Genomic DNA, 55401 nt, shown 5'->3' with positions numbered 1-55401 from the left:
CCGGAGAGCGGTTCGGGCGGCTCAAGCGCAACGGCCGGTGGGTGTCATACTCGCCGCTGAGCCGCTTCCTGGAGCTGGAGGGCCTTGCGATGGGCATCGAGGGCAAGAAGATCCTCTGGCACACGCTGGGTGAACTCGCCGCGTTGCGCGAACGGGTGCCAGGCACCGATTTCGACGAATTGCTCGCCCGGGCCACCCACCAGCGTCAGACCTTGGAGCCCTTCCGGCGCGAGGCCGGAACGAAGGCGTTCGCCGCCGACGCGTAACAGGAAAGGGCTTCCAGCTGGACGGAGCTTCCTTGGGAGGCCGGGGCGGCGGTACAAGTGGTCACGGGCCACACCGTCGCCACGACGACGCGGTGGCCAGTGGCCTGCGGCGCGCTCGGGTATTCGTGCTGCACGCCTGCTGCAAGATGGAGCGGCCGCCGTGCGGGCGCGGATTCGTGGGTTCCGCGCCCGCACGCCCGTGCGGCCGGCGCGCCTGAAGTGGCTCAGGCGCGTGGCGAGACGCGGGTCCGCGCGGACGCGGCGGTGAGGAGTCCGAGGGCGATCATGCCGACGCCGAGGCCGAGGTGCAGCCAGTTGTCGGCGGTGTTGACCGGGACGAAGTTGGCGTCGGAGCCGTGGTCGATGAGCAGTCCGTAGAGCCACAGCACGAGGTAGACAACGCCGCCGCCGATCAGGAATCCGCGCTCCGCCGGGGGGTACGGGCCAGCGCGAGCCCGGCGATGCCGAAGAGCAGGTGCACGACGTTGTGCAGGATCGACACCATGAACACGCCCAGCAGCATGGCCATCGAGTCGTGGCCGGCGAAGCTGAGCTGGTCGTAGTCGGTGGTGAGGCCGGGGATGAACCCGGCGATGCCGACGAGCAGGAGGGCGGGGGACAACCGATCGGGCTGGCTGGTTCGTCGGCTACCCGTCCGAAACGATGACAAACCGATGCAGTCGATCGAGTTCGCGAGCACTGGGCGTCCGGAGTCATCGCACTGGAAGCGTGATCGAGTCGCCCCGGCGCCGCTCCACGACTGGACGGCTCAGCAGGTTGTTAGCCGCTGGCCGTCCGTGGTCGTATCGATTGGGCCTGGGGATGGCCGCGGATGGCGAGAGAGGCGGACACTTGAGGCATGGAGTGGTCGGATCCGGTGCGCGGCGATGAGCGAGAGGGAACTACGCCGGGGGCCGGCGCAGGGTTACCGGACCAGTCCGTCTTCGTCGGACGAGAGGTAGAGCTACGGCGGCTGGCCGACGCGCTGCGCCCGGGCCCGGGACCGGCGGTCACCACGATCTCCGGGATGGGTGGGGTAGGGAAGACCGCGCTCGCTGTCCGCGCCGCAGCGGCTGCCGACGACGCCGGGTGGTTCCCCGGCGGCGCACTGATGGCGGACGTTCAAGCCTACGAGCAGTCTGACGACGGCACTGTCGCCTCATCCGTCCTTGCTGGACTATTGCATTCAGTCGGAATCGCAGCCGACCAGATGCCAGCGGGTCTTGAAGATCGAGCGAGGTTGTGGCGCTCTGTCTTAGCCCGACACGCTCAGCGCGGCACGTCGATGTTGATCGTCGTCGACAACGTCTCGAGTGCTGAGCAGGTTCGGCCGATACTGCCGGGGGCGGTGAGTCACGGCCAGCACCGCGTGTTGATCACGTCGCGGTACTCCCTGTCGGCGCTGCAGGGCGTACGACGCATCGTGCTCGGCGTGCTGTCGCTGGAGGAGGCAGTCAAGTTTCTGATCGCCGACCTCGAGGCCGCAGATGCGGGTCACGGGCGCGTGCAAACCTCGCCCGAGGCCGCGATGTCCCTGGTCGGGCTGTGCGGCTGCCTTCCGCTCGCGCTTCGCATCAGCGCCGGGCTGCTGGCCGATGATCCGCACCGCTCGGTGGATGAGCTGGTCAGCGCGCTGCGTAGCGAAACCGACCGGCTGGAGGAGCTGAATCTTGACGGCACCGTGGCGGTGCGGGCGGCCTTCGACGTGTCGTATCGCAATCTGGCCGGCGAGCTGGCTCGGGTGTTCCGATTGCTTCCCGTCATCCCGGGTTCGGTCGTCGGCGCCGAGGCTGTCGCGGCGTTGACAGGCTTGCCGCGGCGTGCCGCCGGACGAGCGCTACGTGAATTGGCTCAGGCCCATCTGATCGATTCGACGGGCGCGGGCCGATGGCGAATGCACGACCTGGTTCGGCTGTACGCCGCCGAACGTCGCCAGCCCGGTGAGATCGGGACAGCGGGCGAGGCTCTCATCGGCTACTACCTGCATATGGCACACGCCGCCGAAGGGCACCTCGATCCGTTCAGCCGTGCGGCGGACGGCGGCCCTTTCGCCGACCGGCGAGCTGCGCTGACCTGGTTGGATGCCGAGCGCGCCGGCCTTGTTGGCGCTGTGGCCCTGGCGAACGACATCGACGCCCATGCGCAAGCCGTCCAGCTCGCCGCCGCATTGCACTGTTTCTTGGAACTTCGTCGGCACTGGCAGGACGGTGTGGCCACGGCGACAGAAGCACGCAACGCCGCACGTCAGCTTCGCGATCGCCAGGCGGAGTGGATCGCGCTGGCAAACCTCGGACACGCCTACCGCGACGGACGGCAGCACGAGAAGGCCTACGAATGCCACCAACAGTCGCTGAGGGTGTGCTGTGAGGTCGGCGACCGGTGTGGCGAGGCGTTCAACCTCAGTGCTCTGGGCAATGCGTGCATGGCGCTCAATCGTCAAGAGGAGGCGGTCGCCCACAACACCGAGGCCTTGAAAATTCATCGCGAGCTCGGCGATCGGTACGGCCAGCGCATCACTCTCAATCACTTGGGCAACGCGCTGCGTCTGGCCGGCCACCTTGCCGACGCGATCGACTGTTACCAGGAGTCCATCCGCATCCGCGATGAGATGGGCGATTCGCTCGGAGAGGGGCGGACGCTGACCAACCTCGGCATCGCCTACCGTGATCAAGGCCGCCGTGATGAGGCGATCGACTGCTTCCAGCGTGACCTCAACATCGCCCGAGAACTTCAGGATCGCCCGGCCGAGGCGTACACCCTCACGAATCTCGGGGACGCTCACCGAGACGCCGGCCGGTATGACGACGCCCGTACCTGCTTCCACCGCGCGTTGACGATCGGCGAAGAGCTGATGGACAGGGTGGCGGTCCGCGACCTCAAGGTCCGCCTTGGCCGGCTTGAGGACGGAATCCCGATGCCGCCACCGCACGACGGCACGACCTTCGGCTACGACATTCCCGCTAACTGTGCCAGCCCCCGCTACGATCTGTTGACGTAAAGCCTCCTCTGCAGCTCACGTAGCGACAGCTGGCCGGTCGGTCCCGCCGACGTGTGGCGGGAGGCGGAGAGAAGCTCGTGGCCGAGCGAATTCCCGCAACTCGCTCGGTAAACACATTCGATTTCGCGTCGAGGCTTCGCTCGTGTCGCCACCGAATCCCGACCGAGGGCTCGCTTTACACGGTGAACCGGCGAGCTAGCGTGTCACCCCGGTTGCGGCTCGGAATGGGATTTGCTACCTCGCCGGTTCACCCGACGGACGTCGCGTTCCCCGTGCAGAGAACTGATCCGTCCCGTTCCAGGCTACGGCACCGTCGCCCCCTCTCGCGGTAATCCTACGGGTGATCATCGCTTGAACAGATGTGCGAAAACGGGATTTCATACCAGCAGACCAGATCGGCGCAGACGTCAGCCACAGCAACACTTCCGGTCAGGACCGGATCAACGGGTGGCGTGTTCGTGCGGGTCGACGCAACCACCGCCCTTACCGCGGAGGCGCTGGCGTGGCCGCAGTGAGCCACCAGTGACGACTTGCGCCGGCCGAGTGTGTGACACGACGGTCCCGTGACGCGACACCGACGTCGAATTCCTGAACTGATGCTCGTCGCGTCGACTCGAATGGGGCATACCTGCCACGGTCACGGGCTTTCGACACCCACACGATGGTGGATCGAAACGCGAGCGGCGATCGGTATCTCAGTACGTTTTGATCACGCGGGACGCAGAACACACCTCGCCGCCGTTCTGCGGGTTGAGACTGTTCTATTCGAGGAGAATTCATGCTGAAGAAGGCTGGTTTTGTCGTGGCCACGATGGCTGCGGGTGCGTTCCTGGCCGGGGGTGTCGCCGCCGCTGACACCCCCGGCGGTCACGAGCACCACCACGGTCACCATCACGGCGGCTACGACTACAGCGGCCAGGCCGGCCTGCTGAACCTGAACAACACCGACCTGCTGCACAACGTCAACGTCACCCCGGGCATCTGCGGCAACAACGTCAACGTGCTGGGTGTCCAGGTCCCGATCCAGAACTCGCTCAACGGCATCGGCGTGCCGATCTTGTCGCCGGGCGGGCACGAGGCCAGCGGCGAGAACCCCTACAACTGCGCCTCGGGTGGCGTGGCCGACGGCGGGACAAGCCAGGGCAACTGAGTTTCCGCGCCGGGGCCGCCCGTTGTGTGTGCGGAAGCCGGCTCGAGGCGCGGGCTCCGGTGTCGCGAACGAACGTCGTAAGGCGTGTCCGGAACAGCGAACTGCACATTCCGGTTCCCCGTCCAGGGCACGCCACGACGTCGTGTGACGCCGGCACGGGTGGGACCGGCTAGGCGACTGGACATCGTGCGCCGGTCCCACCCCCGTGACACACCCACCAGCACGTCCCGGAAACCCCAACCGCCGCACGCAATCCGGCCGGGAACAACCAGTTGGTCGGCCGCCATGGAATCGCGGCGGACGCCGATGTGACCCACCGCGTCGAGGCCGGCGGTGCAGTGCACGAGGACGAGGTCAAGGCCCTTGGACGACCTGGTGCCGTCCGCCGGCCGCAGCACCGTACAAGGCACTGGTTCCGGCTGTTGCGCACGACCCCCACAACAAGTCGAGCCTCCGGAGAACATCCATGCCTCTGCCCGACCGACGACTCGTGCTCACCGCCGCCATCGCCGGCCTCGCCGCCGCTGCGTGCGACGCCACGGGTAAAAAAGCCGGGCTGGTGCCGGCCGCGCCATCAGCCGCTGCGGCCGCAGCGGCCGCGATGCCGACAACCCGTCCCGCGCCTGCGCCCGACCTGCTGGAGAAGAACCTGCTCGTCGGGTTCTGCGGAGCACCCGGCTCGCCGGCGCTGGGCCGCATGACCGGCGACCTGGCTGGCGCGGTTGGAAAACTTCAGCGGCAGATCCAGGACTTCCCACCGATTCGCCCGATCACCCCGGTCCTCGAGCTGATCGCCACGACCGTGCACCGCACACCTGGGCCCGATGGCATGTACCGCAGCCGCTGCAGCGACACCACGGTGCAGCACTATCTCGACGCCGCCCGCGCGGTCGGCGGACAGCTGCTGCTCAACATCCAGCCCGGCCGCGCCGATTTCCTGCCCGAGGTCCAGGCCTACGAGCACTGGCTGACCCAGCCCGACATCGGCGTCGCACTCGATCCCGAGTGGGCCGTCGAACCGGGCGTGATTCCCGGACGGAAGTTCGGCCGCACCAGCGGAGCGGAGCTCGACGAGGTCGCCCGCTACCTCGGGACGCTCGCCGAAACCCACCGCCTGCCCGCCAAGATCATGGTCTATCACCAGGTGGCGGCCTCGATCGTGCGCAGCGAAGCTCAGCTGAAGCCCCACCCCGGCGTGTCGGTCGTCAAAGTCGTCGACGGCATCGGCTCGGCCGAGGACAAGAAAGCCACCTGGACCACGCTGATGAAGACGAAGCCCGCCCATGCACGCGCCGGGTTCAAGCTTTTCTTCGACGAAGACACCCGCCACGGCGACCTGATGACCCCGGCCGAGGTCCTCGCCCTCAACCCCACCCCCTCCTACGTCCTCTACGAATAGCCACGGGCCCGACGCGGCGGCCGGGGCAGTGGCCTGCCGTCTTCGCACAGCGTGCGGCAGGTCTTCGCCCACGCATCAGCGAGACGATGGATCACGGGCGGCCGGGACCGGTCGCCCTATCCGGTCACAACCACCGTGTCATCCTCGGGACCGTAAAGATTGCCGTCGGCATTGTCCGGCGTAGACGGCGGCAAATTCGAATGTGATTTTCTGACTCAATCAGCGTATGTAACACGGCGATCAGGGGAGTCGACACTACTGAGGCGCGATGCGTGTCGCCCAGCCTCCGGTTGAAAAAGCCGAGCGGAGGAGAGATTTGATCTCCCAGGGGTTGCAATGGCTCCCGACGCAGCGGTGTTCGACCTCGGCTGGCTCACAAGAGCTACGGTCGTACGGGTTGACCTCGACGTCATGGCGAATGTGCGAGTCATGACGGAAGCGAATATCGACGCATACAAGAAGAGAATCGCTTACCGGATGATCGGCGGTGTGGCAACAAAGCGACCATTCCACATCAGAATCCCTATCGACGGACATTGGTATGTCGCCGTGGACACCGAAGGCTTGAGCGCGAGCCGGTTCCAGGCCGAGATTACGATCGTCGCGTGATCCGCGGGGCCTAGAGCGGGACAGACGAGCGCGGGCCGAGGTCGGGCAGACGGCCTGTCGACAAGCGAAGCATGTTCGATGCCGACTCGGCGGACGTCCGATCTCGGGATGGGGCGCGGGCCCGGCCATCGACGCCGACACCGTGACCGCGCTGCGCCGTGGTGCTCCGGGTGTGACCGAAGATGAATACGCCCAGCAGGTGCGGAGCGTGCTGGGGATCTTCGCCCGGGATCTGCTGCGGTCACTGCGGGTGCCGAGTTCTGGTGCGGTTCATGCGTCCTCACCTCTTCGCTGGGGACTCGGCCGGCTCCGCCGCCGCGGCGACGATGGCGTGTTGTCGCCGCGGCGGCAGGGCCGTGTCGTACAGGGGTCTCGTCGAGCGCCACTGATCGGTCGCGGACTCTCAGCCGAGGGCGACGTGGAAGATCTTCTCGTTGCTGTTGTCGGGGGTGCTGTCCTTGTCGCCGTTGTTGCTCGTGGTCAGCCACAGGCCCCCGTCGGGAGCGGGCTCGACGGTGCGCAACCGGCCGTAGGTGCCGTTGAAGTAGGCCTGCACGTTGGTCAGATCGCTTCCGCTGATCACTTCCCGGTACATCCGGGTTCCGCGTTCGCACGCGACGTAGAGAACGTCCTTCACGATGGCGATGCCGGAGCAGGAGCCGTCGGCGGTGGGGTAGGTCCGTTTGGGAGCGATGAAGCCGGCGGTGCCGCACGTCCCGGACGTTCCCTCACACGCCGGCCAGCCGTAGTTGCCGCCCTTGGTGATGAGGTTGGTCTCGTCCATGACCGCGTTGCCGAACTCCTGTTCCCACAAGCGGCCCTGGGAGTCGAACGCCAGGCCTTGCGGGTTGCGGTGACCGTAGCTCCACACGTAGTTGCCGAACGGGTTGTCCGAGGGCGCGCTGCCGTCAGGGTTGAGCCGCAGGATCTTGCCGTTGAGGCTCGACTTGTTCTGGGCGTTGTCGCCGTTCTGGGCGTCACCGGTGCTGGCGTAGAGCTTGCCGTCGGGACCGAAACGCAGCCGGCCGCCGTCGTGGAATTTGTTGCGCAGGATTCCGCTGAGGAGAACCTGCTCCGTGCCGGTGTTGAGCTTGTCGTTCTCGAGCTTGATGCGCACGATCCGGTTGTCGGTCGGTGAGGTGTGCATGATGTAGAGCCAATGGTCGCCGGCGTAGCTGGAAGAGATCGCCAGACCGGTCAGGCCGCCCTCGCCGTCGGTGCTCTGCACGTTCGGCACGGTGCCCACGTCGGTCTTGGCGCCGGTGGCGGGATTGAGGTGAATGATGTTCTGGGCGTCGCGGCGGTTGTACAAGATGGTGCCGTCGGGCAGTGTGACCAGGCCCCAGGGGATGTCGGTGTCCGTGGCGATCTGCGTGACCGCGCACACCGGGTTGCCGCACGCGGAACCGGTGGTGAGCGACACGGTGTCGCTGTGGGCGGACACGTTGGCCTGCGCGTCACGCGCCACCACGTAGTACGTGTACGCCGTGTTCGCGGCGAGGCCGCTGTCGGTGAACGTCGTGGCCGGCGGGGTCGTCCCGTTGGCGGTCACCGTGCCCGCCCTGGTGGTGCCGCGGTAGATGTCGTAGAACTTGACCGCCACGTTGTCGGTCGAGGCCGACCACCTCAAGGTGACCGTGGTGCCGGAGACGGTCCCGGTGAGCGACCGGGGTGCGGTCGGCGCCTGGGTGTCGACCTGGCACTGCGGTGGCGTGACCGGCACTGTGGAACTCGCCTGCGAGACGTTCCCCGCGGCGTCACGGGCGTTGACGTAGAGCCCCCACGTGACTCCCGGGACCACGGTCAGGCTGGTGGACAGGGTGCCGCCACTCACCGACTTGATGAGCTGACCGTCGTGGTAGACGTCGTAGAAGGCGACGCCGACGTTGTCGCCGGCGGCGTTCCAAGCGAACGTCACGGAGTCGCACGCCAGGTCGCTGACCCGGGCGTTGCCCGGCACTGCAGGCGGCTGGGTGTCACCCGCGGTGGTCTTCCACTGCTGGTTGGCGCCGCCGTTGCAGCCGTAGATCTGCAGCTTGGCGCCGGACGTGGTGCTCTGGCCGGCCACGTCCAGGCACATCGGGCTGTCGTAGACCCGCAGTTCGCCGGCCGAAGTGAAGGTCCACGCCTGGTTGGCGTTGCCGTCGCAATCGTAGATGTTGATTCCGGCGCCGGATGCCGTGCTCTGGCCGACGACGTCCAGGCAACGGCCGGAGGCCGTACCGGTGATGGTGGTACCGGTGGCGGCCGCCGCGATGTCCACGCTGATCAGCAACGGAGCAGCCAGCACGGCGACCGACACGAGGATGACCGCCAGTCGCCGCGGCTTTCGTTGGGGTTGGGCCTGCCCGGACACGCGGTGCTCCTTGCCGAGGGCGGAGAGGGGAAGTCGGACTACCGGGGTCATGACGTGATCCATTTCTGGTTGGCGCCGCCGTTGCAGTCCCAAATCACGACCTGAGTGCCGTCGGTGGTGGAGGAGGCAGGATCGTCGAGGCAGCGGCCGGAAGCGGGGTTGCGGAAGCCGGCGTTGTACAGCTGCCACTGCTGGTTGCCACCGCCGTTGCAGTCCCAGACTGCGACCTTGCTGCCGTTCGCGGTGGCCGCGCCGGTCACGTCGAGGCATTTGCCGAGTGCGCGCAGCGTGCCGTCCGAGGACGCGGTCCAGACTTGTGCGCTGGTGTTGTTGCAGGACCAGATCTGGGCCGCGGTGCCGTTGGCGCTGCTGCCGCCGTTGACATCGAGGCACTTTCCGCTGATGCCGGAGCGCACGGGACCGGTGCCACCGACCGGCACGGGCGCCTTGATCCAGCCGGCGGCGTCGGCGTCCTGGATGCCGGCGTTGAAGGCGACGGCCATCTTCTGGTAGCCGCTGTCGTTGGGGTGGAGCTGGTCGGCCAAGTCGGCGGCCGTCAGCGCGCTCATGTCGACCAGCCGGACGTGCCTGCCGGCGGCCTGCTCGGTCTGGACGATGCCGGGGATCGCCCGGTTGAACGCGGGCCGGTTGGACTCCTCGGTGGTGCTGGTGGACACGATCACCGTGCCGACCAGCACGGTCGCGTCGGGTGCGGCGGTGGTGATCTGGTCGATCAGTGCGTGCAGCCGGTCGGGGGCGGTGGGCACCTGGTAGTTCTGGTTGAGATCGTTGGTGCCGATCTCCAAGGTCACGACGTTGGGCCGGTACTGGGCCAGGACGGAGCCGGCGATGCCGGCGATCTGGTCGATCCGCCAACCGGAGTGGCCCTCGTTGTCCGGGTCGGCCATGGTGCCGTTGCGCTGGGTGCCGACGAAGTCCAGCGCGTGGCCCCCAGAGGACAGCTCGGTGGCCAAGGCGCCGCGATAGCTGTTACCGGTGCTGCTGCCGACACCCCAGGTGATGGAGTCGCCCAGCGGCATCACCCGCAACGGAGCGGCCGCCGCGGCTTGGACCGGTGCGGCGCCGGCTTGGGCGCCGCCGACGGTAGCCGGCAGGACGACGCTCGCGCTGAGCGCGGCAGCCACCACAGCCGTTTGGTACCTCATGTTTCGCTCCCTCGGTCAGGGTGACGGGGCGGGTTCACGATGCGGCTGGGAAGTTCCACTTCTGGTTGCCGCCGCCGTTGCAGTCCCAGATCTCGACCGCGGTTCCGTTGGCGGTGGCCAGAGCGGGGATGTCGAGGCAGCGGCCGGAGGCGGGGTTGACGAGGGTGCCGTTGCTGACGGTCCACTGCTGGTTGCCGCCGCCGTTGCAGGTCCACAAGTCCACTGGTGAGCCGTTGGCGGTGGCGTTGCCCACGACGTCCAGGCACAGGCCGTTGATGGTGACCGAGCTGTTGCCCACGGTCCACTGCTGGGCGGGCGAGCCGTTGCAGTCCCAGATGTCGACGACGGCGCCGGCGGTGGTCGAGGCGGTGTAGTCGTCCAGGCACTTCGCGGTGTTCAGGGCGGAGGTGATCGGCCCGGTCGCGGTGCCGCCCCCACCACCGGAACCGGGGGTGATGGACAGGTTGTCGAACTGGTCGGTGCGGTAGCCCTGGATGCCCAGCCCGGCTTGCCCGGACTGGAAGGAGGCGTCGGTGACCGAGCCGATCTGACCGCCGTCGACCTTGGCGCTGATCGTGGAACCCTGGAAGGTGAAGGCGAGGTTGTGCCACCGGCCGGTGCCCAGCGCGGTCGTGGTGCCGGTGGCCAGGGTGTGGTTGGAACCGTCGGTGTACATCTTCTCGATCCACCACTGCCCGGTGTCCCTGATCCGCAGGTAATAGGCGTTCATGTGCGACTGCGGACGCAGCTGGGTATTCGCGCGGCCGATCAGCTCGGTGGTGCCGGGGCTGCGCAGCAGGACGTCGGAGCCGACGGTGTAGTTCGACCAGCGGGTGTCGCCGATCAATGAGTAGGAGTCCGAGTCGTCCTGCCACTCGATCGGCTTGACCGGCGCCATCTGCTGGACGCACTGTCCGGAGCGGCCGGTGCAGGGCTGGATCTCGAAGGAGCCCTGCATGTCGGACAGGTACTTCGCTTCGGTGCCATTGGCGTCGGCGTCGAAGTTGTCGCTGTAGGGCAGGGCGAGGGGGTGGGCGGCAGGCGCGGTCGCGGTGCCCTTGCCCTGGCCGGTGGTGGTGGTCAGCGTGTAGGTGTAGCCCGGCTGCATCGTCAGCGAGTACGAGCCGCCCGAGGGCGTGAGGTCCTGGGTGTGGACGAAGGACGTGCCCGCGCTCGGGGAGTTGACGTTGGTTGCCCAGACGTGGACGGTGCCGGTGGACAGACCGCCTTGGACGTGGAAGTTCGCGGTCTGCGCGGAGGTGGTCGTCGTGGTTTCCAGGATCGTGGAGTAGTCGGAACCGGTGGTGGATTTGACGGTGACGTAGGTGCCGTTGGACTCCGAGCCGCCCAGGTAGCCGGAGGCGGAGTCGATGAACTTCCAGCCGGGCTGGGTGAACTGGGTGACCTGTGCCGTGGCCCAGGTGCTGGCGCCGATCGTGTAGTTGCCCGACCACGGTGACCCGGCGGTGGCCAGGCCGACGGTGTTGTAGGGCAGGTTCGGGTAGATCGCGGCGATCAGCGGCCAGTTGAAGAAGCTGGTCATCCTCGCGTCGACGTAGCCGCGAGTGATCGCCCGGATCAGCGCGGGGGCGCCGGTGTTCATGTCTTGGGAGCCGTTTTCGCTGTCCCACAACGGTTTGCCGAGGTTCCTGCCGGTCTGGGTGCTTTGGCAGGAGGTGGCGTCGCCGCCGTCACCGCCGTTGCAGGAGTAGTGCACGCCGACGACCGACACCGCGTTGTTGAAGGCGGAGTTGTTCGCCATGTCGTCCGCGACGCTCCAGCCCGAATCGTCGCCGACGATTTGCACGCTGCCGTAGCCGGCGTCGTTCAACGCCGAACGAAGCTGGATGTACCAGTTGACGTCGTGGCCGCGTTCGTTCCAGCCGCCGAGGTACTTGATGTTCAGGCCGTGCTGCTTGGCGCACCCCAGCCAGGTGATCAGGTAGTTGATCGTGTCGGTGGACCAGAAGCCGCCGGTGATCCAGCCTGGCGCGGCCCAAGCCAGGCCGTACAACCCGATGCCGGGGTTGCGGGCTTTCGCCTGCTCTGCCAGCCAGAACTCGTAGCCGGCGTTGCAGTTGACCTGGCTCCGGGCGTGCTCGATGGAGGGTTCGGATCCGTCGGTGGAGTTGGCGTCGCCGCCGATCTCCAGCTTCAGCAGCTGCAGGTTCGCGCCGTAGCCGGGTTTGAACAGGTAGTCCAGGATCTGCGACTGCTGCGCGGCGGGATAGTCCGCCAACAGCCGCGAGTTACCGCCGCCGCCGCTGATCGCGCCGATCCCGTCGAACGTCCGGCCACCTTGGGTGCCGTCCACCGTGATGGACGTGGTCGCGGCCTCGGCCGGACCGGCGCCGATCGCGAGCGACGCGGCGAGCAACGCCAGTATGGGGGCAAGTCGTGCCAGGCGACGCATAGTGCCATCCTTCGCCGTGAGGGGACGGCAGAAGGTCTGCTCAACCAGAGGAGCGACCATGCACCGCCAGGAAGATGGCAACAGTGTGCGGTTGTGTTCGTTTCACTGTCAACCCTCCCAGCAGGAGACAACTTCACACAACGCGACAAGACTTGGGTCAGCAGGTTGCCGTTTCGGCAATCCGAGGTCAGTGAAGCCACGGCGGCCGAATCCGCAGCCGGCGTGGGCGCGTGCGGAAGTGCTGCTGCACACGGATAGTCGCCGATAACGCGGCGAAGCCTCGACAGCTCGCTATGCCGCCCATCATCCCGTTCGAGATGCCGGGAGTGGATGCGGCACGGCTACCTGGCAGTTCTCAACGCTGATCGATGTCCTGTGCGGTGATCGACTGTCAGAAGGTGTGCACTCTGCGTTGACGCAGCGCACCCGAGATCCCTCAAGATACAACACTGGTTTTTTGATCTTCGCAGCACCACCCTCCCCTCGTCCCCGGTCCACGAGGGTGGCATTGCCATGGTTGTTGGCATGCAGCAATGCGGGTAGCAGGCCTGCGGGGCGATCGAAAGCGTTAGGTGGGCGTGCTGGCTGCACCCGCCCTGCTGGTGTGCGGTCTTGTTCGGAGCGGGGATGGCCGCTTTTCCCGCCGCCGATGCGGGAGTGAATGGCGCCGTTTGGTTCCCCGATCGGGCTGAAGCAATGGATTTCATCCGCGAGAACCCCACTGAAGCTGATATCGAGGCGCAATGGCCTCCCCGGCTGCGTCGGAAATGCTCGCGTGCCGGAGAACCGCGGGGGAGGAGGCGAGCATCGCGCACCGTCGTGCGCAGGCGTTCGGACCTCAAGACTTGTCCGGCGCCTTGTCCGCTCGCGAGCGAGATTATGTTGTATGTTGTGTCATATATGAGATCTGATTATCGGTCGCCGTCCCGTCCTGGTTCGGCGTTCGTCACCTCCCGTTTCTGGAGGCCCGGTGGAATTCAACCGACGCAAGGCGCTGGCGATCGGCACGGTGGGTGTGGCCACTGCGGCGTTGTCCACGCCTGGGGCCGTTTCGGCGGACGAGGCTGCTGCAGCGCCCGCCGGACCGGTGACCGAAACGCTGCTCCTCACCGGCAGCGACGCCGACCACACCGTCGGCTGGGACTTCCAGGTCACGGCCGGCCGGCGCGCGGGGGAGTGGGCCACGATCCCGACACCGTCGAACTGGGAGTGCCACGGCTTCGGCAGCTACCACTACGGCGGGGACCTCGTCCCGGCGGAGAAGGGCAACTACCGGCACTCGTTCACGCCACCGGCGTCCTGGGCCGGCCGCCGGATCTTCCTGGTGTTCGAGGCCGCCATGACCGACACCGACGTGCGGGTCAACGGCGTCTCGGCCGGACCGGTGCACCGAGGCGGCTTCTACCGCTTCCGCTACGACGTGACGGCCTTGCTGCGGCTCGGCGAGCCGAACCTGCTCGAAGCGACCGTCAGCAAGGAATCGGCGGACAACTCCGTGAACGACGCCGAGCGCCGCGGCGACTTCTGGAACTTCGGCGGGATCTTCCGGCCGGTGTCGCTGGAGGCCTACCCGGCCGCCCGGATCGACCGCGTCGCGATCGACGCTCGCGCTGACGGGACCTTCGCCGCCCAGGTCGCGCTCGCGGGGGTGACCGCGGCGGCCCGGGTGACCGCGCAGCTGCGCCGGCTCGACGGCACGGCTGTCGGCGGGGCCTTTTCGGTCGCCGTGGCGAGCGGCGCGACCAGCGCGACCCTGACCACCACCGCGGCCCAGCCACGGTTGTGGACGGCCGAAACGCCGAACCTCCACCAAGTCGAGCTGACGCTTGCCAGTTCCGCCGGCGTGTTGTGGCACAGCACCGTCGAGCGCTTCGGGTTCCGCACGATCGAGGTCCGGGCCGGTGACGGCGTCTACGTCAACGGGAAGCGGATCGTCCTCAAAGGAGCGAACCGGCACACCTTCTGGCCGACCTCCGGCCGGGCGTCGAGTCCGCGGCTCGCCCGGCTGGACATCGGGCTGATGAAGGACATGAACATGAACGCCGTCCGGATGTCGCACTACCCGCCGGACGCGTACTTCCTCGACCTCTGCGACGAGCTCGGGCTCTACGTCCTGGACGAGCTGACCGGCTGGCAGCACCACTACGATGAGGGCGTCGGCGCCCCGCTGGTCAAGGCCCTGGTCGAGCGCGACGTCAACCACCCGTCGATCCTGTTCTGGGACAACGGGAACGAAGGCGGCTGGAACACCGCGCTCGACGACGACTTCGGGCAGTACGACCCGCAGCGGCGGGCGGTGCTGCACCCGTGGACGACGTTCAGCGGCGTCGACACCAGTCACTACCAGACCTACAGCAGCACCTCGAGCAAGGCTGCCGGCACCACGGTCTTCATGCCGACCGAGTTTTTGCACGGGCTCTACGACGGCGGCGCCGGGGCCGGGCTGAACGACTACTGGAAGCTCATGGGCGGGTCGCAGCGCTCGGCGGGCGGGTTCATCTGGGCGCTCGTCGACGAAAGCGTCGCGCGCGACGATCGCGGCGGGGCCCTCGACACCAACGGCAGCCGCGCTCCCGACGGCATCCTCGGCCCGTACCGGGAGAAGGAAGGCAGCTTCTTCACGATCAAGGACATCTGGTCGCCGGTCCAGCTGGCCAGTCCGGCCTACTACGACTCGGTTTTCCCGGCGTCGTTCGACAAGACCGTGAAGCTCGTCAACCGGTACGACTTCACGAACCTCCGGGCGTGCCGGTTCGGCTGGCAGCTGCTGGCGTTCCCCGCGCCCGGCGCGGGCACTGGGCACCAGATCTTGGCTCAGGGCCAAGCCGGCGCGCCGGACGTCGCCCCGGGAGCCACCGGCGCGGTGACGCTCGGCCTGCCAGCCGACTGGACCGCCGCCGACGCGCTGCGGCTGAGCGTGACCGACCCGACCGGGCGGAACGTGGCCGGCTGGACGTGGCGCGTGCGCAAGGCGCCGGACTTCGCGGCGCGCCTGGTCAAGCCGGCGACGACGGGCAGCGTCACCGCGACCGAGACCGCCGCCGACGTCGTGCTTGTCGCCGGAGCGACCCGGGTCACCATCGGAAAGGCCGACGGGCGGCTGATCGGCGTGCGCCGCGGCAGTACGCCGGTGTCGCTGGCCAACGGTCCCGCGCCGGCCGGCGGGGCGGCCACGCTCACCGCGTTCAGCCACTTCCGCGATGGCACCGGCTGGGTCGTGCAGTGCGACTACAGCGGTGATTTGGCGTCCGTGCGCTGGCGCCTGGACGCCAACGGCTGGCTGCGGCTGGAGTACCGCTACCACGCCACCGGCGACCACGACCACCTCGGCGTGAACTTCGACTACCCGGAGGCGAACGTCCGGGGCCTGACGTGGCTCGGGGACGGGCCGTACCGCGTCTACAAGAACCGGCTGCGGGGCGTGCAGCCCGACGTCTGGAGCAAGCCGTACAACAACACCGCGACCGGGGCGAGCGGGTTCGGCTACCCGGAGTTCAAGGGCTACCACGCGCGGACGTGCTGGGCGGTGCTGGATACGACCGAGGGTGCAGTCACGGTGGTCGCCGCGGAGGAGGGCTTGTACCTTCGGTTGTTCACCCCGGCGGTGGGCCCGGACCCGCAGAACGCCGTGGTCACCTACCCGGGCGGCAACCTCTCGCTGCTCGACGGCATCGCGCCGATCGGCAACAAGTTCCACGGCGTCGCGGCGCTGGGCCCGGAGAGCCGGCCGAACGCCGCTACCGGCGATTACCACCGCACGGTGTACTTCCGTTTCGACGCGTGAGTGAGGGTCGCCGAAAACTCCGGCAGAGCGTGAGCGGGCGGGCCACGGCGGAGACCATCACCCGGGCGTCGTACTTTCCGTCGCTGGTGTTGACCAGTTCGTCAAGGGGCGGTGAGCACTGCCTCGTGGATGGTGACGATCGGAGCGAGGAGGGGGCCGAGTTCGGGAGGCTGTCCCGGGGGAGTGGCCCGGATGACCCGGGTCGCGAGTTCGTCGGCGGCCCCGATCGCCCCGATGAGTTCCAGGTTCGACGGGCAGTGGACCGCCGGGTCTTCGGCGGCGGCATTCTCGGCGAGCCGGGCGAGGTTCCGCGCATGCCGTTCCAGGACGTGATCGCGTTGGTCGAGGAGAAGAGGGCCGGCGGCGCGTAATCCGACCATGAAGCTGACCGCGTACGCCGGCGCGTTCTCGAAACCGTCGAGGTAGGCCTGCACCCCCGCTCGAAGCCGTTCTCGCCAGGCCGCATCGGCCACCTCGGCGACCCGGTTGTGTATGAGCTCGAGGAGTTGCCGGCTGGCTTGGAGATGGGCTTGGGCGAAGGCGTCCTGCTTGTCGGTGAACGACGCGTAGAACGCGGACCGTGACACCCGGGCCCTGCCGATCACGTGCTGGACGGAAGTCGCCGTGTAACCGCGCGCAGCCACCTCTTCGGTCACGGCCTGCAGGATCCGGCCCTGCTGCGACGCGGCGACCTCGGACCCGGACAGGGCGGCCCGTCCTCGAGGCAGGTCGAGCCGGTTCGGCATCAGGGTCAACGTGGCCGGCAGATCCTCGCCGCTTCCCCGGTTGTTCACGGGCGCAGGATAACGGACCCCTTTGTCGCCGGCGCTTCCCCTTGGTCGCGCCGCCGTGCAAAAGTACATGCATGGTTTCCAAAAAAGGGACGGCTGCCTCGACGGACGGGAAGCGCACCTTCGCAGGCCAGCCGATGCTCGGCAAAGTCGTTGGCACCGTCCTCGCGCCCGTCGTGCTGGGAGGCGTCTCCGGGCTCCTGCTCGGCCCCGGCTTACTGGGTAGTGCAGGTCGTCGCGGCCATCGGTGGTTTCTTCGGCGGCTTCGAGCACCACCGCTGGCGACCGGGGTTGATCCGCGGCGTCACGGCGGCCTGCTCTATGGGGCGGCGCTCTTCACGGTTCGCGCCCTGACCGGCTGGACCGACACGATCGATCTGGGCGGCGTTCCCGGTCTCCTTGTCGTCATCACGGCTCTCGCCGGCGCCGTGGCCGGTGCGCTCGGGGGTGCGATGCGCGCCCGGCGCTGATGGACAATGGGCTCCGGGAAGCATGCGACATGCGCACGGAACGGCCGCGTGGCGGTCGAAGGTGACCGCGAAGCCGTATGGCGCCCTGCTGCGCGAACACCAGGCCTGACGCTCAGGCGAACTCCGCGGCGTGGTCGGCCGCCCAGGCCGCGAAGCCGCGCGCCGGGCGGCCGGTGACCTCGAGGACGGTCTCCGTCGTGGGCTGCGGGCGGTCCACGAGCGCGGCCAGCCGCCGGATCCGGGCTTCGATCACCTCCGCCGAACCGACGCGGCCGAGCCCGCGGACCTCGAACGCCGCCGTGAGCTCGCGGCGGTGGTCGTCGAGATCCTGGACCTCCACGCGCACGCGGCGCCCGGCGGCGACCCCGATCAGCGACGCCTGCTGCCGCACAGTAAGCGACTCGGGCCCGGTCAAGGTGTACTCGACGCCGGTGTGCCCGGACGACGTCAGCGCGCGGGCGGCGACGGCGGCGATGTCCGCCTCGTGGACCAGCGCCGCGTGCGAGTCCGGGAAGGGGTCGCGCACCACGCCGTCCGCGCGGATCGGCGGAGCCCAGGCCAGCCGGTTGGCCGCGAAACCGCCCGGACGCAGGAAGGTGCACGGGATCCCGGAGGCGCGTACGGCCTGTTCGGCTTCGCCGTGGGCGCGGGTGATGGCGTCGCCGGACGCGGGATCGGCGCCCGCCGCGGACAGCAGGACGACGTGCGCCAACCCGCCCGCCCGGGAGAGGAACCCGTCGAGCCCGGCCGTGCCCGCGTAGAGGAACGCCGCAGTGACGCCGGCCAGGGCCGGGTCCCAGCCCTCGGGCCGGGCCAGGTCGGCCGCGACCACCTCGACCGCGGCGGGAAGCCGGGCGTGGCCCGGGTCGCGGCCGGCCGCGCGGACTTCGTGGCCGGCTTCGAGCAGTTGTCCTACCAGGGCGCGGGCTACGTTCCCGCGGGCCCCGGTCACCAGAATCGTCATGCGTCCAGGTTCGTCCCGGCCGGGCGGCGCCGGGTAGGCACTGGCGGTACCACCCCCGGCCGGGGTGATGATGGGTGCGTGGACAGGATGGAGCTGAGCGGGTTCCTGCGCAGCCGGCGCGACCGGCTGCGGCCCGCCGACGTCGGCCTGGCGCCCGGCCCGCGGCGGCAGGCGCCGGGGTTGCGGCGTGCGGAGGTGGCGCTGCTGGCCGGGATCTCCGTCGACTACTACGTGCGGCTCGAACAGGGCCGCGGCCCGCGGCCGTCGGATCAGGCCTCACCGCGCTCGGGCGTGCGTTGCGGCTGACCGCCGACGAGCACACGTACCTGCGGCGGCTGGCCCGGCCGGCCCCCGCGGCGCCGTCGCGGCCGGTGCCCGCGAACGTCCTGCGGCTGCTCGACCGCCTCGGCGACGTCCCGGCGATGGTGATCGACGCCGGGTACGACATGGTCGCTTGGAACCGGATGCTCGTCGCGCTGATCGGCGACCCGGCCGGGTGGGCGCCACGTCGGCGGAATCGCTTGCGCCGGCTGCTCGACCCCGCCGACACGGTCACCGGCAACCGGCTGGAGCTGGCCCGGCGGTGCGTCGCGGACCTGCGCGCGGGCGGGCGATACCCGGCCGATCCCGCCGTCCGGTCGCTCGTGGACGACCTCCTTGCCGAGAGCCCGGAGTTCGCGCGGCTCTGGGCGGAACGGGAGGTCGTCGTGCAGCGGACGCTGACCAAGCGGACCGTCCACCCGGTCGCGGGGCCGCTGGAGCTCGACTGCGAGATCCTTGCCGTCCCGGGCCACGATCATCGGTTGCTGGTCTACACGGCCGCGCCGGGCACCGCGTCGGAGGAAGGCCTGAAACGGCTGGTCACCGCGTGAGCGCCGGTTCCCGCACCTGCGCTTGCCGGCGCCGTGGCCGGTGCGATGCGCGCCCGGCGCTGATGGACGATGGGGCCGCGGCGGAAGAAAGCGTTCGGCGCACGGAATCCTTTTCGCCGAGGTGGACACTTATGGGCATGTCGATGCCGCGGGGCCGGACAATCGAGCGATCGCTCGCTCGCCGGGCTCGCGGTCGAGACCCGACCGACACTCCAGGAAGACCGCTTTGCTCACGATCGGTTCTACCACGCCTGACCTCGCCTTGCAGGACACACACGGACGTGCCGTCGCTCTCGCCGACTATCGCGGAAGCGAGAACGTGCTGCTCTACTTCATGCGTTCGACTACCTGCCCGATCTGCAACGGACACGTCAAGGACCTCGTCGCACCGGGCGTCGCGGCACGCCTCACGAAGCGATCGGCTTGACCAGAAAAGTCTTCGGCGCAATGCAGCAGTCGGGCAGCGTGTTGATCGACCGGCGCGGCACGGCACGGCACGCGCACGCCGCCACGATGCCCGTCGCCAGCTATGACAAAAAGGGGATCGCAGAGGCGATCCGGACCCTCGACACCGGGCAACGGCATGAGACGGACACCGGATACGGCAACATCCGCGCGTGGGCCCACCGGCCGTGGCCGAACGTGGCCGGCCGACCGGGTGATCAGCGCCGCCCGAGCGGGCGACCTCGACGCGATCTCGGCGGCGTGCTCTGGTCGGTGGGGGTGACTTTGGCCGGCTACCTGCTCGGCACCACCATTCCGGGAGCCGACCAGTACCTCCTGCCGATCGTGGCGGTCGTCGTGGTGGTCTCGCTGATCCCGTTGGCGCTGGAAGTCCGGCGCGGTCGCAAGCGCTCGTCCGGCGGGCCGGACCACCGGCTTTGATGCCGTCCGGCTCGACCGCGACCTCAGGTCGGCCGGTGCGATTTCGCTGCCGTCGCAGTCCGGGCGGTCGGAACTGGTTCCACGCGCCGGAAGCGCTCGGTCGCCGGCCGGACGGTGCCTTCGTCGGCGGTGCCGAATCCGGTTCAGCGGCGCTCGCCCTCGAACTCGACGGGCAGGTGTCCGCGCGCATCCGTGGCGAAGGCCTGCGCGGATTCGAGGTCCTGGTGCAGGTCGGTGGCCGCGTCCAGCACCGTTTGGGCGGACCACCCGGTGATGCCGAGGACCACGGTAGCGCTGAGCAGCGCAGCCGGGAGGCAGCGGGCGGGTGCGGCCAGCAGGGCGCTCACCCGGCGTGGCACGGGTCCGCCGGTCGCGGCGAGAGCGAAGCGGGGCTCGGCCCGTCCGGCCAGAGCGGCTTTGGCGACGGCCTTGGCCACCACGGTGCGGTCGCCGATGTCCTGCGCGGCGGCTTCGTCGGCCCAGCGTTCGAGTGCGAACCTCGCTGCCGAGCAGAGCGGGCGCAGCAACGGGTTCAGCGTCGCGGCGAGCGTGATCGCGACGAGGAAGCGGTGGTGGCGCAGGCGGAGGTGGGCGCGCTCGTGGGCCAGCAAGGCGTCCCGTTCCGCCGGGTCGAGTGCGTCGAGCATGCCGTCGGAGATGGCGATGCGGCCGCCACGGCCCGATGCGGAGAACGCGACCGGTTCTTTGCCGCGCAGGATGATGACGCCCGCCACCGGGCTGTGTTCGTCGAGTTCGCGGCTCAATGCGCGGATCCAGCGCGCGTACCGCACGGCGGTGTGCGCGCACGCCCCGGCGAGCACGCTCAGCACGAGGCCGCAGCCGATCGCCAGGGGGACGTTGACCTTGTCCAGGGCCTGAGTTGACCAGTGGCCGGCATGAGCGACCGCCGGTGCGAGCGTCAGGCCGGCGAAAGCCTGCAACGTCAGGGCGGCGGTGCCGGCGGCGGCGAGCACCAGGCCCCCGGTGGTCAGCAGCCAGCTCGCGGCACGCGGGGGAAGCCGGGGGGCGACGATGCGCGCCAGGGGCCAAGCCGCGAGCGGCAGCAGCAGGGGTACCCAGAAGTCGGGGTCCATGCGGTCAACTTTCGTTTTGCCGCAACAGTTCGCGGAGCAGGTGTTCGTCCGATTCGGACAGGTTCGAGACGAACCGGGCGAGCACGCTGTCGCGGTCGGGTTCGCCGTCGAGTACCTTGGTCATCCGGCGCGCGGCCAGCCCCGCCTCGTCATCGAGGGCGCGGTACCGGAAGGACCGGCCCAGCTTCTCCCGATCCGCCACGCCCTTCTCGTGGAGCCGCGACAGGATGGTGACCACGGTCGTGTAGGCGAGATCGGCGCCGAGCCGCTCCCGGACCTCGGCCGGCGCCAGCGGGCCGTCGGCGCTCCACAGCACCGCGAGCACCTGCGCCTCGAGTTCGCCGGGTCCGCGCCGGGCACCGTCGTCTCGTCGCACCCGCATAGCACCAATCTACCTCCCGGCTGGAACCCGTCGGTCGCTCGCGGGCGGGCATGCCACCCGAATCATCTACACTGAAGTAGAAGTTCTACTACGTTGTCGAACGAACCGGAGGAGGTGGCGGTGGACGGCGGAGCCATCGACGGCGGCTGGTACCTGGACGTGCTCGGATTCGCCCGGGCGACCCCATGGCTGCACGGGTTCTTCCAGGTCTTCACCAACGCCGGCCTGGTGCTGGTCGCGCTCGTCGTCGCGGTCGTTTGGTGGCGCGCACGTCGCGGCGATGCCGGGCGGATGGCGGCCGTGATCTGGGTGCCGATCGCCATCGGTTTGGCCTACGGCCTGAGCAACCTGGTCAAGGTCCTGGTCGAGGAGCCGCGTCCGTGCATCCGCTACCCGACCGTTCCGACCGTGGCCACCTGCGACTTCGCGACGGATTACTCGTTCCCCAGCAACCACGTCACGATCGCCGTGTCCGCGGCGGTCGCACTGCTCTTCGTCGGCCGTCGAGTCGGGCTCGCCTCGCTCGCGGTGGCGGTGTTGATCGGCTTCTCGCGGGTGTACCTCGGTGCGCACTACGTCCACGACGTCCTGGCCGGCGCGGTGTTCGGCGCGGGCGTGGCGCTGATCGGCCTGCTGCTGCGCGCGCCGCTGACCACGGTCGTCGTCCGGCTGCGATCGGGCGGGTTGTGCACGCTGGTCGGGACGGCCGCGGCCGAGGAATCGTCACCTCCACCGGCAGTCGGCGTCGCGGACGTTGAGGCCAGGTAGCTCGAGGTGGTACACCGACCAGCGCAACCGGCGCGGGCGCAGCGGCAACCGTTCAGCGAGCAGAATCCCGGCCCGCGGCATGCGACAGGTCCGCGCGCGAGGCGATCTGCCGGTGGCTGCCCCCGAGCGCCTTCGCTTGCACGACAAGCTGATCCCGCTCACGCAGCCATTCGGCCGCTTGCTCGGCGGCGTGCTCGATCCGCTCCAGCACGCGCTCCAATTCGGCCGCGTTCTCTTCGATCGGGTTCGACACCCGAGCATGGTAACCAAGGTTTCGTTCGGAGTTTTGGTCTTCACCCCTGTGGGTGGTCCGGAGCGACTCCTCGAGCCGGCACGAGCCGCTACCTAGCCGCCGTCAGCTTATGTCGACGCGCTCCAGTGTGTCAGTTTGTGCTGACGTCACGAAGAAGACACTCGACCGGCCCAGCCGGAGTGAGTGCGGATCAATGATCTGCACCGCGCGGCGCCGAAGTCGAGCTGAACTGGCCCTGCCAGCTCGCCTGCGCCCCGGAGTCGCCGATGCGGTAGATGTCGTAGACCGCCCCGCCCGCGGCCACGACGGCGAGGACCGAGAGCACCATCGTCACCGCGGTTGATGCCGGGGCCAGGAACGTGCGGCGGCCGGCCGTGTTTGCCGTGTCGGCCGCTTGGGGCCGCAGGCTCTCCCGGCGGCGCCACCAGACGAGGAGCGCGAGCACGGCCACCGGGATCGCGACCCACAGCGCGGTGTCGCCGAGTTCGGTGTGGGTCCGCACGAGCGGGGTCGAGGCGACGCGGCGCTCCAGCCATTCGCCGGCGTCCGTCGTGATCGGGACGAGGATCACCACGATGACCGACAGGATCGCGTTCGGACCGGCGAGCTTGCCGCGTGCAGCGGGCCAGAGCGCGCTGAGGACCAGCAGCAGGGCGGACAGCGGGAGCAGGACGACGATCGCGTGGACGAGCAGCACGTGGGCGGGGAGGCCGTTGACGGTGGTCATGATGTCCTTTGTGGAAGATGAGCGGATCGGGGACGCCGCGGGCTCAGGGAGCGCGGGCGAGGGCGGCGACGCGGTAACCCGGTGCGCGCGTCGCGACCCATTCGGCGACGTCGTCCCCTCCGCGGGCGAACGCGGCCGTGGCGAAGACGTCCGCCCACAGCAGGGTCGGGCCGGTGACCGTCACGGCGAGCAGCTCGCGCGGGTGGATGCCGGTGTGCGGGTCGATGATGTGCGGGCCGCGGGCGGCCGACCCGGACGTCGCGACGCCTCCGGCCCGGAGATCGAGGATCGCCAGGAAAGCGTCCCGGTCGGTGGGGTCTTCGACGGCGACCCGCCACGGTGGACCACTCGCGATGCAGGTGCGGCCGGTGAGGTCGCCGCCGACGTTGAGGTAGTGGTCGAACCCGCGCAGTCGGGTGAGCTGGGCGGCCGCGTGCTCGGCCGCCCAGCCCTTCACCAAGCCGGAGGGATCGAAGCCGCCGGGTAACGCCGCGTCGAAGTAGCCGTCCGTGCGGTCCCGCGCTTCTTCGCACAGTGCCACGACGTCGGTGAGCCATGGGTGCCATTCCTCGCGGGGCAGCTCGCCGCGGCGGAGCGCGCTGACCTGGCTGTCGGGCCGGTAGGTGCTGAACAGTTCGTCGGCGGTGCGGAGGTGCCCGAAGACCGCGGCGACGGCGGGTTCGACGGCGGGGTCGGAGTCGATACGCGGGCCACGCAGGTGGAGGCTGGCTTCCGTCCCCATGACCGGCCGGGTCCAGCAACGACGCTGCCTCGTGGTCACCGGTGAGCCTGGTCGATCGCCGACTGCAGCGACTGCTGGTAGCCCTCGGAGGTGTAGGTGGCGCCGCTGACCGTGTCGATCTGCGCGCTCTGGGCCTGCAGCGTCTCCTGGTTCAGCTCCGGTACTGCTTCGGAGTTGATCCGGACGTCACGGCCGCTTTCCTGGGGGTACTCGATGGCCTCGGCGTCGGTGATCGTGCCGCCCGCGACGGTGATCTGCACCTGGACCGGGCCGTAGCGGGTGTCGGCCGCGTCGCCGGTGAACGTTCCGGCGGCCGATGTGCCGGAGGCAGGCGGCGCCGCGGTGCGGGACGGCTGGGTGCCGCCGAGCGGCCGTCCCGTGGCGACCGGGGTCTGGTCGGTGCTGGTGCGATAGCTGAACAGCAGCACGACGACGGACACGGTCGCCGCGAGGGCGATGGCGATCCTGCGCATCGGAAGTCCTTTCCTACCAGGCGAACCGCTCGGCGTGGACGCGGTCGGCGGGGACACCGGCGAGGCGTGCGCTGTCGAGCACGGCGCCGGTCCAGGCGTCGGGGCCGCACACGTAGACGTCGTGGTCGGCGATGTCGGGCACGAGGTGACGCAGCACCTGCTCGTCGGGCACCGGGGCGTACCCGGCGGGCAGCCACGACGCGCGGTCGCGCGAGCGCCGGCCCAGCAGGTAGTGGATCCGGATCCCGCGGCGGGCGGCGAGGTCGTCCAGCTCCCGGCGGAACAGCAGGTCCGCCGGGTTGCCGGTGCGCTGGAACAGCACGGCTTCCCCGGGCCCGAACGGCAGCTCCTCCAGCAGCGCGCGCAGCGGTGTGATCCCGATCCCGGAAGCGAACAGCGCTATCTTCCGTCCCTTTCGGACAGTCCCGGTCAGGCGGCCGTACGGGCCTTCGAACAGCGCGGGCGTGCCGGGGCGCAGGGTGGCGAGCCGGCGGCTGCCCTCGCCGAGGTCCTTGGCCGTGATCCGCAGCCGGTGCCCGTCTGGAGCGGCCGAGAGCGAGAACGGCTTGCCGCGCGTCCAGCCTGGGCCGGAGGCGAACCGCCAGACGAAGAACTGGCCTGCCGCCACGGGAAGCCGGTCGAGGTCACGACCGCTCAGATATACCGAGACGATGCCGCGGCCTCCGGGCACGACCTTCTCGACGACCAGGCGGTGCCGGACGTTGAGCCACACCGGCCGGCCGACGCGGAACACGAGCACGGCGCCGGCGGCCGAGGCGTAGGTGGTCCACCAGAACGCTGTTGCGACGGGGGAGGCGGTGAAGTCGGCACCCGTCCACAGCTGGTGCGGCAGTGCGAGGCCGGCGCCGAGGTAGGCGTAGAGGTGCAGCAGGTGCCAGGACTCGTAGCGCAGCCGCCGCCGGGCTGCGCGCACCGACGTCACGGCGACCATGGCGAGCGCGGCCGTTCCGGCGGTCGCCAGGAGCATGCCCGGGTAGGTCGTCACCAGGGCCCACGCCTCGGCGAGGACGCCGGAGCGGTCGGTCGCCGCGTAGCCGAGGGTGATGAGCACCAGGTGCCCGGCCAGCAGCGTGATCGAGGTAAACCCGACGAGCCGGTGCCGGCGGGCCAGCTCGTCCTGCCCGTAGCTGCGTTCCACCCAGGGGATCCGCGCCATCAGCAGCACCTGCAGCAGCAGGAGGTCCGCCGACAGCAAGCCGGTCAGCCGCCCGGTGGAGGTCAGGAAATCCGAACTCAGGCCCTGCAGGCCGCGGCCGGACACCCAGAGCGCCACCACGAACAGGACGCTCAGCCAGGCCGTCAGGCCCGCGGCGTCCCGCCACCACGCGCGGACCACGGGCGGGGCGACGCGGGTGGCCAGGGCGGTGGACATCGGGGCTCCTCGGGGTGATCGCTGCGATCCACCCTTCCGGAGCCCGGTTAGCCGTCGACGTGACCAGGGTGAGAGTTCGGTAAGAGAAGATCCGCTCCGACGGTGAACCCGACGACGGCGCCACCGCCGGGGCGCGGTTCGGCGAACACGGTGCCACCGTGGGCGAGGGCGATGTCCCGCACGATGGCCAGCCCGAGGCCGGAGCCGGGCAGGCCGCGGGCGGCGTCCGCTCGGTGGAAGCGGTCGAACACGCGGGCCGCGTCGGCATCGCCGATGCCGGGGCCGCGGTCGAGCACCTGCACGCGCCCGTCGCGCACGACAACCTCGATCGGGTCGTCGGGCGCGAACTTGACGGCGTTCTCCAGCAGGTTCGAGACGGCGCGTTCCAGCGCTTTCGCCTGCCCGGTCACCACCGAGGCGTCGGTTTCGACCGTGATGGCACCCCCCGACCGTCGCCGCACGCGCTCGGCGGCGTGCTCGGCCACCTCGCCTAGCTCGACCGTCGCCGGTTCCTCTGCCTCGTAGCGGCGGGTGGCCAGCTCGACCAGCTCGTCGACAAGGTGGGTCAGTTCGCGGGTCTCGCCGTCGACGTCGTCGAGGAGGCGCCCGCGGGCGTCCGGGGTGAGCTCGGCGAAGCGGCGCAGGACGCTGGCGTTGGTGCGCAGGCTGGTCAGCGGGGTCCGCAGCTCGTGTGCGGCGTCTTGGACGAGGCGGTCCTGGTCGGCACGGGCGTCGGCGAGCCGGCCCAGCATCCGGTCGAACGAGGTCGCGAGCCGGCCGACTTCGTCGCGGCCGCCGGTGGGCACGGCGACGTCGTCGAGGCGGCCGTCGCTGACCAGTTCGGTCACGTCGGTCAGCCGGACCAGCCGCCGGGTGATCTGCCGGGCCAGCAGCCAGCCGGCCAGCGCCGCGACGACCAGGACCAGCGCGCTGACGCCGGTGATGCGCGTGGCCAGCTCGCTCAGCACGTGCCGGGATTCATCGACGTCGATGCCGAGCTGGACGGCGCCGCGGCCGGGTCCGAGCGCGACGGTGATCACCCGGTAGTCGTCGCGTCCGGCGGTGAGCTCCCAGTAGCGGCGGTCGCCGAGGGAGCCGGTCGCGGCCAGCGCGCGGTCGGCGTCGCCGACGTCGAGGTGCACCCGGCGGCCGCCGATCGGGCGGACGGTGCCGTCCGGGTTGATCGCCTGGGCCACCATGGGCTGGGCTTCGTCGTGGTCGTCGTCATCGGGCCCGCGGGTGACCGGGCTCGGCGCCAGGACCTGCGTCGCGCCGGCCGCGACCTCGGCCGACGTCGTGAGCAGGGAGCGGTCGAGTTCGGCGTCGATGCGCTGGGAGGCGGCCTGGTAGCTGAGCACCCCGACCAGGATCGCGGCCGCCGCACCGACGCCGGCGAACGCGATGGCGAGTTTGCTGCGCAGGTTCATGCGGACCGGACCGAGTAGCCGACGCCGCGGACGGTGTGGATCAGGTCCGTCGCGCCGGCCTGGTCGAGTTTGCGTCGCAGGTAGCCGATGTAGACGGCGAGGTTCTTGGAGTCGGAGCCGAATTCGTAGCCCCAGATGCGCTGGTAGATCGTGGTGCGGTCGAGCACGATCCCGGCGTTGCGCACGAGCAGTTCCAGCAGGTCGAACTCGGTCTTGGAGAGGGTGATCTCGGTGCCCTGCCACCACACGCGCCGGGCGGCCGGGTCGACCGCGAGCTCGCCGAGCCGCAGCGTGCGCCGAGCGTCCGGCTCGGATGACGTGCGGCGCAGCAGGGCGCGCAGCCGGGCGAGGAGTTCGTCGAGCTCGAAGGGCTTGGGCAGGTAGTCGTCGGCCCCGGCGTCGAGGCCGGCCACCCGGTCGGGGGTCTCGACGCGCGCGGTGAGCATGAGGATCGGCGTTTGGTCGCCTTCGGCGCGCAGGACGCGGCAGACGCCGAGGCCGTCGACGCCGGGCATCATCACGTCGAGGATCAGCACGTCGAAGTCGTGGCGGCGGGCGGTGGCCAGGGCGCTGACGCCGTCGGTGACCTCGGTGACGTGGTAGCCCTCGAGGTCGAGGGCCCGGACGAGGGACTCCCGGATGGCGCGGTCGTCGTCGGCGAGCAGGACGTGGTGCGGCATGGCCGCCATGATGCCCGCGCCCGGCTCCGGCGTCCCGCCAGGTTCTCGGGACGCCGGCGGAGGGTTAGCGCTCGGCAAACCAAGCACTCGTCGTGAGAGCGATCTAACCGGCGAGTGATCGTGATCTTACGTGTGCGAAATGTTCCCGAGGTTGGCTGATCACCACGGTGACCACCACGACCGGGAGGCGACATGACGAGCAGCTACGAGCAGATCGGCGGCCAGGAGGCATTGGTGGTCGTGGTCGACGACTTTTACCAGCGCGTTTTGGCGGACGCGGAGCTGGCGGTCTTCTTCAAGGGGACGAACATGTCCCGGCTGAAAGGCATGCAGATCGAGTTCTTCACCGCGGCGCTCGGCGGGCCCGATGAATACCGGGGCCGGTCGATGAAGGACGTGCACCGGGGGAGGGGGATCGCCGCGCACCACTTCGATCTGGTGGCGAAGTACTTGACGGACTCGCTGCTCGCCGCGGGGGTCCCGGAGGAGACGACGCAGGCGATCATCGGGGCGATCGCGCCGCTGTCTTCGGACATCGTTTCCGCCGGGTGAGAGTTCCGCGTCACGGCGATCGGCGTCGGCGGCTGTCGTCTGCTCTTCAGCAACGGAAACAGGTTGCTGAGCAGGTTGAGGAAATACTTGATGCGCACCCTCTTGCCGGGGTCCTGACCTCGATGCCCGGCATCGGTCGCCCACGACAAGGTGAACACGAACAGGGTCGCGGGCGCCGACGACGAGCAGACGTCGAATCAGGCTCCGCCGTCGCCATGATCTGGCAGCTCACTCGCGCCCGGACGGGCCCGGGAGCTGTTCACCCGGCGTAGGCCCGGGCCGCGTTTCAAACAGCAGCTGCCGGGGGTCCCGTGGATCGGGGCCGACGAGCCGGAACCCCGCCTTCTCCAGGATGCGGAGGCTGACATGGTTGGCAGCGAACACGTAGGCGCGTAGCTCCGAGCGCAGGCCGGCGGCGGTCAGCCGCAGGCGGGGAGTCGCAGGATGATCGTGCGCGGGGCCATGATCGCGATGCTAGGCCCCCAGCCCTGCGCCGGCCTGGTGCCCGGCCGGGTCGCAGCACGTCGGCGTCGACATGCGGGCCCGGCCCGGCGCAGGTGATCAGCCCGTCCAGCACACCCGAGCAGTGGTCGAGGACCTCTTCCACGGCGTGTGCCCGGCCGTCCGGGGTGGCCAGCGAAACCCACGGCGTAACCAGAGACTCCGGCGGCGACTACTGGATCACCTGTCTCCGCGGCGGGTGGGAGAGGCTATGCGAGACGAACCTCAGTGTCGGCAAGCGGTCGCGCCGTGGCAGGAGGTCATGGCCTGCAGCGTTTCGTGCAGCTGCTTCGCGGTGTCCGGCGGCAGCTCGGCTGCGGTGTTGTGCAGTTCCTGGGGGTCTTTGCTTCGGTCGTAGTACTCCTTGGTTCCGTCGGTGTACTCGACGTAGGTGTAGGTGGTGCTGCGGATCGCCTCGTAGGTGCTCGGGTTGCCGCTGTTCTTCGTCGGCTTGTCCGGATCGGTTTTGTCGAAGTCCGGGCCGTGGTGCTCGACCAGTCCGACCGTGCGCCAGGCTTGCGGCGTGGTGCCGTTCAGCAGCGGGGCCAGGCTTTCGCCGTCCACCTGCTCGGGTGTGCGGGCGCCGGCGAGTGCTTCGAACGTCGGCCGCAAGTCGATGTTTTCGGCCGGTTGGTCGACCGTCGCGCCGGCTTTGACACCGGGGCCGGTGACCACCAGTGGCACGTGCACGTCGGTGTCGAAGGCCGTCTGCTTGCCGGGGGTGAGCCGGTACTCACCCATGTGATAGCCGTTGTCCGAGGTGAACACGATGTCCGTGTTGTCACGTACCCCGGCCTTGTCCAGCGCGGCTTGCACGGTGCCGATCATCGCGTCCACCGACTGCACGGCCTGCGCACGCTTGCGGAAGTCCTTGTCGATCTTCTGCTTTTCCTTGTCCGTCAACGGTGTGCGGGACGTGAGCCACGGTGGCGCCGCGGACGGCAGGGTGTCGAAGGCGGGTCCGCGCGGTGCGGTGAGACCGGGGAAGGCGTCGGCGTCGCGGGGGGCCGGGGTGTAGGGGCCGTGCGGGGCGAACGTGGCGAGCTCGATCGCGAAGGGGGTGTGCGCGTCGGCCGAGCTGCCGACGAACTGGGCGGCTTTGCCGGCCATGACGTCGACCAGGTAGTCCTGGGGTGTCTTGCCGTAGTGCTTGATCGTGCCGTTTTCGTTGAGGTCGTAGTCGAATTCGCCGTAGCCGTTGCCGGCGACGTCCCACTCGTTCCAGCCCGGGGGCACGCCGCTGGTCTTGGGGTCGTAGCCGTTGAGGTATTTGCCCATCATCGCGGTGTGGTACCCGGCCTGCTGCAACGACGTCGCGAAGGTGGACTTGTCGTCGCCGCGGCCGTGGAACGTGGCGTACCCGCCGTCCGCACCACCGTTGGTGAACACCCCGGTGTTGTGCGGCACCATGCCGGTGAACAGCGACGACCGCGACGGGCAGCAGAGTGAGTCGGTGACCGTGTAGTTGGCGAAGGTCGTCCCGGTCTTGGCCATGTCCTGCACGTGCGGCAGGTACTGGAGCAGGTTCATCGACAGGTCGTCGGTGAGGACGAGGACGATGTTCGGTTTGCCGCCCGCTGCTCCGGAAGCTCGGGGCGACGTCGAACCGCCGGTGCTGCAGGCAGCGGCGGCCATCGTCGCGGTCAAGGCCAAGGTCAGGAGAACACGGGTCCGGTGTGCCATGTCCGCAGGCTATGGGCGTCACGACAGAGCCGCATCAGCGCTGTGTTCGGGTTCGGTAAGGGACCGGTCCGGCCACCCACCCAGCCAGGCGCGTGCTCGGGTGCGCAGTGCGGCGAAGTCTCCCGTCACGAGGCATTCCCCGGTCAACGGCGAGCCGACGCCCACCGCCACCGCGCCCGCCGCCAGCCAGGATCGAGCGGCTGCCAGGTCGACGGTCTTGCGCCGCAGCCGGCCGCTCCGCCGGGTGACGGGAAAGGTCTTCAGGAGGTTTTCGACCGTGAGCAACGGCTTTTCCGTGCGAGAACCCTCGGTGCGTTCCGGTGGCGCCGGGGCAGCGGGCAGTGGTGGCAGGTCACCGTCCTCTCCGGACACCCAGCACGCCCACGCCCGGTTCCGGCCGTCGCCGAAGTCCGGGGGCCGTTCCTCGTGACACCGCGCCGTGGGTCTGGGGCAATTCGTCGGCATGAGCGCGCGTCCCGGCGGTCGACCGGTCGGCGGCTGGAACGAACACGTTTCGTCGAGGTCGCGGGACGTCACCGCCAGCGAGACAGCCACCACAAGCACACATCGAACCGCGCTCGCCACTTCTCCACCTTCACGTCCAGCCTCACGCCGTGATGCCACCTGAACAGCAGGACGGTGCCGCCTGCGCCGAGCAGAGTCAGCAGGCTGCCGACCACGATGACCGGGGTGTGCTTGTCCCCATCGTCGAGTTCCGCGCGTCGTTCGTCCGGCCACACCCGGATCTGCACACGGCGCCCTGGGCCGTTCACTCGCCCCTGGTGGTTCTCGAAGGTCTCCGTCCTCGTCACCCCGTCGGGTCCGGTGTACTCGACGTACGCGGTCAGGTGTTCCCGAGCGCCGGTCGCGATGACCCGCCCCGGGAAGAGCCCGGCCGACCGGTTCACATCCACGGCCATGGAGACGCCGGTCCACACCACCGCGAGCCCGCCGATCAGCACCACCAGGGGAAGCCACAACAAGGCCGCCTCGGGCAGCCAGGACCTCGACGACGTCATGCCTCCAGCACGCCGGGAAGGCCGCCGCGGTTGCCCGGGGGGCCCAGAAGGCTGGCGCCTGGTTCTTCGCCCTTGTGGAGCGTGGTCTTTCCGGCGCCGGCGTCACCGACGAGCAGGACGTGCCGGTCGGCGGCCGGCGCGTGCGCCGCGTCGGCGCCGGTGCCGGGCAGGGCTCGCCGAGGCCCGACGGCTCGACGCCTGACGCCGCAGCTGCGTGATCTCGCCGGCCTGCTCGCGGTCGTGGCCCGCGTTTTCAGCCGGGTTTCGTCGGTGGCCACCGCGTCGAGCGCACGGGTACCCGGGCCCGGGTAGGACCAGGGTGTCTCCCTGGGGCGAACGGACCCGCTCCGGGGCGATTGTGGTGGCAGCGGCACACCCGCCGCCCACACGAAGGAGTTCCGATCATGGACATGAAGCTCGAAGTCGTGGTCCTGCCCGTCACCGACGTCGACCGGACCAAGCACTTCTACAAGACCCTCGGCTGGCGCGAAGACGCCGACCTCGCCTTCGGCACCTCGCGGATCGTCCAGCTCACCCCGCCGGGATCAGCGACGTCGATCCACTTCGGCACCGGGATCACCGACGCCGCGCCGGGCTCGGTCCGGAGCACTTACCTCGTCGTCGACGACATCGAAGCCGCCCGTAAGGAGCTCGCCGGCCAGGGGGTCGACGTCAGCGAGGTCTTCCACCGCGACGGCACCGGCGCGTTCGCCCCGGGTGTGCACCCCGATCGCGGCACCTACTCCTCGTTCGCGTCGTTCAGCGACCCGGACGGCAACACCTGGCAGCTGCAGGAGATCACGACCCGGTTCCCCGGCCGCGTCGACGGAGTGACCTACGGCTCGACGCAGAAGCTCGAGACGGCGCTGCGCGAGGCCGCGGCCGCGCACGGCGAGCACGAGAAGGAAACCGGGCAGTACGACGAGGAATGGCCGGTCTGGTACGCCGAGTACATGGCGCAGCACCAGGACGCCTGAGTCCATCCGGCGGTGCGCGGGACGACCCGCGCACCGGATCCTCGACATGAAGGCCGGCTCCTCGGAAGAAGGAATCATGACTGAACGCGATTTCGCTGGCGGTGCTGCTCGACGTCGTCCAGCCGTTCCCGACCTTCTCCGAAGCCTTCCTCCACGTCCTGCGCGATCTCGACCGCCAGGTCCACCCGATCGGAGCCCAGTGATGTCCTACCGTGCGTTCGAAGTGACCGGAACACGGCAATTCTCCTTGGTCGAACGCGAACTCCGCGACCCGCTGCCCAGCGAGGTGCGCCTGCGGGTCGAGGCCTGCGGGGTCTGCCACAGCGACACCCTCGCCGTCGAAGGGCTGCGCGCCGACCCGTCGGTGCCGGTCGTGCCCGGTCACGAAATCGTCGGCGTGATCGACGCCGTAGGCCCGGGTGTGACCGCCTGGGCCGCCGGCGACCACGTCGGCGTCGGCTACCTCAACGGCCACTGCGGCCAGTGCGACAACTGCCGCCGCGGCGACTTCGTCAACTGCACCGACCAGCCCTGGACCGGCACCATCACCGACGGCGGGTACGCCGAAGTCGCCTACGCCCGCGCTACCGGCCTGGTCCGCATCCCCGACGGCGCGCAGCCGCTCGACGTCGCACCGCTGCTGTGCGCGGGACTCACGATGTACCGAGCATTGCTGACGGCCGATGCTCGGCCCGGCTCGCTGGTCGCCGTGCAGGGCATCGGCGGCCTCGGCCACCTCGGCATCCAGTACGCCAAGACGCTCGGCTACCGCGTCGCGGCCATCGCCCGCGGTACCGGCAAGGCCGAACTGGCCGCCGAACTCGGCGCCGACGAGTACATCGACAGCACCGCGACGGATCCCGGCCAGGAGCTGACGCGGCTCGGCGGAGCGGCGGCCATCATCGCGACCGCGTCCAGCGGCGCGTCGATGTCCCCGCTCGTGGCCGGGCTCGGCACCCGTGGGCAACTGCTCGTCGTGGGGGCCGCACCCGACCCGATCGAGGTTCGGACCCCGGCCCTCATCTTCGGCACGCGTTCGGTGACCGGCGCGCTCACCGGGTCCGCCATCGAGAACGAGGACAGCCTCCGGCTGGCCCACGAGCGCGGAATCCGCAGCCGCAACGAGATCATGCCGCTGTCCGAGGCGCCGAAGGCCTACGAACGGATGATGTCCGGCGACGCCCGGTTCCGCGTCGTCCTCGACACCCACGAATGACTTCACCGAACGCGAAATCAAGGAGGACACGATGTCCACGATTCACCTGCGTCAGCTGACCACGGCGTCGCCCGGGCAGTTCCTGGCCGGGCTGACCGACTTCGGTCCGGGGCGCGCGGAACTCTTCGGCCGCAGCGCGGACGAGTTCCTGCGAGTACACGACAAGGGCGCCGACCACGCCGACGTCACCGAGGGATCGGGCGGCATCTGGGAGCGGCTGCACTACGACTGGTCCGATCCCACCCGTGTCGTGATGAAGACGACCGACTCCAACTTGTGGGGCGGGGCCTCGGGCCACACCTACCGCTTCACCCGGCTTCCCGACGGCACGACCGAGGTCGACGTCGTCGTGGTGCGGGACGGCGAGAACCTCAAGGGCCGGCTGCTCGGCGCGCTGCTCGCCGTCGTGGGCAAACGTGTCCTCGGCGGGGAACTGGCGAAGACCGCGAAGGCGATCGAGGCGCGGAATACGGAGAGTCGCGACAGCGCGTGACAGCGGAACGCCCGGCCGGTGCTGCGCTACTGTTCGGTCACCTGGCGCGGCCATCCGGCCGCCGCCGGCCGGGCCGCGGGAGGTACGCATGCCGGGGCTGATCGGCCGGCACAGCGAGTGCGCCACAGTGGACCGTCTGCTGGCCGGCGCCCGGTCGGGGCAGGGTCAGGTGCTGGTCCTGCGCGGCGAGGCCGGAATCGGCAAGACCGCGCTGCTGGAGTACGCGCACGCGCAGGCGCCGGAATTCCGGGTCGCGCGGGCCGCGGGCGTCGAATCCGAGCAGGTCATGGCCTACGCGGGGCTGCACCAGCTGTGTGCGCCGTTCCTCGACCGGCTCGACCGCCTGCCCGAACCTCAGCGCGACGCGCTCGGCACGGCGTTCGGGCTGAGCGCCGGCACCCGCCCGACCCGCTTCCTGATCGGGCTGGCGGTGCTGACGCTGCTCGCCGACGTGGCCGAGGAACAACCGCTGCTCTGCCTGGTCGATGACGTCCAGTGGCTCGACCGGATGTCCGAAGTGGTTCTCGCCTTCGTCGCCCGCCGGCTGCTCGCCGAGCGGATCGTGGTGGTCTTCGCGCTGCGCGAGACCGGCCGCGAACTCGACCTGGCCGGCCTGCCGGAGCTCCCGATCGGCGGCCTGGGGGAGGCCGAGTCGGAAGCGTTGCTGGGCTCGGTGCTCCAGGGCCCGATGGACGGCCGCGTCCGCGACCGGATCATCGCCGAAACCCACGGCAACCCGCTGGCGCTGCTGGAACTGCCCCGTGCGTGGACGGCGGCCGAGCTGGCCGACGGCTTCGAACAGCCCGGCGCGGTGCCGCTCGCCGGCCGCATCGAGCAGTGCTTCGTCCACCAGCTGGATCCGCTTCCCGCCGACACGCGGCGGCTCCTGCTCATCGCCGCGGCCGAGCCCCTCGGTGACGCCACCCTGCTCTGGGGCGCGGCCGGCCGGCTCGGGCTCGGCGCCGACCCCGCCGCCGCGGCCGCGGCGACCGGGCTGATCGAGTTCGGCCGCCGCGTCCGGTTCCGGCACCCGCTCGTGCGCTCGGCGGTCTACCGGTCGGCGTCGTCCCTGGACCGCCAAGACGTGCACCGGGCGCTGGCGGACGTCACCGACCCGGACCGTGACCCGGATCGCCGCGCCTGGCATCGCGCCCAGGCGACCGTCTCACCCGATGAGGACCTGGCGGCCGACCTCGAATGCTCCGCGGGGCGCGCCAGGGCACGCGGTGGCCTGGTCGCCGCCGCCGCGTTCTTCGAGCAGGCGGCGCTGCTGACGCCGGAACCGGCCCGGCGCGCGACGCGCGAACTCGCGGCCGCCGCGCTCAAGCGGGACGCCGGCGCGCTCGAGTCGGCACTCGGGCTCCTGGACGCGGTGGAGGCCGGACCGCCGGACGCGGAGCGGGCCGCCGAGGTCGGGCGCCTGCGTGGGCAGATCGCGTTCGACCAGCGGCGCAGCGGTGAGGCGACCGGCCTGCTGTTGCGCGCGGCCGAGCAGCTCACCCCGCTCGACGCGAACCGGGCGCGGGAGACGTACTTGGAGGCGTTGGCGGCCGCGCTGTGGGCCGGAGGTTCGGACGACAGCGGCTTCGTCGCGGCGGCCGAGGCCACCCGCGCCGCGCCCCCGGCGCCCGTTCCACCCCGGGCCGTCGACCTCGTGCTGGACGCGCTGGCCACCCGGTTCACCGACGGCTACCAGGCGGCGGCGCCGCTGCTGAGGGGGGCGCTGGAGGCTGTTCGCGCCCTGGACATCGGCACCGAGGACGTCGGGCGGGTGCTCTGGCTGCTGGGCAACCGCGCCGGTGGCACGATCGCCACCGAAGCGTGGGACTTCGAAGCCGCGCGGGCGCTCGCCACGCGTCAGGTCCAGCTCGCCCGCGACGCCGGTGCGCTCGTGCAGCTGCAGTTCGCGCTCAACTTCCTCGCCGTCAACGAGGTGCTCGCCGGGGAGCTGACCGCGGCGGCGTCGTCGGTCGAGGAGGACCGCGTGATCGCCGGCGCGACCGGCAACGCGCCGGTGGGCTACGCCGAGATGCTGCTCGCGGCGTTCCGCGGCCGCGAGGCGTCGGCGACGGACCTGTTGACCGGCGCCGCACGCGACGCGACGGTGCGCGGTCAGCACCGGCTGGTGACCCTCGCCGACTACGGAAAAGCCGTGCTCTACAACGGTCTCGGCCGCCACGACGTCGCACTGGACGCCGCCCGCCGGGTCTTCGACCGCGACGTGGTGGGGTTCCAGAGCCTCGCCACCGCGGAGCTGGCCGAGGCGGCATCGCGCACCGGGGACGAGGCGCAGCTGGCCGCCGCGGCCGCCCGGTCAGCCGACCGAGCCGCGGCGGCCCGGACCGCGGAGGCGATGGGGATCGACGCCCGCGTGCGCGCACTGTGCGGCACCGGCCAGGACGCCGATCGCCTCTACCGCGAGTCCATCGCCTGCCTCGACCGGACCCCGCTGCGGGTGGACCTCGCCCGCAGCCACCTGCTGTACGGCGAATGGCTGCGCCGCGAAGGTCGCCGTGTCGATGCCCGGGCGCACCTGCACACGGCCCACGACCAGCTGTCCGCCATGGGGCTGGAAGCGTTCGCCGACCGGGCCCGGCGCGAGCTGCTGGCCACGGGGGAGACCGCCCGGAAACGCACGGTGGAGCCCACCGGTGAGCTCACCGCCCAGGAGTTCCAGATCGCCCGGCTCGCCGGCGAAGGCTACTCGAACCCCGAAATCGGCACTCGCCTGTTCCTCAGCCCGCGCACGGTCGAATGGCACCTGCGCAAGATCTTCACCAAGCTCGGGATCAGCTCACGCCGTCAGCTGCGTGACGCCGCCCTCGTCGCCACCTGAGGAAGCTCGTCGACGGGCCTGAAGTGTGCAGCCCGGTGTGCCGGAGTGGCGCCCTGAACGGCCGCCGACGCACGGAAAGGGAGCGGGATACTCACTGAGCGAGGTCGCAAGCCCACTTCCAGATCGCGTCGCCGTACGCCGAAGCTGCAGCATCGGTATCCCTGCCGCGCGCCCCATGATCTCCCATACGCTGGAGATATCCCGCGTATGGGGTTCAAGTCTCGGGCACCGTATTACCCCCACGGATCGCGAAACGTGATTGCGAACAGCGACACCGCGATGGTGATCTGGCCCGGCCAGTCCAGGGACCGGCCCAGCGGCGCGGCGGGTTTTGCGCACCCACCAGGGTGATCACACAGCTGACCACGGCCAGGACCGCCATGGCGAGGAAGGCGTAGCGCCAGCTCGCGTATTCGCCGCCCGCAGGTTCCACGCGGTCCTCGCGCGTGGTAGGTGCGCCCCGGGCTGACGTCGGTGGTCGCCACTTGCGAAGGACTCTGCGGCCGTAGTTGTGTGTGCCGGCGACCCGGTCCAGCTCGGCGGTGGTGGCGTCGCTCGGTGCTGTTGTCGTCAGGCGAATCGCTCAACGGGCTTTGTGACAGCTTCGCCGCCAAGCTGCCACATTTCATAGTTTCCGCATTCTGCGGTGATCTCGGCCGCAGCTTGGGCCGCGGTGAAGAAGTCGTCGACCATCGGCGAGGTGCGCGATGCCGCTACTGCGAGGCACACCTGGTCGGGTGCCAGCTCCGGGATGGGCACATAGACGACGTCCGGATGTGAGTAGAACACGGTCGCCGAGCGGGCCAGGAACGAGATGCCGCGGCCGGCCGCGACGTGCTCGAGCGTTTCGTCCACCCCGCGCACCAGGTACCCGGCGTTGGGGTGTGGGTGCCTGGTGGGCTGCGTGCTCGTGTCGGCATGCCAGAGCAGCGGCTCGCCGGCCAGATCGGCCTCGGTGACTTCCTCCTTGCCGGCCAATCGGTGGCCGGCCGGCAGCACGGCAACCCGTGGTTCGGTGTAGAGCGGGGTGACGCGCAGGCCGGCCTCGTCGATGGGCGGCCTCACATAGCCGATGTCGATGCGGCCGTCGAGCAGCATCGAGGCCTGGTCGTCCCCTTCGATCCGTTGCACGTCCACCAGAACGTCGGGGTGCCGGGTTGCGAACTGCTGGACCGCCGGTGCGACCGCGACGCCTGCCCGGAAGCCGACCATCAGCCGCTGGCTGCCTCGCGCGGCCGCGGTCACCCGGCGGCGGGCCGCGTGCGCGGAGGCCAGCAGGGGGCCGGCATCGGCCAGCAGCTGCCTGCCGGCGTCGGTCAGCGCCACGCCGTGGCTGTCCCTCGTCAGCAGCGGGGTGCCGAGATCCTGTTCCAGCGCGCGGATCTGCCGGCTGAGTACCGGCTGTGCGATGTGCAGCTCATCGGCGGCGCGGCCGAAGTGGAGCCTCTCGGCGACGGCGACGAAGTAGCGCAACTTGCGCAGGTCCAGATCCATGGAGCCTCCCGGTCCGGCGATGCCTGAAGGGTATCGCAGCGGGTGAAAGAGGTCTTGGACACCCACTCAGGCCGATGGCAGCCTCGGCAGTAGAGCGCCGTCCAGGCGCGTATCGAGCTCCAGAAAGCAGACACACCATGAGCAGCATCAGCATCATCGGCCTGGGGGGCATGGCCCGCGCACTGGCCACTCGCGCGGTCGAGGGCGGCAACGCCGTCGAGGTCATCGGCCGCGACGCGGCCAAGGCCGAGGACCTGGCCACCGCGCTCGGTGGCGGCGCCACGGCCGGCACGTTCGGCGCCACCCCGGCCGGCGACATCGTCGTCCTCGCCGTGCCGCACGCCGGCGGCGTACCGGTCATCGCCCAGTACGGGGACGCGCTGGCGGGCAAGGTCGTCATCGACATCTCCAACACCTTCGCCGGTGCCGACGACACCGTGCTGGTCACTCCTGAGGGCACGTCCGGGGCGCAGGAGATCGCCAAGGCCGCCCCGGCGAGCACGCACGTGGTGAAGGCGTTCAACACTGTCTTCGGTCATGTCCTGGCGCAGGGCGGCCCGCTGGACGTGTTGTTCGCCGGCGACGACGCAGGGGCCAAGGCGACTGTGTCGGCGTTCATCGAGAGCCTCGGGCTGCGCCCGCTGGATGTCGGTGGCCTGGAGATGGCGCACTGGCTGGAGGGGGCCGGCTTGCTGCTGATGGGCCTGGCCCGCAGCGGCGCCGGGTTCAACGTTGCCCTCGGCGTCAAGCTTCTCGGCTGAGCGCACCGGCACCACCACTTCGCGCCACACCATTCACAAGGAGCAGTAGCGTGCGCGTTTTCGTCACCGGCGGGACCGGCCACTCCGGTTCGTACATCATCCCCGAACTCGTCGCCGCCGGACACGAGGTCATCGGCCTGGCCCGATCGGACGCTGCCGCCGCGGCGGTGTCCGCGCTCGGCGCGAAGGTCCGACGCGGCGACCTCCAGGATCTCGACGGGCTCAAGAAGGCGGCCGCGGACTCCGACGGCGTCATCCACGTCGCGCACCGGCAGGACCTGCTTCCCTCCGGCGGGATCGACGCCGTGGCCGCCGCGGAGCTCCCGATCATGCTCGCTTACGGCGAGGCGCTGGCGGGAACCGGCAAGCCGCTGGTCGCGGCGGGAAGCATCGGCTCTCCCGGGAACCTCGGCCGGCCGGTCGCCGAGGAGGACCCGGCCCTGCCCAGCGGCGAGGAGCACAAGGGCACCCTGCGGGCTCGCAACGTCGTGGAAAGAGCCGTGGTCGGCCTCGCCGAGCAGGGAGTGCGGTCCTCGATCGTGCGGATCGCCAACATCGCGCACGACACCACCGACCGCGCCGGCTTCCTCCCCATGCTGATCGCGCTCGCGAAGGAGAAGGGCTTTTCCGGTTACCCCGGAGATGGCGCGAACCTGTGGAACGCCGTGCATATCCGCGATGTCGCCGCTTTGTTCCGCTTGGCGCTGGAGAAGGGGCCGGCCGGCAAGTACTGGCACGCGGTCGAGGACGGTGGCGTCCCGTTCCGCGAGATCGCCGGGGCCATCGGCAACCGGCTGGACCTGCCCGTCGTGAGTGTTCCGGTCGACGACCTGATGGTGCCGGGACACTTCGGGTTCCTCGCGAATCTGGTTACGCAGAACTACCCGGCGTCCAACCTCGTCACCCGCCGGACCCTCGGCTGGGAACCCGCTCAGCCCGGCCTGCTCGCCGATCTGGACAACGGCCACTACTTCGCCGCCGGCTGACAAGGATTCGAATGACGACTGTGGGATTCATCGGAAGCGGGAGCCTCGGCACCGCCATTGCGGGGCTCGCCGTCGACGCCGGGTACCAGGTCGTGCTGAGCAACTCACGCGGTCCCGAAACGCTCGCGGCCACGGTCGCGGAACTGGGGCCCCGGGCGTCCGCGGCGACGAGGGGGGAGGCCGCGGCCGCCGGTGACATCGTCGTGGTCACGGTGCCGGTCAAGGCCTTCCCCGACGTGCCCGCCGCGCCAATGGTCGGGAAGACGGTCATCGACACGTGCAACTACGGCCCCGAGCGTGACGGGCAGATCCCCGAGCTCGACAGCGAGTCGCTCACCTCGAGCGAGCTGCTGCTGCGGTACGTCCCGGGCGCCTTGCTGGTGAAGGCGTTCAACAACATCTTCTTCAAGCACCTGGTGTCGCTCGCTCGCCCGGCGGGGGCGGCCGACCGCTCGTACCTGCCGGTGGCCGGGGACTTCGCGCCGGCGAAGGCGGCGGTGACCGAGTTCATCGAATCCATCGGGTACAGCGTGGTGGACGCGGGACCGCTGGCCGATAGCTGGCGGCAGGCGACGGGCACGCCGGTGTGGGGGACTCCATACGGGCCGTACTCGAACGAGAAGGGCCAGCAGGTCGGCGAGGACGCGATCCGCGCGGCTTTGGCCGCCGCAGCGCGGTAAGCGCAAGTCGGCGCGGGCCCCGGTGTGGTCCGGCTGTGTCGTGACCCCGTCCGGTAGGTGCCAGGCGGGGCCACAACCCGTCAGCGGCCGACGAGGGACATGTGGTGCTCGTTGTACCGGTCGCCCTGCACGCCGATCCGCGCGGCGATGTGGTTGAGGTCGGTCAGTTCGTCCGCCGAGAGCGGTACCTGGGTGGCAGCGGCGTTCTCATCGACCCGCTCGAGGCGGCGCGTGCCGGGGATGGGCACGATCCACGGGTGCTGGGCGAGCAGCCAGGCGAGGGCGATTCGGCCGGGTGTGGCGTCCTTGGCGCGGGCCAGGTTGGTGACGTGCTCGACCAGCGCCTGGTTGGCGGTGCGGTTGTCCTCGGTGAAGCGGGGGATGCCGGCGCGGACGTCGCCGGGGGCGAACCGGGTGGCGGCGGTGACGGCGCCGGTGAGGAAGCCTTTGCCGAGGGGGCTGAACGGCACGAAGCCGATGCCGAGCTCGCCGCAGGTGGGCAGCACCTCCGGTTCGGGGTCGCGGGTCCACAGCGAGTATTCGCTTTGCACGGCGGTCACGGGGTGGACGGCGTGCGCGCGGCGGATGGTGGCCGCCCCGGCTTCGGAGAGCCCGAAGTGCCGCACCTTGCCGGCCTGGACGAGCTCGCCGACGGCGCCGGCGACGTCCTCGATCGGGACGTCCGGGTCGACGCGGTGCTGGTAGAACAGGTCGATCGGGTCGGTCCGCAGCCCGCGCAGCGAGGCGTCGGCGACCCGCTTGATCTGTTCGGGACGGCTGTCGAGTCCGACCGACCGGCCGTCCTCGATCCGCCAGCCGAACTTCGTGGCGATCACGACCTGGTCGCGCAGCGGGGCGAGCGCTTCGCCGACGAGTTCTTCGTTGACGTAGGGGCCGTAGACCTCGGCGGTGTCGAAGAACGTGACACCTCGCTCGACCGCGCCGCGCAGCACGGCGATCATGGCCTCGCGGTCGCCGGGGTTGGGGCCGTAGCTCTGGGACATGCCCATGGCGCCCAGGCCGATGGCCGAGACCCGCAGGCCCTGGCCGAGAGTTCGGGTGTGCACGGTGAATCAGCTCCGCTGGTGGGCGTCGTGGTACTGCTGGTCGGTGACCGGTTCGAGCCAGGTGGTGCCGTCTCCGCCTTCTTCGGGACCTTCGAGCATGGCGATGTGGCTCATACAGGTGGTGTCGGTGCCGCCGTGCCAGTGCTCTTCGCCCGGCGGGGTCCAGACGGTCTCGCCGGCCCGCATGCGGATGACTTGGCCGTCGCGGTTGACGACGAGGCCGACGCCGTCGGTCACGTGGAGGGTCTGCCCGACAGCGTGGGAGTGCCAGTTGGTGCGGGCGCCGGGGGTGAACCGGACCAGGGAGGCGACCAGGCGCGACGGCGGCTCGGGAGTTTTGATCATGGTGAGGTAGACGTCGCCGGTGAAGCGCTCGGCGGGGGTCTTGACGGTGTCGTTGACGGGGATGTGCTGCATCGTGGATCTCCGGTTCTCAGGGGCGCAGAAGGGTCTTGATGGCGCGGCGTTCGTCCATCGCCCGGTAGCCCTCGGCGACCTGGTCGAGGGGGAGTTCGAGGTCGAAGACCTTGCCGGGGTCGATGGTGCCGCGCCAGATGCGGTCGATGAGGTCGGGCAGGAAGCGGCGGACCGGGGCGGGGCCGCCGAGGAGGCGGACGTGGGAGTAGAACAGCTCCTCGCCGGGCAGGGTGACGTCGTGGGCGACGCCGACGTAGCCGACCGCGCCGCCGGGGCGAGCCGAGCGGATGGCCTGCATCATCGACTCCTGCGTGCCGACGGCTTCGATGACCGAGTGCGCGCCGAGCCCGCCGGTGAGGTCTTTGACCTTGGCGACGCCGTCGTCGCCGCGTTCGGTGACGATGTCGGTCGCGCCGAATTCGGTGGCCAGCTTCTGCCGGGGTTCGTGGCGGCTCATCGCGATGATCCGCTCGGCGCCGAGTTCCCGCGCCGCCAAGATGCCGAGGAGGCCGACGGCGCCGTCGCCGACGACCGCGACGGTGGAGCCGGGCTTGACGTCGGCGGCGACGGCGCCGAACCAGCCGGTGCCCAGGACGTCGGAGGCGGCCAGCAAGCTCGGGAGGAGGTCGTCGGCCGGGACTTCCGGCGTGGCGACGAGGGTGCCGTCGGCCAGTGGGACGCGCAGGTACTCGGCTTGGGCCCCGCCGGCGCCGACGAATTCGCGGTGGACGCAGGAGGTCTGGAACCCGGCGCGGCAGATCTCGCAGGTGTTGTCGGAGGCGAAGAAGGAGCCGATGACGAACTGGCCGGGCTTGATGATGGTGACGTCGGTACCGACCTCTTCGACGATGCCGGCGTATTCGTGGCCCATCGGGGTGGGGGAGGTGACGGGGTTGATGCCGCGGTAGTCCCACAGGTCGGATCCGCAGACGCAGGTGGCGGACATCCGGATGACCGCGTCGGTGGGGGCTTGGATGGTGGGATCGGCGCGGTCCTCGAAGCGGACGTCGCCGGGGGCGTGGATGACAGCTCCGCGCATGGTCGTGTGCTCCTTCGAAAGGGTGGTCAGTTCCGGAAGACCTTCTTGGCGACGGCCATGGCGGCCATCGACTGGGGCCAGCCGGCGTAGAAGGCCAGGTGGGTGATCGCTTCGATCAGCTCGGCTTCGGTGGTGCCGTTCTCCTTGGCCAAGCCGAGGTGGTAGACGAGCTGCTCGGTGTTGCCGTTGGTGGCCAGCGCGGCGACGGTGACGAGACTGCGTTCCTTGGGAGTCAGGTCGGTGCGCTTCCACACTTCGCCGAAGAGGACGTCGTCGGTGAAGTGCACCAGCGCGGGCGCGAAGTCACCGAACATCTTTTCCGCGCCGGAGGGCTGGGGATTGTCGGTCATCGTGGTTCCCTTTCGTTGATCTTGGTCTAGTGGCGAGTACCCAGGCCCGCGACCGCGGTGACGGCGGCCGCAGCGGCGACGGCGGCGGCCAGTAGCAGGCTGACCCGCAGGCCGGTCGTTAAACCCGCAGGTGCGGCCAGGAGGGCGCCGAAGACGGCGACGGCCAGCGCGCCGCCGAGCTGGCGGCTGGTGTTGAACGCCCCGCTCGCGGTCCCGGCCCGGTGCGCGGGGACCGCGGCGAGCAGGACCGCGATCACCGGCGGGATCACCGTGGGACCGCCCAGCCCGACGAGAATCATCAGTGCGGCGGTCACCCAGGTGGGTGCGGTGGTGGGGAGGAGAGCGAGGGCTGAGAGTCCGGCCGTCATCAGCACCAGGCCGGTGACGACCACGGGCCGGGAGCCGGTTCGCTCGACCACGCGGGGCACGACCGGGGTCAGCACGAGCCCGGCCAGCATCATCGGCAGGAACACCACCCCGGTAGCCAGCGACGACAGACCGCGGTCTTGCAGGACCAGGCTCAGCACGAACGGCATCCCGTAGTAGCCGATCATGAACGCGAACCCGATGACCACCGCCGCGACCACGGTGCGGGAGCGGACCAGCTCCAGCGGCAGCATCGGATGCGCGACCCGGGCTTCCAGCAGCACGAACGCGGCCGACGCGACAACGGCGATCCCGAACGCCGCCAGCACCGCCGGCCGGCCGAAGCCGTCTTGACCGGCTTCGATGGCGCCGAAGACCACGGCGGCCATCGCGACGGCGCCGACGAGCTGACCCGCGGCGTCGAACGGCGCCCGGTGGTGCGCCGACCGGGCGACCCGGCGGAGCAGGAGCAACGCCACGGCTCCGGCCGGGAGGTTGATCAGGAAGATCCACCGCCAGCTCACCGTCGTCAGCACGCCGCCCAGGAGTGGGCCGACCGACGACGCCGCGGCGCCGCCCATCGCCCACATCGCGACCGCGCGGGCCCGGCGCACCGGGTCGGGGTGGGCCTGGGCGATGAGCGCCATGGACGAGGGCATCACCACCGCGGCGGCCAGCCCTTGGGCGAAGCGGAACGCCACCAGCACCGCGAGTTGCGGGGCCAGGCCGCACGCCAGCGACGCCACGGTGAACACGACGATCCCGAGCGCGAACGCCTTCTTGGCGCCGATCCGGTCGGCCAGCGAGCCGGCCGAGAGCAGCGCGGCGGCGAACATGAGCGTGTAGCCGTCGACCACCCACTGCAGTCCGGCGATGCCGCCGCCCAGGTCGGTCCGGATCTCCGGCAGGGCGATGTTCACGACGACCGCGTCCAGGGTGACCACGAAGAACCCGAGCAACGCGGTGACGAGCGTCGCGAGGGCGCTGCCGGCGGTCTTCTCGGAAGTGGTCACGCTTCGATGGAACGCCCGTTCGGGTACGCGCGGGAGGTCGCGTCTTTCCGGGTCACGACAGAACCCCCCTCGCGGGTCCGGCCCGTCGTACCGTGGAGCGGGTGAACGCCAAGAGCACCGAGGTCCGCGACTTCCTGGTCACCCGCCGGGCCAAGATCACCCCCGAGCGTGCCGGGTTGCAGCACTACGGCGGCAACCGCCGCGTGCCGGGCCTGCGCCGCGAAGAGGTCGCCATGCTCGCCGGTGTCTCCGCCGACTACTACACCCGCGTCGAGAAGGGCAACCTCGCCGGCGTCTCCGACAGCGTCCTCGACGCCATTGCCGGCGCGTTGCAGCTCGACGAGGCCGAGCGCGTCTACCTGTTCGATCTGGCCCGTGCCGCCAACGCGGCCGGCCGGCCCCGCACCGCCTCCGGCCAGCGCCGCCGTTCTCCGCAGCGGGTGCGGCCGGTCGTGCAGCAGATCCTCGACAGCATGACGACGACGGCCGCGTTCGTCCGCAATGGACGGTTGGACATCCTGGCCGTCAACCTGCTCGGCCGCGCGCTGTACTCGCCGGTGTTCGACAGTCCCACCCGCACCAGCGAGGTCTCCTTGCCCAACCTCGCCCGCTTCGGGTTCCTCGACCCCGCTGCCCGCGACTACTTCCCGGACTACGACAAGTCTTGTCACACCTCGGTCGCGATCCTGCGCACCGAAGCCGGCCGCGACCCCCACAACCGCGACCTTTCCGACCTGATCGGCGAACTGTCCACCCGTAGCGAGGACTTCCGCACCCGCTGGGCCGCCCACGACGTCCGCTTGCACCGCACCGGCACCAAGGACTTCCGCCACCCGGTCGTCGGCGAACTCGTCCTCGACTTCGAGGCCATGGAACTGTCCGCCGACACGGGGCTCACCCTGACCGCCTACACCGCCCGCCCCGACACTCCTTCGGCCGAACGGCTCCAGCTCCTGGCGAGCTGGGCCGCGACCACCACGCTCGCCGAAGCCGACGTCGACCGCTGAGCTCGTGTCACAGCAAACTGAGCAGAACGGCTGAAACGAGGCTCATCACCACCACGGCTCCGGCCATCGCGGCGGTCACCCGCCACGAGAGGGCGCGGCCGACCATCACCATCGACGGCAGGCTCAGCGCGGGCAGCGCGATCAGCAGCGCGCCCGCGGAGCCCAGTGAGGCACCGGCCGCGGTCAGCGCGAGCACGACCGGGATCTCGCCTCCGGTCGGGATCACCAGCAGCGTGCCGACGACGGCGCACACGAGTACGGCCGCCACGCCCAGGTGCGTCGTCAGGTCCGCGAAGTCCGAAAGCCAGCCGCTCACCGCGCCGACGAGCAGGACCACGAGGAGGTACTCCGGGATCAGCACCACGGCGAACCGGGCCAGCGCGCGCAGGTACCGGAGAGGAAGATCGCGGACCCGCACCGGTTCGAGTGGCTCCGCGAGAACTTCCGGGGACACCTGCGGCCGAGCGAGCCGGGCCACGACGGTCGTCGCCCCGAACACCAACAGCACCCCGACGACCAGGCGTACGACGCCGAACTGCCAAGGCGCCACCAGGAACAGGAACACCAGGACGGCCGGGTTGAGCACCGGGTTACCGACCCAGTACGCCAGGCTCGCCGTCACCGCGGCCCCGCGCCGGCGCAGGCCGACGGTCACCGGCGCGGTGCAGCAGGTGCACATCAGGCTTGGCAGCGACGCCGCGCCGCCGGCGAGGCTCTGCCCGAACCGCGAGCGCCGGTTGAGCGCGGCGAGCAGCCATGCCTTCGGGACCAGCGCGTCGACGGCCGCCGCGAGCACCAGGCCGACCACCGCGGCCGGCCACACCGACTGGAAGTACGCGACCGTGAAGTGCCAGGCTCCGGACAGTGAGGGGGCGGAGCCGGGCGCACCGGCCTTCGCGAAGATCGCGCCACCGGACCAGGTGTGGGTGGTCGCCATGGTGCTCGTCTTGGCCGCGTAGGGCAGCCATTTCGCCCACAGCAGGCCCACGACGAACAACACCGCGAGCAGTCCGACGCCGACGAGTCCCACGCGCATGCCTTGCCGCGCTTCCGAGCGGACGGTCGTCGTCATGCGGGTTCACGTCCCGCGAGGTAGCGCACGGCATCGAATGCGGACTGGCAGCCCGTACCGGCGGCCCTGATCGCCTGGCGGCAGGTGTGGTCGACCAGGTCGCCTGCCGCGACCTCGCCGTCGAGGTCGGTCCGGGTTCCGGTCATGGTGAGGAGGTACCCGTCGGCGTCCGGGTCAACCTGTCCCTTCCCCAGATCTGGCCCCGCTCCCCGCGACCTCCGGCCGCCTGACGTCCCGGATGACGCTCAGCCGCCGCGCTGGACGACGGCTGTGGTGAGCGTCGCCGCGATCAGTTCGAGCTCGTCGTCGGTGGGGTCCTCCCCGTCCACCCTCGCCCGCAGGCCGGTGCGGGTGATGACGTCGCTCGCACCGGCGGTTCCCGTCGTCGGAGAGAATCTTCGCGACGTGAAGGGTCTCCCAGCCGCATTGAACACGCCCGTAACACCCGGATGGCGTAGTACGTGTCTCATACGAACGCGCCCATGCCGGTCACCGCGCGGCCGACGATCAGCTGATTGATTTCGCGGGTGCCTTCGTAGCTGTAGAGGGCTTCGGCGTCGGCGAAGTAGCGGGCGACGTCGTTCTCGAGCAGGATGCCGTTGCCGCCGAACACTTCCCGCGCCAGCGCGACCGTCTCGCGCATGCGGGTGGTGACCACCGACTTCGCCATGGCCGAGTGTTCGTCCTTGTTGACGCCGCGGTCCTGCAGTTGCGCGAGGCTGACCACCATCGCCAGCGACGAGGTGATGTTGCCCAGCATGGTCGCGAGGTGGTCCTGGATGAGCTGGAACTTCGCGATCGGGCGGCCGAACTGCTCGCGCTCCTTGGCGTAGGCCAGGGCCAGCTCGTAAGCCGCCATCATGCAGCCGACCGACCCCCAGGCGACGCCGCCGCGGGTCAGGCGGAGCACGTCGCTGGTGTCGCGGAAGGTGTTCGCCCGGTGCAGGCGGTTGTCCTCGGCCACCCGGCAGTCGGCGAACGTGATGTTCGCGTTCTGCACGGCTCGCAGGGCGACCTTGCCCTCGATCTTGGTGGGGTGGAAGCCCGGGGTGTCCTTCTCGACGACGAAACCCTTGACGTGTCCGTCTTCGACGTCGCGGGCCCAGACGATGACCAGGTCGGCGAAGGTGGCGTTGCCGATCCACTTCTTCTCGCCGTTGAGGACCCACCCGGTGCCGTCGCGCCGGGCTGTGGTTTCCAGTCCGCCCGCGACGTCGGAGCCGCCGTGGGGCTCGGTGAGTGCGAACGCGCCGATCTGGTCCATGCGGGCCATGGGCGGGAGCCAGCGTTGCCGCTGTTCGTCCGAGCCGCACCGGTTGATGCTGCCCATCGCGAGTCCGGTGTGGACGCCGTAGAACGTGTTGACCGACGGGTCGCTACGGCAGATCTCCATGGCGAGGAACCCGGTGAGCAACCGGGTTCCGCGGTGGGCGGAGAGCCCGTCGTACATCAGGCCGGCGATGTCGAGCTCGCGGAAGCCGTCGATGATCTGGAAGGGGAACTCCGCACGGGCCCAGTAGTCGTTGATGATCGGATCGACCTGCGTCCGCAGAAAGTCGCGCACCCGCGTCACGATGCCGCGCTCGGTGTCGGACAGCAGGTTTTCGAGGTCGAAGAAGTCGCCGGTGTGCGTGGCGAACACGGGCTGGGTGGTGGTCATGCCGGATCCTCTCGGTCTGGGTTCCCGTCGATCCGGACCACTCCCTTGTTCGCGAGCGCGGCGATCGTTTCGGGGTCGTAGCCGAGCTCGGTGAGCAGTTCGGCGGTGTGCTGCCCGAGCGACGGGGTGTGGCTGCGGATGGTGGGCGGCGTCGCGGAGAACCGCAGCGGGTTCGCGATGACGCGATAGGGCCCTTCCGTCGGGTGTTCACCGACGCTGAGCAGGCCACCTTCGGTTACGTAGGTGTCCTCGGTGGCGTGGTCGAGATCGAGCACGGGGGAGAAGGGGATGCTGTGCGCCGCGCAGAGCTCGGCCCATTCGGCTGTGGTCCGGCCCGGGGCCAGCTGCTCGATCAGCCCGTAGAGATCGGCGTGGTGCTGCGCCAGCGCGCCGGGGGAGGCGAACCGCGGGTCGTCGGCGAGGTCGGCGCGGTCGACGGCGGTGAAGAAGTCGTGGATGTTGCGCGGGGTGTAGGGGATGATGCACGCCCAGCCGTCCGCGGTCGGCATCGCCTGGTGGCCGGGGCTGAGCGAACGCGGGAACCCCACCTCGCCCGTCGGCGGTTCGAAGGTCTGCCCGGCGAGGTGCTCGACGAGGTTGAACGCCAGCATCGTGTCGGTCATCGGCACCTCGACGTGCTGCCCCTCGCCCGTCGCGCGCTGGTGGACCACGGCGGCGAGCACCGAGTACACGATGGTGAGCGCGCAGACCTTGTCGGCCAGGATGGTCGGCACGTAAGTAGGACGTCCGGTGGCCCGGCGCATCAGGTCGGTCAGACCGGACGCGGACTGGACGATTTCGTCGTACGCGGCGTGGTCCGCGCGCGCCGAATCACCGCGGAATCCCTGAGCGGTGCAGTAGACCAGCCGGGGATTCACGCGGGCGAGTACCTCGTAGTCCAGGCCCAGCCGGCGCAGCCCGCCCACCCGGGTGTTGGTGATCAGCACGTCGGCGGTGCGCGCCAAGGCGAAGAAGGCCTCCTTGCCTTCGGGCGTCTTGAGGTCGATGGCCATGCTCCGCTTGTTGCGGTTGACGTTCAGCGCGAGTGCGCCCATGCCGTCGTGCCGTTGCGGCCGGCTGTGGCGGGTCATGTCGCCTGCCGGCGGCTCGACCTTCACCACGTCGGCACCGAAATCACCCAGGATCTGCGCCGCGAACGGCCCCATCACCACAGCCGCCATGTCGATCACCCGGACGCCTTCCAGGGCACCCGCCTTCCCGGACCGCGTTGTCGTCATCCGCAGTGGCTACCCCTCGTGGCGTGCCCGACACGTCTCCGTCGGGTGAGCCACGGCCGCGCTTAACACCTCGGGAGCCGGGTATGCCGGTCGCCGTAGCACCGGCCGCCAGACGATCAACCCGGGTCCGTCGGCGGCGTGTGCGGAAAGGAACGCCATGTCAGCAACCACCTCCACCGGGGCACGGACACCGGTGCAGGTCGCCGCCGGTGTCGTCTCGGTCGTCTTCCTGCTGGTCGGCGTACTCGGGTTCGTCCCGGGTGTCACGACCGACTACGACCAGCTGAGCTTCGCCGGGCACGACTCGATGGCGATGCTGCTGGGCGTGTTCATGGTGTCGGTCCTGCACAACATCGTGCACCTGTTGTTCGGGGTCGTGGGCTTGGCAGCGGCGCGCACCGCGCGCGGCGCGAAGTTGTTCCTGGTAGTCGGCGGCGTCGTGTACCTGGTCCTCTGGTTGTACGGCCTGCTCATCGACCACGGCAGCGACGCCAACTTCGTGCCGGTCAACACGGCGGACAACTGGCTGCACCTCGGCCTGGGCGTCGGCATGATCGCGCTCGGCTTGCTCACCGCTCGCGCGGCGGGCGCCGGGTCGGGGCCGCGGGCCGCCCGTGATCCGGGCCTCGGCTAGCCCCCGCGCACTGCATGGGCCCGGGATGTCGGCGGTCGCTCTCCACAGGCCCGCCGGCGTCCCGGGCATGAGCTGGATCGTGCGCCCGACGTGACGGTCACGGCGCCGCGCGGGAAGGGTGCCAGCCGCGTCGTCCAGCAGACACGCCCAGTCTGGGCGGGGCCCATCGACTCCGGATTCGGTGATCCGTCGGCTTCCGCTTCCAGGTTCGACGTCGTTCTCGACAGCGAGGGCGCGTGCATGGGCCACTGCGCTGGCCTCGCCCGGGAACACCGGGAGCCACCCGGCCCCACGGTCAAAACTGCCCAGACGACTTTGCCATTGCGCAGGCATGCCGCGGCGGTATTCCAGCCGGAGGTGCACGGGGCCGGCACCGTCGGTGTGGAGGATCGCGTTGTCGACGAGTTCGGTCGCGACCTGGGCGGCGTCGAGCTCGGCATCCGTGAGGCTCCATTCCTGACAGGTTCGCTGGACGAACCTCCGGGCGTGCGCGGAGCTGGCGACGACGGCGGGAAACAGGGCGCACTGCACCTCGAGGACCAGAGCGCCTGAGTCAGCGGTTTAGGCGCTCGCGCTGAGGAACCACCACGTACTTCGGGTCCTTCGTCGACTCGACACCCGCCTCGAAGACCCCGAACCGCTGCAGCGCACTGCCTGCGAACAGCGCCGCGCCGGAGGCCGCAGCCACCGCCCGGCTGCGGTGCGCCGCGGCCAGCGTGCCCAGCAGGCCGGCCGCGGTCAGCCACTCCGACCACTTTCGCAGCCGGTGGGCTTTGCCCGTCGTGTAGGCCTCGGCGCTCAACCCGAGCCGACGCTCCAGCACCTTCGACGCTGCGAGCTCCGTGACCGCTCCGAAGACAGCCAGCGCACGAGCCGGCTGCGCTTCCCTGACCGGAACCAGCGCCATCGCGAAACCACCCGAGCTCGCGGCCGCCGAGCCGGTGAAGACGAACGGCAGCTGCGGGTGCGCCTCGTGCCACGCCGGCACCGCCGTCTGGGACAGCAGCACCGCGGTGTACGACGCGACGGCAGGAGCGATCACCGCCGACACGAGTCCGGCGGGCCGTGCCGTAGCGCGCAGCAGTCTGCCGGGCAGCGTGCGGCGGAACCGGCCCGGGAGCACCTCGGCGAGCGCCGCGACGCCCACGCCGGGCGCGAAGGCGGTGAGGATCCAGGTTCCCACGCTCATCGGGGACGTCGGCTTCGCCACCCGCAGCATGTGGTGGAACCGCGCCGGCCTGCCGAGGTCGGCGACGAGCAGGTAGCCGCTCGCGAGCAGCGCAGCGAGGGATCCGGTGCGGCCCACGCGGCGCAACCGCGGCCGTCCGGTCAGGTCGGCGCCGGCGGCCAGCAGCGAGGTGCCGGCCGCGAGTCCGCCGGTGAACAGGTAGGCGGGCACCTTCCACTCCCACACCGGCGGCTTGAGCACCGGCCGGCCGTAGTACGACCGGAACTCGGCGCGCGGCACCATCAGCTCTTCGCGGGAGCCGCCGCCCCGTTTGCGGCGGCCGAACACCCCGGCTCGGGCGTCGGACGCCTGAGCGTCGCTGCGCGGTTCGCGGAGCAGGGGGTCTTCGCTCATCGACGGCGTCCTCCGAACGCGGCGACCGCGGCGGCGAGCAGTGCCGACGCGGCCATCCCGGCGTACTTCCACATGGCGGGCAGTTCCCGGGTCGGCACGACCGGGTCCGGCGGCAGCCCGTACACCTCGGGTTCGTCCAGCAGCAGGAAGAACGCGCCGTTGCCGCCGACGCCGTCGTCGGGGTCGTGGCCGTAGAGCCGCGCCTCGGCGACGCCGCGCTCGTGCAGCTGTTCGACGCGGCGGGCGGCCCGCTCGCGCAGCTCGTCCAGCTCGCCGAACTGGATCGAGTCGGTCGGGCACGCCTTGGCGCACGCCGGCTCGAGGCCGTCGTGGAGCCGGTCGTAGCAGAGCGTGCACTTCTGGGCGCGGCCGTCGCCCGGGCGGCGGTCGATGACGCCGTAGGGACAGCCGGAAACGCAGTAGCCGCAGCCGTTGCAGATGTCCTGCTGCACGACGACGGTGCCGAATTCGGTGCGGAACAGCGCCCCGGTGGGGCAGACGTCGAGGCAGCCGGCGTGGGTGCAGTGCTTGCACACGTCCGAGGCCATCAGCCAGCGGAAGTCGGTCCGGCCGTCGGTGCCGGTCTTCGCGCCCGGCAGATCGAACGAGGGCATGCCGAGGTCGTCAGGTGCCCGGGGCAGGGGTGAGGTGCCCAGTTCGCCGCCGCCGCGCGGTGCTTCTCGCAGCTCATCGGCGACGAACGCAGTGGTCACGTCGATCGCCGATGGCCCGGTCGGCAGCCCGTCGAGCCCCGCCGACTGGTCACCGAGCGGACGCTGCTGCTCGATGAAGGCGACGTGCCGCCACGAGTTCGCGCCGAGCGCGCCGGTGTTGTCGAACGACATCCCGAGCAGGTCGAGCCCGTCTTCGGGGACGTCGTTCCACTCCTTGCAGGCGACTTCGCAGGCCTTGCAGCCGATGCACACCGACGTGTCGGTGAAGAACCCGACGCGCGGCGGGTGCCCGGTGTGCCCGGCTTCCCCGGCGACGTCGGCCAGCGGGCCGGAAAGCCGGTTCTCGATGCTCATGCGGGGTCCTCCTCGGTCCGGTGACCGGGCTCGACGTGCTGGACGTCGTGGGCGGTCGCGACCCGGGTACCCGTTTCCGGCGTGATGCCCGCCCGGGAACGGTACCCGGCGAGCAGCGCGGTCAGGGCGACGCCGCGGGGCCGCCGGCCAGGCCGGACGTCACAGGTGGCGACCTTGCTTTCCTGGATGAACACGTTCGGATCCACGACGACGCCGAACAGGTCGTTGACGACGTCACGGGAGACGAGCCCGGCGTTGCCCCAGTGGTAGGGCATCCAGACCTGGTGCACGACCCGGTCCTGCACACGCAGCGGCGCCATCCGGTCGGTCACGAACACCCGCGCCTCCACCGCGGCCCGCGCGGTGATCACGTGGGCCCAGCCGAGGTGGGCGAGCCCACGGTGCTTCGCCAGCTCGGGGGAGACCTCGACGAACAGGTCCGGCTGCAGCTCCGACAGGTACGGCAGCGTCCGGCTCATCCCGCCCGCCGTGTGGTGCTCGGTCAGCCGAGCGGCGGTGAACACGAACGGGAACACCTCGCTGTGCGCCTCGGGCGGCGACGGGTGCGAGGGGTTGTCCCTGCGGCCGTAGACCTTCCGCGTCGGGTTGCCCTGCTGGGTGTAGAGCTGGTTGCGGAAGGGCGACTCGTGCGGTTCGTAGTGCGTCGGCAGCGGCCCGTCGGCCAGCCCGGACGGCGCGAACAGCCACGCCTTGCCGTCGGCCTGCATGATGAACGGGTCGTCGCCACGCAGTGCGGCCGGGCCGACCGCGCCATCGGGCGGCACGTGGTCCGGCGGCTTGGTCTTCTCGAAGTCGGGGATGTCGTGGCCGGTCCACTCGCGGCGGTCGGCGTCCCACCACACCAGGGCCTTGCGTTCGCTCCACGGCTTCCCGTCCGGATCGGCGGACGCGCGGTTGTAGAGGACGCGGCGGTCGAGCGGCCAGACCCAGCCCCATTCGTGCGCGTAGAAGTCCTGTTCGAACCGGGACTTGCGGCGCGCGGCCTGGTTGACACCGTCGGCGTAGACGCCGCTGTAGATCCAGCAGCCGCACGAGGTGCTGCCGTCGGCCTTGAGGTCGAGGTAGCCGCCGACCTCCTTGCCGGTGGTGAGGTCCTGGCCGTTGATGCGGCGCAGTACGTCCTCGGCCGACGGCTCGTCGCCGTGCACCTCGTAGTCCCAGGCCAGGTCGAGCAGCGGCCGGTCGCGCTCGTCGGTGGACCCGGCCAGCCGTTCCCGCAACTTCCGGCCGAGGTGGTGGAAGAACCACAGGTCCGAGCGCTGGTCCTCGGCCGGTTCGACGGCTTTCTCGCGCCACTGCAGCATCCGCTGGGTCTGGGTGAACGTCCCTTCCTTCTCGGCGTGCGAGGCGGCGGGGAAGAAGAACACCTCGGTGCGGCACTCCTCCGGGGCGATCTCACCGGTCTCGACCTCGGGCGCGTCCTTCCAGAAGGTAGCGCTTTCGATCATCACCAGGTCGCGCACGACGAGCCAGTCGAGGTTGGCCATGCCGAGTCGTTGCAGCTTCCCGTGCGCCGAGCCGACGGCAGGGTTCTGGCCGAGCAGGAAGTAGCCGGACACCTTGCCGTCGACCATGTCCATGACGGTCCGGTAGGTGCCGTGGTCGCCGTTGATCCGGGGCAGGTAGTCGAAGCAGAAGTCGTTGTCC

Annotated in this window: 54 protein-coding genes and 2 pseudogenes (2 of these 56 running past the window's edge); 23 read left to right on the top strand and 33 right to left on the bottom strand. The window is 70.2% G+C overall.

The window, feature by feature from the left end; genetic code table 11:
• A protein-coding gene (locus AB0N03_RS35225; protein WP_364381064.1) for a hypothetical protein crosses the window boundary here: on the top strand, window positions 1-266 show its 3' portion. The gene continues 220 nt to the left of window position 1, outside the view; only the last 266 of its 486 coding nucleotides appear in the window; the start codon falls outside the window, past its left edge; it ends in the stop codon at window positions 264-266.
• Window positions 267-490: 224 nt separating this feature from the next.
• Here the strand turns inward: AB0N03_RS35225 and AB0N03_RS35220 are convergent.
• Window positions 491-888, bottom strand: a pseudogene (locus tag AB0N03_RS35220) (DUF4383 domain-containing protein).
• 237 nt (window positions 889-1125) lie between these two features.
• Here AB0N03_RS35220 and AB0N03_RS35215 point away from each other — a divergent pair.
• The 4 genes from AB0N03_RS35215 (at window position 1126) to AB0N03_RS35200 (ending at window position 6422) form a co-directional block, all read left to right on the top strand.
• Window positions 1126-3264, top strand: a complete 2139-nt coding sequence (locus AB0N03_RS35215) for a tetratricopeptide repeat protein (protein ID WP_364381061.1) — start codon at window positions 1126-1128, stop codon at window positions 3262-3264.
• A 778-nt stretch (window positions 3265-4042) separates the two neighbouring features.
• Entirely contained in the window at window positions 4043-4414 is a 372-nt protein-coding gene (locus AB0N03_RS35210; RefSeq protein WP_364381058.1) for a hypothetical protein, read from the top strand.
• Between the two features lie 466 nt (window positions 4415-4880).
• The gene (locus AB0N03_RS35205; RefSeq protein ID WP_364381055.1) at window positions 4881-5813 is read left to right on the top strand and encodes a hypothetical protein; all 933 of its coding nucleotides are present in this window, start codon (window positions 4881-4883) and stop codon (window positions 5811-5813) included.
• A 336-nt stretch (window positions 5814-6149) separates the two neighbouring features.
• On the top strand, window positions 6150-6422 hold the full coding sequence (locus AB0N03_RS35200) for a DUF1883 domain-containing protein (protein WP_364381052.1): 273 nt from the start codon (window positions 6150-6152) through the stop codon (window positions 6420-6422).
• A gap of 403 nt (window positions 6423-6825) precedes the next feature.
• Here AB0N03_RS35200 and AB0N03_RS35195 read toward each other — a convergent pair whose 3' ends face one another.
• From AB0N03_RS35195 to AB0N03_RS35185, 3 genes are read right to left on the bottom strand one after another with little or no spacing between them, the layout of a single operon-like run.
• On the bottom strand, window positions 6826-8829 hold the full coding sequence (locus AB0N03_RS35195) for a PQQ-dependent sugar dehydrogenase (protein WP_364381049.1): 2004 nt from the start codon (window positions 8827-8829) through the stop codon (window positions 6826-6828).
• Window positions 8826-9944 carry a ricin-type beta-trefoil lectin domain protein gene (locus AB0N03_RS35190; RefSeq protein ID WP_364381046.1) on the bottom strand — a complete coding sequence of 373 codons (1119 nt, stop codon included), beginning with the start codon at window positions 9942-9944 and terminating at the stop codon, window positions 8826-8828. The genes AB0N03_RS35195 and AB0N03_RS35190 overlap by 4 nt, the downstream gene beginning before the upstream one ends.
• Window positions 9945-9978: 34 nt before the next feature.
• Entirely contained in the window at window positions 9979-12357 is a 2379-nt protein-coding gene (locus tag AB0N03_RS35185) for an RICIN domain-containing protein (RefSeq protein WP_364381043.1), read from the bottom strand.
• A 970-nt stretch (window positions 12358-13327) separates the two neighbouring features.
• Between AB0N03_RS35185 and AB0N03_RS35180 the strand changes: the two genes are divergently transcribed.
• A complete protein-coding gene (locus tag AB0N03_RS35180; protein ID WP_364381040.1) occupies window positions 13328-16141 on the top strand; it encodes a glycoside hydrolase family 2 TIM barrel-domain containing protein in 2814 nt (937 codons plus the stop codon).
• Window positions 16142-16242: 101 nt separating this feature from the next.
• Here AB0N03_RS35180 and AB0N03_RS35175 read toward each other — a convergent pair whose 3' ends face one another.
• Entirely contained in the window at window positions 16243-16935 is a 693-nt protein-coding gene (locus tag AB0N03_RS35175) for a TetR/AcrR family transcriptional regulator (RefSeq protein ID WP_364381037.1), read from the bottom strand.
• 71 nt (window positions 16936-17006) lie between these two features.
• Between AB0N03_RS35175 and AB0N03_RS35170 the strand changes: the two genes are divergently transcribed.
• The gene (locus AB0N03_RS35170) at window positions 17007-17402 is read left to right on the top strand and encodes a hypothetical protein (protein WP_364381035.1); all 396 of its coding nucleotides are present in this window, start codon (window positions 17007-17009) and stop codon (window positions 17400-17402) included.
• Between the two features lie 112 nt (window positions 17403-17514).
• On the opposite strand, the gene AB0N03_RS35165 is transcribed toward AB0N03_RS35170, so the two are convergent.
• The gene (locus tag AB0N03_RS35165; protein ID WP_364381032.1) at window positions 17515-18366 is read right to left on the bottom strand and encodes an NAD(P)H-binding protein; all 852 of its coding nucleotides are present in this window, start codon (window positions 18364-18366) and stop codon (window positions 17515-17517) included.
• 87 nt (window positions 18367-18453) lie between these two features.
• On the opposite strand from AB0N03_RS35165, the gene AB0N03_RS35160 reads away from it, so the two are divergent.
• Genes AB0N03_RS35160 through AB0N03_RS35145 form a run of 4 tightly spaced genes read left to right on the top strand, consistent with a single transcriptional unit; the run spans window position 18454 to window position 20123 of the window.
• Window positions 18454-18672 carry a helix-turn-helix transcriptional regulator gene (locus tag AB0N03_RS35160; protein WP_364381082.1) on the top strand — a complete coding sequence of 73 codons (219 nt, stop codon included), beginning with the start codon at window positions 18454-18456 and terminating at the stop codon, window positions 18670-18672.
• Window positions 18663-19238 (top strand): DNA-binding protein, encoded by a 576-nt coding sequence (locus AB0N03_RS35155; protein ID WP_364381030.1) that lies wholly within the window; start codon window positions 18663-18665, stop codon window positions 19236-19238. Before AB0N03_RS35160 ends, AB0N03_RS35155 begins: the two co-directional genes overlap by 10 nt.
• Before the next feature lie 40 nt (window positions 19239-19278).
• On the top strand, window positions 19279-19665 hold the full coding sequence (locus tag AB0N03_RS35150; protein ID WP_364381079.1) for a redoxin domain-containing protein: 387 nt from the start codon (window positions 19279-19281) through the stop codon (window positions 19663-19665).
• A 20-nt stretch (window positions 19666-19685) separates the two neighbouring features.
• Window positions 19686-20123 carry a hypothetical protein gene (locus AB0N03_RS35145; protein WP_364381027.1) on the top strand — a complete coding sequence of 146 codons (438 nt, stop codon included), beginning with the start codon at window positions 19686-19688 and terminating at the stop codon, window positions 20121-20123.
• A gap of 143 nt (window positions 20124-20266) precedes the next feature.
• Here the strand turns inward: AB0N03_RS35145 and AB0N03_RS35140 are convergent, their stop codons facing one another.
• Both AB0N03_RS35140 and AB0N03_RS35135 read right to left on the bottom strand, forming a co-directional pair.
• Complete coding sequence (locus AB0N03_RS35140) at window positions 20267-21217, bottom strand: M56 family metallopeptidase (RefSeq protein ID WP_364381024.1); 951 nt, start codon at window positions 21215-21217, stop codon at window positions 20267-20269.
• A 4-nt stretch (window positions 21218-21221) separates the two neighbouring features.
• Window positions 21222-21599, bottom strand: coding sequence for a BlaI/MecI/CopY family transcriptional regulator (locus tag AB0N03_RS35135; protein ID WP_364381021.1), 378 nt, complete (start codon window positions 21597-21599; stop codon window positions 21222-21224).
• A gap of 120 nt (window positions 21600-21719) precedes the next feature.
• Here AB0N03_RS35135 and AB0N03_RS35130 point away from each other — a divergent pair, with 120 nt between their 5' ends.
• Window positions 21720-22367, top strand: coding sequence for a phosphatase PAP2 family protein (locus AB0N03_RS35130; RefSeq protein WP_364381019.1), 648 nt, complete (start codon window positions 21720-21722; stop codon window positions 22365-22367).
• Window positions 22368-22419: 52 nt separating this feature from the next.
• Here AB0N03_RS35130 and AB0N03_RS35125 read toward each other — a convergent pair whose 3' ends face one another.
• The 7 genes from AB0N03_RS35125 to AB0N03_RS35095 form a co-directional block, all read right to left on the bottom strand.
• Window positions 22420-22620 (bottom strand): hypothetical protein, encoded by a 201-nt coding sequence (locus AB0N03_RS35125; protein WP_364381016.1) that lies wholly within the window; start codon window positions 22618-22620, stop codon window positions 22420-22422.
• Between the two features lie 190 nt (window positions 22621-22810).
• On the bottom strand, window positions 22811-23347 hold the full coding sequence (locus AB0N03_RS35120; RefSeq protein ID WP_364381013.1) for a DUF2231 domain-containing protein: 537 nt from the start codon (window positions 23345-23347) through the stop codon (window positions 22811-22813).
• Window positions 23348-23390: 43 nt separating this feature from the next.
• Complete coding sequence (locus AB0N03_RS35115; RefSeq protein ID WP_364381010.1) at window positions 23391-24089, bottom strand: FAD:protein FMN transferase; 699 nt, start codon at window positions 24087-24089, stop codon at window positions 23391-23393.
• A gap of 35 nt (window positions 24090-24124) precedes the next feature.
• A complete protein-coding gene (locus AB0N03_RS35110; RefSeq protein WP_364381007.1) occupies window positions 24125-24562 on the bottom strand; it encodes an FMN-binding protein in 438 nt (145 codons plus the stop codon).
• Between the two features lie 13 nt (window positions 24563-24575).
• On the bottom strand, window positions 24576-25955 hold the full coding sequence (locus AB0N03_RS35105) for a ferric reductase-like transmembrane domain-containing protein (protein WP_364381004.1): 1380 nt from the start codon (window positions 25953-25955) through the stop codon (window positions 24576-24578).
• 47 nt (window positions 25956-26002) lie between these two features.
• A complete protein-coding gene (locus AB0N03_RS35100; RefSeq protein WP_364381001.1) occupies window positions 26003-27382 on the bottom strand; it encodes a HAMP domain-containing sensor histidine kinase in 1380 nt (459 codons plus the stop codon).
• Complete coding sequence (locus tag AB0N03_RS35095) at window positions 27379-28071, bottom strand: response regulator transcription factor (RefSeq protein WP_364380998.1); 693 nt, start codon at window positions 28069-28071, stop codon at window positions 27379-27381. Before AB0N03_RS35095 ends, AB0N03_RS35100 begins: the two co-directional genes overlap by 4 nt.
• 183 nt (window positions 28072-28254) lie before the next feature.
• Between AB0N03_RS35095 and AB0N03_RS35090 the strand changes: the two genes are divergently transcribed.
• Complete coding sequence (locus AB0N03_RS35090; protein ID WP_364380995.1) at window positions 28255-28614, top strand: group 1 truncated hemoglobin; 360 nt, start codon at window positions 28255-28257, stop codon at window positions 28612-28614.
• 726 nt (window positions 28615-29340) lie between these two features.
• On the opposite strand, the gene AB0N03_RS35085 is transcribed toward AB0N03_RS35090, so the two are convergent.
• From AB0N03_RS35085 to AB0N03_RS35070, 4 genes are all read right to left on the bottom strand, one after another.
• Window positions 29341-30798 carry a sulfatase gene (locus AB0N03_RS35085; protein WP_364380992.1) on the bottom strand — a complete coding sequence of 486 codons (1458 nt, stop codon included), beginning with the start codon at window positions 30796-30798 and terminating at the stop codon, window positions 29341-29343.
• Window positions 30799-30816: 18 nt separating this feature from the next.
• Window positions 30817-31083 carry a hypothetical protein gene (locus AB0N03_RS35080; protein WP_364380989.1) on the bottom strand — a complete coding sequence of 89 codons (267 nt, stop codon included), beginning with the start codon at window positions 31081-31083 and terminating at the stop codon, window positions 30817-30819.
• A 248-nt stretch (window positions 31084-31331) separates the two neighbouring features.
• Window positions 31332-31763, bottom strand: a complete 432-nt coding sequence (locus tag AB0N03_RS35075; protein WP_364380986.1) for a hypothetical protein — start codon at window positions 31761-31763, stop codon at window positions 31332-31334.
• Between the two features lie 50 nt (window positions 31764-31813).
• Window positions 31814-32095 (bottom strand): hypothetical protein, encoded by a 282-nt coding sequence (locus tag AB0N03_RS35070; protein WP_364380983.1) that lies wholly within the window; start codon window positions 32093-32095, stop codon window positions 31814-31816.
• Between the two features lie 126 nt (window positions 32096-32221).
• On the opposite strand from AB0N03_RS35070, the gene AB0N03_RS35065 reads away from it, so the two are divergent.
• The 4 genes from AB0N03_RS35065 (at window position 32222) to AB0N03_RS35050 (ending at window position 37339) form a co-directional block, all read left to right on the top strand.
• On the top strand, window positions 32222-32794 hold the full coding sequence (locus AB0N03_RS35065) for a VOC family protein (RefSeq protein WP_364380980.1): 573 nt from the start codon (window positions 32222-32224) through the stop codon (window positions 32792-32794).
• Between the two features lie 223 nt (window positions 32795-33017).
• Window positions 33018-34010 carry an alcohol dehydrogenase catalytic domain-containing protein gene (locus AB0N03_RS35060; RefSeq protein WP_364380977.1) on the top strand — a complete coding sequence of 331 codons (993 nt, stop codon included), beginning with the start codon at window positions 33018-33020 and terminating at the stop codon, window positions 34008-34010.
• Window positions 34011-34041: 31 nt separating this feature from the next.
• On the top strand, window positions 34042-34503 hold the full coding sequence (locus AB0N03_RS35055) for a hypothetical protein (protein ID WP_364380974.1): 462 nt from the start codon (window positions 34042-34044) through the stop codon (window positions 34501-34503).
• An 88-nt stretch (window positions 34504-34591) separates the two neighbouring features.
• Window positions 34592-37339, top strand: a complete 2748-nt coding sequence (locus AB0N03_RS35050; protein ID WP_364380971.1) for an AAA family ATPase — start codon at window positions 34592-34594, stop codon at window positions 37337-37339.
• A gap of 570 nt (window positions 37340-37909) precedes the next feature.
• Here AB0N03_RS35050 and AB0N03_RS35045 read toward each other — a convergent pair.
• Window positions 37910-38833, bottom strand: a complete 924-nt coding sequence (locus tag AB0N03_RS35045; protein WP_364380968.1) for a LysR substrate-binding domain-containing protein — start codon at window positions 38831-38833, stop codon at window positions 37910-37912.
• A gap of 137 nt (window positions 38834-38970) precedes the next feature.
• Here AB0N03_RS35045 and AB0N03_RS35040 point away from each other — a divergent pair, with 137 nt between their 5' ends.
• The 3 genes from AB0N03_RS35040 to AB0N03_RS35030 are packed head-to-tail and all read left to right on the top strand — an operon-like array spanning window position 38971 to window position 41260.
• Window positions 38971-39594, top strand: coding sequence for an NAD(P)-binding domain-containing protein (locus AB0N03_RS35040; protein ID WP_364380965.1), 624 nt, complete (start codon window positions 38971-38973; stop codon window positions 39592-39594).
• A gap of 50 nt (window positions 39595-39644) precedes the next feature.
• Window positions 39645-40580, top strand: coding sequence for an SDR family oxidoreductase (locus AB0N03_RS35035; protein ID WP_364380962.1), 936 nt, complete (start codon window positions 39645-39647; stop codon window positions 40578-40580).
• 11 nt (window positions 40581-40591) lie between these two features.
• Entirely contained in the window at window positions 40592-41260 is a 669-nt protein-coding gene (locus AB0N03_RS35030) for an NAD(P)-binding domain-containing protein (RefSeq protein WP_364380959.1), read from the top strand.
• A gap of 80 nt (window positions 41261-41340) precedes the next feature.
• Here the strand turns inward: AB0N03_RS35030 and AB0N03_RS35025 are convergent, their stop codons facing one another.
• The 5 genes from AB0N03_RS35025 to AB0N03_RS35005 are packed head-to-tail and all read right to left on the bottom strand — an operon-like array spanning window position 41341 to window position 45512.
• Window positions 41341-42327 carry an aldo/keto reductase gene (locus tag AB0N03_RS35025; RefSeq protein WP_364380956.1) on the bottom strand — a complete coding sequence of 329 codons (987 nt, stop codon included), beginning with the start codon at window positions 42325-42327 and terminating at the stop codon, window positions 41341-41343.
• A gap of 6 nt (window positions 42328-42333) precedes the next feature.
• A complete protein-coding gene (locus AB0N03_RS35020) occupies window positions 42334-42744 on the bottom strand; it encodes a cupin domain-containing protein (RefSeq protein ID WP_364380953.1) in 411 nt (136 codons plus the stop codon).
• Window positions 42745-42760: 16 nt separating this feature from the next.
• Complete coding sequence (locus AB0N03_RS35015) at window positions 42761-43783, bottom strand: zinc-dependent alcohol dehydrogenase family protein (RefSeq protein ID WP_364380950.1); 1023 nt, start codon at window positions 43781-43783, stop codon at window positions 42761-42763.
• 26 nt (window positions 43784-43809) lie between these two features.
• The gene (locus AB0N03_RS35010; protein WP_364380947.1) at window positions 43810-44133 is read right to left on the bottom strand and encodes a carboxymuconolactone decarboxylase family protein; all 324 of its coding nucleotides are present in this window, start codon (window positions 44131-44133) and stop codon (window positions 43810-43812) included.
• A 26-nt stretch (window positions 44134-44159) separates the two neighbouring features.
• Window positions 44160-45512 carry an MFS transporter gene (locus AB0N03_RS35005; RefSeq protein WP_364380944.1) on the bottom strand — a complete coding sequence of 451 codons (1353 nt, stop codon included), beginning with the start codon at window positions 45510-45512 and terminating at the stop codon, window positions 44160-44162.
• Window positions 45513-45613: 101 nt separating this feature from the next.
• On the opposite strand from AB0N03_RS35005, the gene AB0N03_RS35000 reads away from it, so the two are divergent.
• A complete protein-coding gene (locus tag AB0N03_RS35000; protein WP_364380941.1) occupies window positions 45614-46519 on the top strand; it encodes a helix-turn-helix transcriptional regulator in 906 nt (301 codons plus the stop codon).
• 7 nt (window positions 46520-46526) lie between these two features.
• Here the strand turns inward: AB0N03_RS35000 and AB0N03_RS34995 are convergent, their stop codons facing one another.
• From AB0N03_RS34995 to AB0N03_RS34975, 5 genes and pseudogenes are all read right to left on the bottom strand, one after another.
• Window positions 46527-47591, bottom strand: a complete 1065-nt coding sequence (locus tag AB0N03_RS34995; RefSeq protein ID WP_364380938.1) for a permease — start codon at window positions 47589-47591, stop codon at window positions 46527-46529.
• Window positions 47588-47788, bottom strand: a pseudogene (locus AB0N03_RS34990) (thioredoxin-disulfide reductase); the annotation flags it as partial. The gene AB0N03_RS34995 and the pseudogene AB0N03_RS34990, both read right to left, overlap by 4 nt.
• Window positions 47789-47836: 48 nt before the next feature.
• A complete protein-coding gene (locus tag AB0N03_RS34985) occupies window positions 47837-48025 on the bottom strand; it encodes a hypothetical protein (protein WP_364380935.1) in 189 nt (62 codons plus the stop codon).
• A gap of 32 nt (window positions 48026-48057) precedes the next feature.
• Window positions 48058-49251: an acyl-CoA dehydrogenase family protein gene (locus AB0N03_RS34980; RefSeq protein WP_364380933.1), complete on the bottom strand. Its 1194-nt coding sequence runs from the start codon at window positions 49249-49251 to the stop codon at window positions 48058-48060.
• Window positions 49248-50489 (bottom strand): CoA transferase, encoded by a 1242-nt coding sequence (locus tag AB0N03_RS34975; protein WP_364380930.1) that lies wholly within the window; start codon window positions 50487-50489, stop codon window positions 49248-49250. Before AB0N03_RS34975 ends, AB0N03_RS34980 begins: the two co-directional genes overlap by 4 nt.
• Before the next feature lie 157 nt (window positions 50490-50646).
• On the opposite strand from AB0N03_RS34975, the gene AB0N03_RS34970 reads away from it, so the two are divergent.
• Together AB0N03_RS34970 and AB0N03_RS34965 are read left to right on the top strand one after the other, a co-directional pair.
• Window positions 50647-51123 (top strand): DUF4383 domain-containing protein, encoded by a 477-nt coding sequence (locus AB0N03_RS34970; RefSeq protein ID WP_364380927.1) that lies wholly within the window; start codon window positions 50647-50649, stop codon window positions 51121-51123.
• 90 nt (window positions 51124-51213) lie between these two features.
• Window positions 51214-51675 (top strand): hypothetical protein, encoded by a 462-nt coding sequence (locus AB0N03_RS34965; protein WP_364380925.1) that lies wholly within the window; start codon window positions 51214-51216, stop codon window positions 51673-51675.
• A 1-nt stretch (window position 51676) separates the two neighbouring features.
• Here AB0N03_RS34965 and nrfD read toward each other — a convergent pair whose 3' ends face one another.
• The 3 genes in view from nrfD to fdh are tightly spaced (each overlapping or abutting the next) and all read right to left on the bottom strand, a layout consistent with a single transcriptional unit that may run on beyond the window.
• The gene (gene nrfD, locus AB0N03_RS34960; protein WP_364380922.1) at window positions 51677-52705 is read right to left on the bottom strand and encodes an NrfD/PsrC family molybdoenzyme membrane anchor subunit; all 1029 of its coding nucleotides are present in this window, start codon (window positions 52703-52705) and stop codon (window positions 51677-51679) included.
• Complete coding sequence (locus AB0N03_RS34955) at window positions 52702-53733, bottom strand: 4Fe-4S dicluster domain-containing protein (RefSeq protein ID WP_364380919.1); 1032 nt, start codon at window positions 53731-53733, stop codon at window positions 52702-52704. Before AB0N03_RS34955 ends, nrfD begins: the two co-directional genes overlap by 4 nt.
• A protein-coding gene (gene fdh, locus AB0N03_RS34950; protein ID WP_364380916.1) for a formate dehydrogenase crosses the window boundary here: on the bottom strand, window positions 53730-55401 show its 3' portion. It continues 1610 nt past the right edge of the window; only the last 1672 of its 3282 coding nucleotides appear in the window; its start codon lies beyond the right edge, outside the window — the gene reads right to left on this strand; the stop codon is at window positions 53730-53732. The genes AB0N03_RS34955 and fdh overlap by 4 nt, the downstream gene beginning before the upstream one ends.

Source organism: Amycolatopsis sp. NPDC051061 (genome assembly GCF_040682935.1).
GTDB lineage: Bacteria > Actinomycetota > Actinomycetes > Mycobacteriales > Pseudonocardiaceae > Amycolatopsis.
The sequence above is the reverse complement of the archived record's forward strand: the minus strand, read 5'-3'. Positions and strand labels throughout refer to the sequence as shown.

Bases quoted from the DNA above. Each gene is read 5' to 3' on its own strand.
- AB0N03_RS35145 (WP_364381027.1), top strand. From the start codon at position 19,686: ATGCAGCAGTCGGGCAGCGTGTTGATCGACCGGCGCGGCACGGCACGG.
- AB0N03_RS35040 (WP_364380965.1), top strand. From the start codon at position 38,971: ATGAGCAGCATCAGCATCATCGGCCTGGGGGGCATGGCCCGCGCACTG.
- AB0N03_RS35195 (WP_364381049.1), bottom strand. From the start codon at position 8,829: ATGACCCCGGTAGTCCGACTTCCCCTCTCCGCCCTCGGCAAGGAGCAC.
- AB0N03_RS35100 (WP_364381001.1), bottom strand. From the start codon at position 27,382: ATGAACCTGCGCAGCAAACTCGCCATCGCGTTCGCCGGCGTCGGTGCG.
- AB0N03_RS34995 (WP_364380938.1), bottom strand. From the start codon at position 47,591: ATGACGACGACCGTCCGCTCGGAAGCGCGGCAAGGCATGCGCGTGGGA.
- AB0N03_RS35010 (WP_364380947.1), bottom strand. From the start codon at position 44,133: ATGACCGACAATCCCCAGCCCTCCGGCGCGGAAAAGATGTTCGGTGAC.
- AB0N03_RS35200 (WP_364381052.1), top strand. From the start codon at position 6,150: ATGGCTCCCGACGCAGCGGTGTTCGACCTCGGCTGGCTCACAAGAGCT.
- AB0N03_RS35105 (WP_364381004.1), bottom strand. From the start codon at position 25,955: ATGTCCACCGCCCTGGCCACCCGCGTCGCCCCGCCCGTGGTCCGCGCG.
- AB0N03_RS35185 (WP_364381043.1), bottom strand. From the start codon at position 12,357: ATGCGTCGCCTGGCACGACTTGCCCCCATACTGGCGTTGCTCGCCGCG.
- AB0N03_RS35165 (WP_364381032.1), bottom strand. From the start codon at position 18,366: ATGACGATTCTGGTGACCGGGGCCCGCGGGAACGTAGCCCGCGCCCTG.
- AB0N03_RS34970 (WP_364380927.1), top strand. From the start codon at position 50,647: ATGTCAGCAACCACCTCCACCGGGGCACGGACACCGGTGCAGGTCGCC.
- AB0N03_RS35170 (WP_364381035.1), top strand. From the start codon at position 17,007: ATGGTTTCCAAAAAAGGGACGGCTGCCTCGACGGACGGGAAGCGCACC.
- AB0N03_RS35140 (WP_364381024.1), bottom strand. From the start codon at position 21,217: ATGGACCCCGACTTCTGGGTACCCCTGCTGCTGCCGCTCGCGGCTTGG.
- AB0N03_RS35115 (WP_364381010.1), bottom strand. From the start codon at position 24,089: ATGGGGACGGAAGCCAGCCTCCACCTGCGTGGCCCGCGTATCGACTCC.
- AB0N03_RS34955 (WP_364380919.1), bottom strand. From the start codon at position 53,733: ATGAGCATCGAGAACCGGCTTTCCGGCCCGCTGGCCGACGTCGCCGGG.
- AB0N03_RS35215 (WP_364381061.1), top strand. From the start codon at position 1,126: ATGGAGTGGTCGGATCCGGTGCGCGGCGATGAGCGAGAGGGAACTACG.
- AB0N03_RS35210 (WP_364381058.1), top strand. From the start codon at position 4,043: ATGCTGAAGAAGGCTGGTTTTGTCGTGGCCACGATGGCTGCGGGTGCG.
- AB0N03_RS35095 (WP_364380998.1), bottom strand. From the start codon at position 28,071: ATGGCGGCCATGCCGCACCACGTCCTGCTCGCCGACGACGACCGCGCC.
- AB0N03_RS35055 (WP_364380974.1), top strand. From the start codon at position 34,042: ATGTCCACGATTCACCTGCGTCAGCTGACCACGGCGTCGCCCGGGCAG.
- AB0N03_RS35160 (WP_364381082.1), top strand. From the start codon at position 18,454: ATGGAGCTGAGCGGGTTCCTGCGCAGCCGGCGCGACCGGCTGCGGCCC.
- AB0N03_RS35190 (WP_364381046.1), bottom strand. From the start codon at position 9,944: ATGAGGTACCAAACGGCTGTGGTGGCTGCCGCGCTCAGCGCGAGCGTC.
- AB0N03_RS35090 (WP_364380995.1), top strand. From the start codon at position 28,255: ATGACGAGCAGCTACGAGCAGATCGGCGGCCAGGAGGCATTGGTGGTC.
- AB0N03_RS35135 (WP_364381021.1), bottom strand. From the start codon at position 21,599: ATGCGGGTGCGACGAGACGACGGTGCCCGGCGCGGACCCGGCGAACTC.
- AB0N03_RS35050 (WP_364380971.1), top strand. From the start codon at position 34,592: ATGCCGGGGCTGATCGGCCGGCACAGCGAGTGCGCCACAGTGGACCGT.
- AB0N03_RS35110 (WP_364381007.1), bottom strand. From the start codon at position 24,562: ATGCGCAGGATCGCCATCGCCCTCGCGGCGACCGTGTCCGTCGTCGTG.
- AB0N03_RS34980 (WP_364380933.1), bottom strand. From the start codon at position 49,251: ATGACCACCACCCAGCCCGTGTTCGCCACGCACACCGGCGACTTCTTC.
- AB0N03_RS35120 (WP_364381013.1), bottom strand. From the start codon at position 23,347: ATGACCACCGTCAACGGCCTCCCCGCCCACGTGCTGCTCGTCCACGCG.
- nrfD (WP_364380922.1), bottom strand. From the start codon at position 52,705: ATGAGCGAAGACCCCCTGCTCCGCGAACCGCGCAGCGACGCTCAGGCG.
- AB0N03_RS35030 (WP_364380959.1), top strand. From the start codon at position 40,592: ATGACGACTGTGGGATTCATCGGAAGCGGGAGCCTCGGCACCGCCATT.
- AB0N03_RS35205 (WP_364381055.1), top strand. From the start codon at position 4,881: ATGCCTCTGCCCGACCGACGACTCGTGCTCACCGCCGCCATCGCCGGC.
- AB0N03_RS35065 (WP_364380980.1), top strand. From the start codon at position 32,222: ATGGACATGAAGCTCGAAGTCGTGGTCCTGCCCGTCACCGACGTCGAC.
- AB0N03_RS35085 (WP_364380992.1), bottom strand. From the start codon at position 30,798: ATGGCACACCGGACCCGTGTTCTCCTGACCTTGGCCTTGACCGCGACG.
- AB0N03_RS35020 (WP_364380953.1), bottom strand. From the start codon at position 42,744: ATGCAGCACATCCCCGTCAACGACACCGTCAAGACCCCCGCCGAGCGC.
- AB0N03_RS35015 (WP_364380950.1), bottom strand. From the start codon at position 43,783: ATGCGCGGAGCTGTCATCCACGCCCCCGGCGACGTCCGCTTCGAGGAC.
- AB0N03_RS34975 (WP_364380930.1), bottom strand. From the start codon at position 50,489: ATGACGACAACGCGGTCCGGGAAGGCGGGTGCCCTGGAAGGCGTCCGG.
- AB0N03_RS35045 (WP_364380968.1), bottom strand. From the start codon at position 38,833: ATGGATCTGGACCTGCGCAAGTTGCGCTACTTCGTCGCCGTCGCCGAG.